We start from the raw sequence: 57,671 nt of genomic DNA on the forward strand, positions 1-57,671 counted from the left end.
CTCGTGTTACACGAGGCGCTACTGCTGTTTATTATCCCCGTTTCACCGTTTCTTCCTCTTTTTAACATCCCGTGGCCGTGACGATTTATCCTTTTTCGCTGCTTAATCACGGTGCTCTGCATCATTTCTGTTTTTTCTCTGTTTTGCGATATCTGATAAAATGCAATCTTGCCTGTTGATAAAACACTCTTTTTGGCGTCAAACTGGTCATGTTGTGTGGGAATTGTGCAAATAAACGTGAGTTGGGAAAAATTGTTTGACTTATAAGTGCGGGAAAGTAATATGTGCGCCACGCAGTGCCGATGAGCTTCTTCAAAAGCAAGTCAGGTACAATTCGAAAGAAGCGTATGGTGAGGTGGCCGAGAGGCTGAAGGCGCTCCCCTGCTAAGGGAGTATACGGTCAAAAGCTGTATCGAGGGTTCGAATCCCTCCCTCACCGCCATTTACTATGCACCCATAGCTCAGCTGGATAGAGTACTCGGCTACGAACCGAGCGGTCGGAAGTTCGAATCTTCCTGGGTGCACCATATTTTGCAGTATGGTGAAATAGTCAAATGAACATCAGGTAGAGTCAAAGAATTAATTGCACCCATAGCTCAGCTGGATAGAGTACTCGGCTACGAACCGAGCGGTCGGAAGTTCGAATCTTCCTGGGTGCACCATCTTCTAGGTCATACATCTTGTTGTTAAGTTTCACTTTATGAAACGCCTCCGTAAAATTAGAAATAAAAATCGCACCCATAGCTCAGCTGGATAGAGTACTCGGCTACGAACCGAGCGGTCGGAAGTTCGAATCTTCCTGGGTGCACCATATTATGAAACCTCGCTACGGCGGGGTTTTCTGCTTTATGGCCTTTGCCTCTTTCTCCCTATCACCCCGCAAAAGCGAAATACCTGAATTCTGTTATCTTGCAATCAATGCTTCAATTCATTGGTTTCTCCTATATCAAATAGCAACTTCATTTAGCCTTCCTTATTCTTTATTCAGTAAATTCAATTGATTATACAATGAGCGACAATTTAGTTAGTTTGCGATAAAGTAGCTTTTCATTTTATTCATGGTCTTGGGGCTACGATGTACGATCGCTATGAGGGCCTGATTTTTGATATGGATGGCACCATTCTGGATACCGAGTCTACCCATCGGCAGGCATGGCGGCAGGTGCTAAAGCCTTACGGTATGCATTTTGATGAACAGGCGATGGTTGCGCTAAATGGTTCACCAACCTGGCAGATTGCGCATGTAATTATTACCAATCATCAATCAGATTTGGATCCACATTTTCTGGCAGCAGAGAAAACCGCATTGGTGAAAACGATGCTGTTGGACAATGTGAAGCCTCTGCCGCTCATAGACGTGGTGAAAGCCTATCATGGGCGTAAACCTATGGCTGTAGGCACCGGAAGCGAGCATGCTATGGCTGAGCTGCTTCTACGCCATCTAGGTCTGCGCAAGTATTTTGATGCTATCGTCGGTGCTGATGATGTTACCCAACATAAGCCCGAACCCGAGACATTTTTACGTTGCGCGGCATTATTGGGCGTAAGACCGGAACAATGTGTGGTCTTTGAAGATGCTGATTTTGGTATCGAGGCCGCGAGGCGAGCAAATATGGCGGCTGTTGATGTGCGTCTGCTGTGAGTAGCACGCTGGCTGTTGCTTCATTATTTGGCAGCAGCTTTCTCAGTGCGACGCTCTTACCGGGAAGTTCTGAAATTCTATTAGTCACCCTATTAACGGCAAGCAGTGCGCCGGCTATGATGCTGGTGTTATCTGCCACTGTCGGAAATACCTTGGGGGGGCTAACAAATATTGTTATAGGCCGTTTATTACCGGAACTAAAGCCACAGCGTGGGATGAGCACAGCACTTGGCTGGCTCCAGCGCTTTGGCCCGGCGGCTCTGTTATTGAGCTGGCTACCGATAGTAGGCGATTTGATGTGTGTGTTGGCAGGCTGGTTGCGAATGCCCTGGGGTCTTGTGGTTTTTTTTCTGTGTCTGGGAAAAGCGTTGCGTTATATCGTGTTAACGGTAATTACGTTACAAGGAATCGCCTGGTGGCAGTAAAGCGTGTGACAAACTTACGTAGTCACATCTATGCAGTTTCAGTATGCTGGCGAGTTATGGTTTTCAAGAGCGGGAGGTCGATTTGATCCCGGATGTATCACACGCGCTGACTTGGCTGGAAGCGCACCCTAAAGCCCTGAAAGGGATCCGCCGCGGTATCGAGCGGGAAACATTGAGAGTGACTGCCGATGGCCAATTAGCCTCGACGGGCCACCCGCACCCGGAGTCGCTGGGTGCTGCCCTGACACATCAATGGATTACCACTGATTTTGCTGAGGCACTGCTGGAATTTATTACTCCGGTAGATGGTGATATTGACCATTTACTGACTTTCTTACGTGATATTCACCGTTACACTGCACGTAAGCTGGGTGATGAACGCATGTGGCCACTGAGTATGCCTTGCTTTATTGGGGCCGAGCAGGATATTGAGCTGGCTAAATATGGCTCTTCTAACATTGGTCGCTTCAAGACACTTTACCGTGAGGGGTTAAAAAACCGTTACGGTGCTTTGATGCAAACTATTTCCGGTGTGCACTATAACTTCTCTTTGCCGCTGGAATTTTGGCAGGCATGGGCCGGTGTTACCGATGAGAAAAGTGGCAAAGAAGAGATATCAGCGGGTTATTTCCGCCTGATCCGCAATTATTATCGCTTTGGCTGGGTTATTCCTTATCTGTTCGGTGCTTCCCCGGCGATTTGCTCATCATTCCTGCAAGGGCGTGAAACCGCATTACCGTTTGAACGTAATGATGAAGGGATGTGTTATTTACCGTATGCGACGTCATTGCGCCTTAGTGATCTCGGTTATACCAATAAATCACAAAGCAATTTGGGTATCACGTTTAATGACCTGCATACCTATGTCGATGGGCTGAAGCGCGCCATTCAAACACCATCAGAAGAATATGCGGCGTTGGGGCTAAAAGACGGTGAGCGCCATCTGCAACTGAATACCAATGTATTGCAGATTGAGAATGAGCTGTACGCCCCTATCCGACCTAAGCGGGTCACCCGTGCTGGCGAATCCCCATCTGATGCTTTGTTGCGTGGCGGTATTGAATATATTGAAGTCCGTTCCTTGGATATCAATCCATTCTCACCGATTGGTGTGGATGCGGTACAAGCGCGCTTCCTCGATCTGTTCTTGATCTGGTGTGTGCTGGCGGATGCGCCTGAGATGAGCAGTGATGAGCTGCTGTGCACCCGTAAGAACTGGAATCGGGTCATCTTGGAAGGACGTAAACCGGGGCAGACTATCGGCCAGGGATGTAACGATACCCGAGAGCCGTTAGAACAGGTCGGAAAAGATCTGTTTGCCGATTTGCGCCGGGTTGCAGAAGTCTTGGATGGCAAAGATAGCACTGAATATCAACAGGTTTGTGATGAGCTTGTGGCATATTTTGATGACCCGAGCCTGACGTTCTCTGCACGAATTCTGCAAACGATGAAAGAAGGCGGTATTGGCGGTGTTGGCCTTGAGTTAGCGGAGCGCTACAGGGAAATGCTGCAAAGTGAACCGTTGGAATTACTAACTGAGGAGCAATTATCCGAAGAGGGGACTGCTTCTTGGCTGCGTCAACGTGAGCTGGAACTTAAAGATAAGCTAAGCTTTGAAGAGTATTTGGTGCTTCACGGCGGTCAGTAAAAAGAAAAGGCCACATTACTGTGGCCAAATTAACATCTCTGATAACAGGGATGATGATAACAAATGCGCGTCTTTCACCTATTAAGACGTTCAGTATTCGAAAAAGTTTCACGGGTTGCGAAAAAAGATCAGATAAAAAAATTATTTTTTATGAGGAGGCGACTAAATGCCATTATTGGATAGCTTTACCGTAGACCATACCATCATGGAGGCGCCGGCTGTACGCGTTGCTAAGACGATGAAAACTCCTCATGGTGACGAGATAACGGTATTTGATTTACGCTTCTGTAAACCGAATATAGACGTGTTGCCAGAGAAAGGAATTCATACGCTGGAACATCTGTTTGCCGGTTTTATGCGTGACCACCTCAATGGTAATGGTGTGGAAATTATTGATATCTCGCCGATGGGATGCCGAACGGGTTTCTACATGAGCTTGATTGGTACGCCAGATGAGCAACGTGTCGCAGATGCCTGGAAAGCGGCAATGGCTGATGTGTTGCAGGTAACCGACCAGCGGAAAATCCCTGAGCTGAATGAGTATCAGTGTGGCACTTATCATATGCATTCGTTGGAAGAAGCGCAGGTGATTGCCAGAAGGATTATTGACCAAGGTGTGGGTATTAACGACAGTAAAAAACTGGCGCTATCGGAAACAAAACTGGCTGAGCTACATATCTAGTTTTGGAAAGAGAAATGCAAAAAAAGACGCTGATAAGGCGTCTTTTTTATTCATCCAGCAAAGTGTGTGGCTGGTAATTATTCAGAATTATTACCGTTAGCCATCGGTTTTACCCGCACCTGCTTAATCATATTGTCTTGAACATCCAGTACATCAATAATGTAACTGCCTATCTGCACCTGAGCGTGTACTTGCGGGATCTCTTCGAGTTCTTCCAGTAACATGCCGTTGATAGTACGGGCATCAATCGGTAGCGACCAATTGAACGCTTTATTCAGTTCCCGCACACTGGCACTCCCATCAATGAGTACCGAACCATCACTCTGTGGATTGACCTCTTCTGCCAGGCTAGGAGACATGGAGGTGGTGAAGTCACCGACGATCTCTTCCAAAATATCCTCAACGGTAACTAACCCTTGAATATCACCATATTCATCGACAATCATGCCAACTTTTTCTTTATTCCGTTGGAATTTAACCAACTGAACATTCAGAGGCGTGCCCTCGGGAATAAAGTAGATTTCATCCGCTGCCCGCAACAGGTTTTCTTTATTGAATTCCTTTTTCTCGGTCATGAGCCGATAAGCTTCTCGTACGCGCAGCATCCCGATGGCATCGTCCAGCGATTGGCGATATAACACGATGCGGCCATGAGGTGAGTGCGTCAGTTGCCGCATAATAGACTTCCAATCATCACTGATATCAATGCCGACAACTTCATTGCGTGGCACCATGATGTCGCTAACCGTCACTTTTTCCAGGTCCAGTACCGATATCAGCATATCCTGATTACGACGGGATATTTGTGAGTGTGATTCATTCACAATACTGCGCAATTCGTCTTTGCTAACCGCATCACTGCTGTGCACATTCCCTCGAATACCACATAGACGCATCAGTATCCGCGTGATGGTATTGAGCAACCACACCAGTGGCATCATGATTTTTTGTAACGGAGCCAGCAAAACGCTGCTGGGGAAGGCGACGCGCTCAGGATAAAGGGCGGCAATTGTTTTTGGCATTACCTCAGCAAAAATGAGCACCACAAAAGTTAATACGCCGGTGGCTATGGCGACCCCGGCATTGCCATATAAGCGGATACCGACAATTGTTGCCAATGCTGAAGCCAGAATATTGACCAGATTATTGCCAATTAATACCAGGCTTATTAGGCGATCGGGGCGGCGTAGCAGCTTTTCAACCCGGCGAGCGGCTCGATTACCTTGTTTTGAGAGATGTCGCAGACGATAACGGTTAAGTGTCATCATGCCGGTTTCGGAAGCGGAAAAATACGCCGAAACCACGACCATAATGACCAGAATGATGATCAGCGTGCTAGTTGATACGTGATCCAACGCAGTGTTCCTTATTACGGTGAGGACCTTGCCAGTTCAACAGGCCATGAGCTAGTGGCTGTGGCCGGGGTAACTAACGATGGCATCTGTTACATGTATCAGCTAACCATGATTTCCTGAACCAGACGGCTACCAAAATAAGCCAGTGTAAGCAGAAATGCGCCAGCAAAACTAAACCAAATAACCCTGCGCCCGCGCCAGCCTTCGTGATAATGGCCCCATAATAAAACAATATAGACAAACCAGGCCATGATCGATAACACCGCTTTATGGACATTTTCTTTACTGAATATATTGTCCATATAAAGTAAACCGGTACATAACGTCAGTGTTAGCAGTACCACCCCAATCTGGGTGATATGAAACATCTTACGCTCAATACTCATTAATGGCGGCATGTCAGCATTAAATGTCAGTTTTTTATTCTTTAACTGATAGTCGAGCCAGGCTAACTGCAACGCGTAGAGAGCGGCGATGATAAGTGTTGCATAGGCAAACAGCGCCAATCCAATGTGAACAAATATCTCGGGGCTGGCTTCCAAATGGGTAATAAACTCACCAGGCAGCAAGCTGGCCAGTGCCAGGTTAATCATGGCAAAACTGTAGACGATCGGCAGCAAGAACCAGCCACGCCCCCGCGAGGCGACAATGGTCATGATAGTGCAGATCATCAGCCCAACGATTGAGCCGATATTCAATAACGTCAGATTTTGTCCGCCGCCGACATCAAAAATCTGATGTTTTAGGGCAATAGCATGGCACACTAGCGCCACGACGGCAGAAACCAGCGCTAATCGCCGGTAAGCACTGTTTTTCTGCACCAGACTTGGGATAATCAACCCCAGACTGAGTGAATAAGCGATCAAAGCCAAAATGGAGAACACAGGCATAGCGGTATATTAAGCATCGGCTAAGTGAATTAGATAGCCAGTATAGCGTTGAGCGCGTTCCTCTCCAACCGTTCTCAGACTTGAGGGCAGAGATCGTTTAAGCTTCGTGTTATAATCCCCCCATTGTGTCGCCAGAGCGGCCTGTTTCCACGTTGAGTATGAGACGATGTTTGAGAACTTAACTGATCGATTATCGCGCACACTGCGCAATATCAGCGGCCGTGGCCGGCTGACAGAAGAAAATATTAAAGAAACGCTGCGTGAAGTGCGCATGGCGTTACTGGAAGCTGACGTGGCTCTGCCGGTGGTTCGTGACTTTATAAACCGGGTAAAAGAGCGTGCTGTCGGGCATGAGGTGAATAAAAGCCTCACGCCAGGGCAAGAATTCGTCAAAATCGTTAAAAATGAACTTATCGCCGCGATGGGCGAGGTCAATAACGAACTGAATCTGGCCACCCAACCGCCAGCCGTGGTGTTAATGGCTGGCCTGCAAGGTGCGGGTAAAACCACCAGTGTGGCCAAGCTGGGTAAGTTCCTTAAAGAAAAACAGAAGAAAAAAGTGCTGGTTGTTTCCGCTGACGTGTATCGCCCTGCGGCGATTAAGCAGTTGGAAACCCTGGCTGAGGGTGTTGGCATTGATTTCTTCCCGTCTGATGCACAGGAAAAACCGATTGATATCGTCAATCGTGCCCTGCAACAGGCAAAACTTAAGTTTTATGATGTTCTGATTGTCGATACCGCCGGTCGTTTGCACGTCGATGAAGCAATGATGGACGAAATCAAACAGGTTCATGCCGCGATTAACCCGGTTGAAACTCTGTTTGTCGTGGATGCCATGACCGGTCAGGATGCGGCTAACACAGCGAAAGCATTTAATGAAGCACTGCCGCTCACCGGCGTGGTGTTGACCAAAGTTGACGGTGATGCCCGTGGTGGTGCTGCGCTGTCGATTCGTCATATTACTGGCAAGCCGATTAAATTCCTCGGTGTCGGTGAAAAGTCAGATGCGCTTGAACCTTTCCACCCCGATCGTGTGGCTTCACGTATTCTGGGGATGGGCGATGTACTCTCCCTGATTGAAGATATCGAAAGCAAAGTTGACCGTGCGCAAGCGGAAAAACTGGCCACCAAACTGAAAAAAGGTGATGGCTTTGATCTCAATGACTTCTTGGATCAACTAAAGCAAATGCGCAATATGGGCGGTATGGCCAGCATGTTAAGTAAAATGCCGGGTGCGGGCCAGTTGCCAGATAACGTGAAATCGCAGATGGATGATAAAGTGACCGTGCGGATGGAGGCCATCATCAACTCGATGACGCTGAAAGAGCGCGCCAAGCCAGAAATCATTAAAGGTTCACGTAAGCGTCGTATCGCCACCGGTTCTGGTGTGCAAGTGCAGGATGTTAACCGCTTGCTCAAGCAGTTCGATGACATGCAGCGCATGATGAAGAAAATGAAAAATGGCGGCCTGGCCAAAATGATGCGTGGCATGAAAGGTATGATGCCACCGGGTTTCCCAGGGCGCTAAACATCATTTTACGCCGTGGTGCTAACCGGCGTATGATGAGCAAAGATTTCCCGCTGAAAATGGCGGTAAACGAAGAAGATTGTACTCATTCCAAAGTGAGCGCATAGGAATCTACGCTTTAGATTGCTTTTTGCGCCAAAATGAGTAAAATTTTCGGGCTTTTTATATTGCAACTGGACCCCGTTCCCCGATGGGGTCCAGTTGTTTTATTAACTAATGAGGATGTTATGGTAACAATTCGTTTGGCTCGTGGCGGCGCTAAAAAGCGTCCGTTCTATCAAGTAGTAGTGACTGACAGCCGTAATGCTCGTGACGGCCGTTTCATCGAACGTGTAGGCTTCTTTAACCCGATCGCATCTGGTCAGGCTGAAGCTCTGCGTTTGGACCTGGATCGTATCAACCATTGGGTTGGCCTGGGTGCAACAGTTTCTGATCGCGTATCTGCGCTGATCAAAGACGCTAAGAAAGCAGCTTAATCTGTCGCGGTGGTGGTTATTTTATGAGCAAGCAACTCAATCCAGTGGTTCCCGAACAGCCGATTGTTCTCGGTAAAATGGGTTCAACTTACGGCATTCGCGGTTGGCTCAGAGTATTTTCATCCACCGAGAACGCCGAAAGCATTTTTGATTACCAGCCGTGGTTTATCCAGCAGGGTGGTAAGTGGCAGCATGTCGAGTTGGAAGACTGGAAGCGCCACAGTCAAGATCTGATCATCAAAGTTAAAGATGTTGACGATCGGGATGCCGCGAATTTACTGACTAATTGCGAGATTATCGTAGATTCCAAGCAACTACCCACACTAGAAGAGGATGATTACTACTGGAAAGACCTTATGGGTTGTCAGGTAGTAACAACCACGGGTTACGAACTGGGCAAAATCATCGATATGATGGAAACCGGTTCTAACGATGTGATGGTAGTGAAGGCAAACCTGAAAGATGCATTCGGTATGAAGGAGCGGTTGGTCCCGTTTCTTCATGGGCAGGTTATCAAGAAAGTCGATCTCACTGCTCAACGTGTTGAAGTAGATTGGGATCCTGGTTTTTGACCTCCGAATTAAACGGCAAAGATGAGTGGAACAAAACAATGTGGATTGGTGTTATTAGCCTGTTTCCCGAGATGTTCCGCGCAATAACCGATTACGGGGTGACTGGCCGGGCAGTAAAGAATGGCCTGCTGAGCGTGCAGTGTTGGAGTCCTCGTGACTTTACCTACGATCGGCATCGTACCGTGGATGACCGCCCATATGGTGGTGGCCCGGGAATGTTGATGATGGTGCAACCGCTAAGGGAAGCGATCCATGCAGCAAAAGCAGCGGCAGGCGAGGGAGCAAAGGTGATTTATCTGTCACCTCAAGGGCGCAAACTGGACCAACAGGGTGTTTGCGAACTGGCTACCAATCAGAAGATGATTCTGGTGTGTGGTCGGTACGAAGGCGTTGATGAGCGCGTAATCAAAACCGAAATTGATGAAGAATGGTCAATTGGTGATTACGTTCTCAGCGGTGGCGAGCTGCCAGCAATGACGCTGATAGATTCAGTCTCCCGGTTTATTCCGGGTGTACTAGGTCATCAGGCTTCGGCGGAGGAAGATTCCTTTGTTGATGGATTGCTGGATTGCCCACATTACACTCGTCCTGAGGTGTTAGCAGGGATGGAGGTTCCGCCAGTTTTACTGTCGGGTAACCATGCCGAGATTCGTCGCTGGCGCTTAAAGCAGTCGCTGGGCCGTACCTGGCTTAGAAGACCTGAACTTCTGGAAAGCCTAGCTCTGACTGACGAGCAAATGGTGTTGCTGGCTGAGTTCCAACGGGAACACAAGCCCTGAAGCAACAGAACTATGAAAGGAATGTTGTGCCGCGTGCCAACTTCCTGATATATCAGTTTACCTAGGGTAAGAGACTTATTATGAGCAATATTATCAAGCAAATCGAACAAGAGCAGATGAAGCAAGACGTGCCTGCATTCCGTCCGGGTGATTCCGTGGAAGTGAAGGTATGGGTTGTTGAAGGTTCTAAAAAGCGTCTGCAGGCATTCGAGGGCGTGGTTATCGCTATTCGTAACCGCGGTCTGCATTCTGCGTTCACCGTTCGTAAAATTTCCAACGGCGAAGGTGTTGAGCGTGTATTCCAAACTCACTCCCCAGTAATCGACAGCATTACTGTGAAACGTCGTGGTGCCGTTCGTCAAGCGAAACTGTACTATCTGCGTGAGCGTACTGGTAAGTCTGCTCGTATCAAAGAGCGTCTTAACCGTATTAACTAAGATACAGCTCAGGCTTCATCCAAAAGTTAATAGTTATAAAGGGGTTAGCCATGTGCTAGCCCCTTTTTTTATTCCTATACTCGTCATACTTCAAGTTGTATATGCGTTAGTTGCCTTCGCTGCGAGCAGCGTTCAAATCTGCTCCCAGCAGATTTGTCACCCCAGTCACTTACTCGTGCAAGCTCCAGGGGATTTACTCAGTTGCTGCCTTTCTGAAACTCGAATTATTTAGGGTATAGAAGATAAATAGAAGGGATATCAGAGGGAATTAGCGTGGCATCACACCACGCTATAGATAATGATTAGAGGCCGTAAACCAGAGTCACTGAGGTTGTAGTATCGGTATTTTTTGGCGCACTGGCAGGTGGCTTAGTGTTGTAAGTGACAACATAAGCCAGGCGTAATGCGAAACTTTTATTGATAGCAACATTCAATGCCGTTTCGGAGTTCAACGTCGTTTCTTCGTTTGCTAATGCAGAAACACCTTCACTGAACACCGTATTATCGGTCAGTTGATAAGTATAGTTTGCACCGCCATAAGCCAATGCTTTCGTCGCACGTCCACCGCCATAAAACTCATCATGGCGAACGCCCGGACCAAATTCCACCCGCAGGTTGTGCAGTGGTGTCGTCATAATCTGACGCCCATAACCCGTGGTTAAAACAGAGCGGGAATCAAAACCGTTATAACGGTCATTCAACCAACTGGCTTGCCCAAATAGATAGTTACGATCAGTCAGATTGTAGCGAGTACGGCCACCTAACTGATAACGTTCGGAAGAGCGCTCATTGTTAGCACTGGTATTACGGGCCGCTCCCCACAAACTATAAGCGGTATTAGGCTGGAACCAGGTTAAGGTTGAGTTAGCGGTCAATGTCGAGTTGGTGGTATTGCCTGACTGTGCGGTATATCCCGCTTCAACGGTTCCATCGAAGCTCTTTTTGGCTGTGGCTGGATCGTCTAAGGCAGTAAAAACAGTCCCATCAGCAAGAACAGAAGTGCTGAAAAGAGATAACGTGAGTGTGCTGAGATAAAACGGCAACGCCCTGGTATGACGCAAAGAGAACATAATAGGCCTATGGTGAAAAAACGATGTTGTGATGCGGCCCGCATTGTATCAGGTGTGATAAAAGTTATTCAGAAGATATTTCCGATTAAATAATTAATTATAACAACTGTCATTTTCCAATGAGTTGATTCTTAAAATGTAATAAAAGGAAAGTGTGTTTTGAAGTGAAAGAACATAAAACATAATAAACTATGGCAACACTCGGTTGATATCATTGTTAATGAGGTGAATATACCATCGAAATATTTCACCTTTTTATGTCAATAATTGACTTTATCGCCAGATAATAGTTGGAAGTAAATGAAAAAGGCCGAAATAAATCGGCCTCTGAGGTTTTATAATCGCTACTACATAAACGTCGTTACTAGCAGGTAACCGGTAATGCAAGAACAGATGACGCCAATAAGACCTGGAATGATAAAACTGTGGTTAATAATGAATTTACCAATTTTAGTCGTTCCAGAACGGTCAAAACCGATACAGGCAAGGTCACTTGGGTAAGTCGGTAAAACAAAGTAACCGTAGGCCGCCGGGAAGAATGCAATCAGCATTTTAGGGTCAACACCTAACTGTAAGCCCATCGGTGCAATGGCTGCGAGTGCCGCAGCTTGGCTGTTTACCAGTTTGGATACCAGGAACAGTACAATGGCATAGGTCCACGGTTGGCTCTTCACCACATCTTCTAATACCAACTTCAATTCACCCATATGGGCCTGGAAGAAGGTATCACTCATCCAGGCAACACCGAATACAGAGAATATGGCGACCATACCTGCTTTGAACACCGCACCATTAGAGATATCGCTGGGTTTAACTTTACAGCCAATAAGAATAACTGCACCGGCAATTAACATCATCATCTGAATAACCAGATTCATCGACAATGACTGCATTTTACCTTTAACTTCAAATGCAGGGCGTAGATCAGCAAAGGCACCAAGCAATACTACGATTGCGATAGCTGCGAAGAATATCCAGGTCGACCAATAAGCTTGTTTTGGGAAAACCTGATTCAATAACGTATCTGTTGAGCCATAGATGAAAGCGCGCTGTTCTGGGTCTTTGATTTTTTCCTGAAAATCAGGATCTTTATCTAAATCTTTGCCGCGGCGAAGGCTCCATAATGCGGCCATCAGTACCCCGACCAAAGAGGCTGGGACTGATACTGCTAAAATTTCCAGAATGCTATATGCATGGCCGATACCATGATTGGCACCAATAATTGATACTAATGACACCACCGCGACCGATACCGGGGATGCGGTAATTGCCATTTGCGAGGCAACTGATGCCACCGCCATTGGGCGTTCCGGGCGAATACCTTTTTTAATGGCAATATCAGAAATAATAGGGAACATGGTATAAACAACATGCCCGGTGCCGCATAAAAAGGTTAATGACCAGGTTGTGAAGGGAGCTAATAGCGTAATGTGCTGAGGATGTTTTCGTAATAATCGTTCAGCAAATTGCATCATGACATTTAAGCCACCGGCAGTTTGTAATACAGCAGCACAACCAATAACGGCTAATATTGTCAGCATGACATCGACTGGCGGTTTACCGGGTTCGAGGCCAAAGATAAAGGTTAGAATAAAGAGGCCAATACCACTTATTAACCCTAGCCCCATACCACCGTAGCGAGTCCCCAGTAATAGACAGAGGATTATAATTATAAATTGCAGTGTTATCATAACGTTCCCTTGCTTCCGACATGAATGAAATTCAGTGTGGTATTTGCTTTTTTTAAGCAATGAGTATGGCTCTTATTCGTCTTTCTCTATCAGAGCATAAATTGCATTGATTAAATTTGGGCTAATATCAAGGGAGTATTGTTGAGTTATGTAATTAATTAAATCTGAGAGCTGCCTCTATTTTTATCGCCATGCTGACTTTTCTAATTAAATAAAGTGGTATGCCGGAAAATTAAGGATATATAAAAGTTAAAATGTAAAAATAATGTATTAATATTGTTTTGTTTTAATGTGTTAATTATCTAACGAAATGTATTTACCGTTACATTGTGGTTTTAAATTATCAATAGTCCGTAACTTATGGGATTGCCAACCCTCAGCTAATTCCCAACTTTTCCTTTAGGGGTTTCAGGTAGCGACGGTTGACAGGAATATGTTTACCAGAACGGGTGATCACTTCTGCGGAGCCATTGTCCATCAACTGAATCTCTCCTAACTGCTCGGTATTGACCATATATTGCCGGTGACAGCGAACAAAAGGGGTTTTTTCTTCCAGAGTTTTGAGTGATAACTGGGTATAGCCAGATTGCACCGTTCCGATGACATGCACCCCACTTAGCTCAGAGCTGAGATATTCCACCTCCTCAATTTTCAGTAAAAAGATACGATTGTGACCAGAGCAAGGAATATAGCGTAGCATCGGTTCCGTGATTTTATGTAAATTATTATTTACACCTAGACCTCTTCTTAGGCGAGCTAGCGTTTTGGCTAACCGTTGCTGGTCGAGCGGTTTTAACAGATAGTCAAAGGCGTGTTCTTCAAAAGCACGAATGGCATATTCGTCGTAAGCTGTGACAAAAACGATATGTGGCATGTTGTCGGGATTCAGCATTGATGCCAGCTCCAGGCCATTTATTCTGGGCATCTGGATGTCGAGAAATATGACATCAGGCTGTAGGCGCTGGATTGCAGGGATGGCTTCCAGTGCGTTGCTACATTCGGCGACGATCTCAATATCCTGTTCTTCACTTAATCTTTCGTGTAAATCTTCACGCGCAGGTTGTTCATCGTCGACGATGATGACTCTTAACATATAGCCTCCACAAATTTCTCGCATTTTATCATGGCCTTCGAGGGAGGTTGATACCATCGGTGTAAACTGAGACTTACCGCAAACGTTAGACTGAAATGTACCTGTAAACTCGGTGGTAATTATTTATTTACACTTATGGATTGAAAACTTTACATGTCATGGTATTGTAAAGCTCTCAAACGATAAATACGCAAAATGACATCCGCTAAACAGAGACAGGTAAAGAATATGATCATGCAAAAAGATGCGCTCAATAATGTCCATATCAGTGCTGAACAAATACTGATAACGCCGGAAGAACTGAAAAACCAGTTTCCATTGAGCGCCAATGATCAGTATGCGATTGCAACCGCACGCAAAACCATTGCTGACATTGTTCAGGGACGCGATCCACGCCTATTGGTGGTGTGCGGCCCATGCTCGATCCACGATGTGGATGCCGCTCTGGATTATGCGCGTCGTTTGCAGACCCTCGCTGCACAATTGAGTGATAGCCTGTATATCGTTATGCGAGTCTATTTTGAAAAACCACGAACCACGGTAGGCTGGAAAGGTCTCATTAATGATCCGGCAATGGACGGTTCATTTGATGTGGAAGCGGGTTTACATATTGCCCGTCGTTTATTGCTGGATTTAGTCGGCATGGGTCTGCCTCTGGCAACTGAAGCGCTGGATCCGAATAGCCCGCAATACTTAGGCGACCTGTTTAGTTGGTCGGCAATCGGTGCGCGCACCACCGAATCCCAGACTCACCGTGAAATGGCTTCAGGTTTATCCATGCCAGTTGGGTTTAAGAATGGTACTGACGGCAGTTTGGGCACTGCTATCAATGCGATGCGCGCCGCCGCTATGCCACACCGCTTCATGGGGATTAACCAGTCGGGCCAAGTTTGCCTACTGCAAACTCAGGGCAACCCAGATGGTCATGTGATTTTGCGCGGTGGTAAAACACCTAATTACAGCGCACAAGATGTCGCTCAGTGTGAAAAACAGATGCAGGATGCGGGACTCGTTCCATCCTTAATGATAGATTGCAGTCATGGTAATTCGAATAAAGACTACCGTCGTCAGGTTGCGGTTGCTGAATCTGTGGTTGAACAGATTCAGGCGGGTAATCGTTCTATCACCGGTGTGATGCTGGAAAGTAACATCCATGAGGGTAATCAGTCATCTGAGCAACCTCGTGCCGATATGCGCTACGGTGTTTCAGTAACCGATGCTTGTATTGACTGGGAAAGCACCGAGACCCTGTTACGCGGTATGCGCCAGGCGTTACGTTCAGCGCTGGCGACACGGACTGTAAAGGAAAAGTAAGTATGGTGGCTGAACTGACCGCCCTGCGCGATCAAATTGATGAAGTCGATAAAGCACTGCTGGATTTGCTGGCAAAACGCCTGCATTTGGTGGCAGAAGTTGGCGAAGTAAAAAGCCGCTATGGTTTGCCTATCTATGTTCCAGACCGTGAGGCTGCAATGCTGGCCTCACGTCGGCAAGAGGCAGAGGCTTTAGGCGTACCCCCTGATTTGATTGAAGATGTATTGCGCCGGGTGATGCGTGAGTCTTATACCAGCGAAAATGATAAAGGTTTTAAAACCCTGTGCCCGCAATTGCGCTCGGTGGTTATCATCGGTGGTGAAGGGCAGATGGGGCGCTTATTTAGCCGAATGCTCACACTGTCCGGTTATCAGATAAAAACGCTGGAACACGACGATTGGCCGCAGGCTGAATCTATTCTGGCAGATGCCGGGATGGTGATTGTCAGCGTACCGATTCATATCACGGAAGAAGTGATTAGCCGGTTACCTAAATTGCCGTCAGATTGTATTTTGCTGGATCTTGCTTCAGTCAAAAATAAGCCGTTGCAAGCGATGCTAGCCGCTCATGATGGCCCTGTTGTCGGCCTACACCCGATGTTTGGGCCAGATGTTGGCAGCCTGGCGAAGCAGGTTGTGGTCTATTGCGATGGGCGTGATCCCGAAGCCTATCAGTGGCTGCTAGAGCAGTTGCAGGTATGGGGCGCGCGATTACATCGTTCCAGCGCGGTCGAACATGACCAGAATATGGCGTTCATTCAGGCATTAAGGCATTTTGCGACTTTTGCCTATGGGCTGCATTTGGCCGAGGAGAATGTGCAACTCGAACAACTGTTAGCGCTTTCCTCGCCAATCTATCGCCTGGAATTGGCAATGGTGGGGCGGCTATTCGCACAAGATCCACAACTGTACGCTGATATTATTATGTCGTCGGAAGATAATCTGGCGCTGATCAAGCGTTATTATAAACGCTTTGGTGAGGCGATCACCTTGCTTGAGCAAAATGACAAACAAGCCTTTGTGCAAAGTTTCCAGAAAGTTGAGCATTGGTTTGGTGATTATGCGGAGCGCTTCCTGATGGAGAGCCGTTCATTATTACGTCAGGCGAACGATAATCGCCAGTAATCATCCCCGTCATCTTTCAAGCCGCAGGTGTGTTGGCTGCACTCGTTTACCCGAATCACTTACTTGAGTAAGCTCATCGGGATTAATGAGCCTCATCCCTGAGGCTCACCCTGCGGGCAGCATAAATGCTGTTCAAATCGGTTCCCGACCGATTTGTCTCTCGCTTGCCGCCTTCCTGCAACTCGAATTATTTAGGGTATAAGGAGGGGAGAAGGGGGTTAGCTCGGATTGACCGGAACCACGTTTTCACTTGGGTAGCAGCCCAATACTTTTAATGACCGGGTTATCGGCGTGAGATCTGCCAGCGCTTTTTGCATGGATTCAGAACGCAAGTTAGCCTGTACATCGATATAAAACATCTCTTCCCACGGATTGCCATTTATTGGCCGAGATTCAAGCTTCGTCATGATGATACCGTGATCTCTTAGCACTAATAGCGCTTCAACCAATGCCCCGGACTGTTGACCCGTTGCCATAATTAAGGTGGTTTTGGCCGGTATTTGCTCGGAAACATCAATAGCTTTACGGGCCAGCACGATGAAGCGTGTGATGTTTTGCTGCTGATTCGCCAGATTATGTTCCAACACCTGCAAATTATAAAGCGCGCCGCCAGCTTCGCTGCCTAATGCTGCGGCTGTCGGCGATTTCATTTGTGCCACTTTCTCCATTGCCGCCGCAGTGCTTTCGCAATACTCGATTTTCCAGTGCGGGAAACGGTTAATGAATTGGCTGCACTGCTGGAAAGGCTGTGGATGACTGTAGACGGTTTTAATTTGGCTCAGATCAGTTTCAGTCGCGACCAGTACACAGTGATCAATCGGATTGGTTATCTCACCGACAATCGACAAGCTGGTGTGTTGCAGTAAGTCATACACATCATTGATAGAACCTGAGCTGGTATTCTCTATGGGTAATACGGCGTAATCGGCTTGCCCGGTTTCTACTTGGGTAAAAATGTCCTGGAATTTCTGACAACCGCATTCAATCAGTTGTTCAAAATGGCGTGCAGCATACTGGCGTGCAGCCAGATGTGAATAGGAACCTTTCGGGCCAAGGAAAGCGATACGGGCAGAGTGCAGCGAGGTTTGATTAAGCTGATGCTGCAATAGGGCTTGCTGGGTTAAAACTGAATCTTCAATAATCAGTTGGAACAAGCGAGTGATATAGAATCCATCGAGATCATAAGGCTTGGCTGCAGTGATGAGCGCATCCAGCAAATCACGTTCGCGCTCTTTATCGCGAATCGGGCGGTGATGAAGTTGTTTGGCTTTAGCCACATCCACCGCCAGTTCACGCCGCTCTGCCAGCAACGCCAGCAGTTTTAAGTCTAATGCGCTGATACGTTCACGTAGCACCAGCAATGGATTCTCGGTCATAGGGATTCGCCTTATTATCATCCTGAATCATATATACATAAAAAAAGCCTCCCGTTTGGGAGGCTTTGTTGTTCGTCTTCGCATTCTTTATCACACGACGAAACGCCTCCCAATCAGGGGAAGGTAAAAAAGAATGCGAAGAAAAACACTTTATTAATCATCGTTACCGGTTACCTGTTGTACTCGTGAGCTACATTCAGTGAGCGGCCACGAGAATAAAATCTAAAGAAAGTCAGTTCTAAAAATAAACTGACTCTAAACTAACCGCCAGCCTGAATTGCTGTCAATAAAAAACGCGCCCAAAGGCGCGTTAGATCCGAAATGAGATGGATTGACCGGCTATTGTTCCTGCTCGGATTCTTCTTCCTCTACATCTACTGACTCCAGATTAGCTTCTTTAACACTGCTTGCTGCACGACGTGCTTCACCTTTGTGCTGAACTTTATTTAATTGACGTTCTAGTTTGGTGATCAGTTCATTAATTGCAGCATACATATCGTCATGTTTGGCACTGGCAACCAAGGGGCCCATTGGTGTACTGATTGTGGCGTCTGCAACGAATCCTTGCGGATCTTTAGACAGTACAATATGTGGGTTTATCAACTGGGCCTGCCATTTATCCAGTTTGGTTAGACGGTCTTCAACGTGCTGGCGAATTGCTGGGGTAATATCCATTTGCTTACTGGTAATGTTGACTGTCATATGACTTACCTCTCTGGTCTACTCCGTCTTGGATAACTTCAGCATACCTCTCTTCACGGTAAAATGTATGATCATGATCACTTTTTTTTGTCACTTTTTGCAAAGGTCATGGGAAGTGTGATTTAACCTCAGGAATAGCTGTTGAGGGCTTGAATCATTGGTTAGAATGCCGCATTATCGATGGGTTATATCGCCTGCATATAGTTAGATATGGCGGCATTTTTGCGTTTCGATAAGATATCAGCGCGATAGCCTTATCAACATCAATCGCCTGGATTTATGCTGATAAGGCAGGATTGAAAACGGCAGCCTAAGCTGCCGTTTGTTATTTTGTCGTTCCAAACAATATCAGGCTGGGTTGGCCGCAATTATTTTGGCAACTTTGTCAGCCTCTGCATTCAGTTGCAACTGCTTATAAGCATTTTCCATCAATGGCAACGCGTCATGGGTTGCCTGAGTATCAGGATAATCTCTCAACATTTGCTCGACACGGTTAACTACCGCGACGTAAGCGCCTCGTTTAGTGTAATATTGCGCCACGGCCAATTCATGCTTGGCCAGACGATTTTTCAGGAACACCAAGCGTTTTTGCGCGTCAGTTGCGTATTGGCTGTTCGGGTAGCTTTGAATCAACTGGTTAAAATCGCGGAATGCGGCTTTAGCATGTTGCGGATCGCGGTCTGAACGATCAATCCCGAAGAAGCCTTGCAATGCGCTGTCATCCAGAGCCATGTCAGTCAAACCACGCATATATAATACGTAATCGATGTTAGGATGTGTGGGATTGAGGCGCATAAAGCGATCGATTGAGGCTTGCGCCAACGGCAGATCAGCAGATTTATAATACGCATAAATCAAATCAAGCTGAACTTGTTGGGAGTAAGGCCCGAAAGGATAGCGGTTATCTAACGCTTCTAGTTGCGTAATGGCTCCCTTAAAGTTACCGTCCTGCAGTTTTTGCTGAGCGGTAGCATAGAGCTCAGAAGGCGGGTTATCGGGAACCACGTCCTTGTTACTGGAGCAACCGGTCAGCACCAGGCTCAACGTGGCGGCAGCCACCAGATATTTCATACGCGTCATGACGTTTTGATTATCCTCGAAGTGTTATTCCGGGAGACTGTCCGTTAAGCTCCCGATAAAGATCTAGATACAATAGCACATTATATTAAACGGCATCGCCGTCAAAACCCAACGTTAACGAACAAGAAGCTGCATATGGCACAACAAGTACAACTCAGCGCAACGGTGGCCGAATCACAACTCGGTCAACGGTTAGATCAGGCTTTGGCCGAATTGTTCCCTGATTATTCAAGATCTCGCATAAAAGAGTGGATCTTGGAAGACAAAGTCACGGTAAACGGCAAAACAATTAACAAGCCTAAAGAAAAAGTGTTGGGTGGTGAGCTCGTCGCAATTGACGCGCAAATTGAGGAAGATGCCCGTTGGGCGCCTCAAGAAATCCCACTGGATATCGTCTATGAAGATAGCGATATTCTGGTTATTAATAAACCCCGCGGTTTAGTTGTTCATCCGGGGGCGGGTAATCCAGATGGCACCGTTCTGAATGCGCTGCTCTATTATTATCCGGAAATCATGGATGTCCCACGCGCGGGTATCGTGCATCGCCTGGATAAAGACACCACAGGCTTGATGGTGGTGGCGAAAACCGTTCCGGCACAGACTCGTTTGGTGGAAGCGCTGCAAGCGCGCGAAATTACCCGTGAATACGAAGCGGTGGCAATCGGCAATATGACCGCCGGTGGCAGAGTTGACGAGCCAATTTCTCGCCACTCTACCAAGCGCACGCATATGGCGGTGCATCCAATGGGCAAACCGGCAACAACCCATTACCGTATTATGGAGCATTTCCGTGCTCACACCCGCCTGCGCCTGCGTCTGGAGACGGGCCGTACGCACCAGATCCGTGTGCATATATCGCATATCAACCATCCGCTGGTAGGGGATCAACTCTACGGTGGTCGCCCGCGCCCGCCAAAAGGGGCTTCTGATTCCTTTATCTCAATTCTGCGCGGTTTTGACCGTCAGGCGCTGCATGCAACTATGTTGCGTTTGTATCACCCAATCAGTGGCATTCAAATGGAATGGCACGCAGCATTACCAGAAGATATGGTTGAGCTGATTAATGCGCTGAAAGCCGATACTGAAGAATTCAAAGATCAGATGGATTGGTAATGAACACGCTGATACTCCCCAACTGGCCAATGCCTGCCACTGTTAAGGCATGTAGTACCACCCGTTATGGGGGGATCAGCGAATTTCCATATGATTCATTAAATCTTGGCACCCATGTCGGGGATATTGCCACCCGTGTGGTTGCAAATCGTCAATCTTTAGTGGAACAAGCGGGATTACCGCAAATGCCTGTTTGGTTAGAGCAGGTACACGGCACTCGTGTCTTGCATCTTAGCGGCCAGACTATTTCTGATGTACAAGCCGATGCGGTCTATAGCCGCGTTGCGGGGCAAGTTTGTGCGGTAATGACCGCAGATTGCTTGCCAGTGCTGTTTTGTTCTCTGGCTGGTGATGAAGTGGCAGCCGCTCATGCTGGCTGGCGTGGTTTATGTGCAGGTGTGCTTGAACAGACGCTGGCGCAGTTCAGCGCACGTCCTTCGTCTATTATTGCCTGGTTGGGGCCAGCTATTGGCCCGCAGCAGTTTGAAGTGGGTGAAGAGGTTAAACAGGCATTTATCCAAATCGACGCACAATCCACGGCTGCGTTCACCCCTTCCGGCTCTAAATATCTCGCCGACATCTATTTATTAGCTCGACTGCGGCTACAGGCTGCGGGGATTCACGCTATATATGGCGGGGATCGCTGTACTGTGAGTGAAAAACAGCAATTCTTCTCTTATCGGCGCGATGGAATGACCGGGCGTATGGCAAGTTTAGTCTGGCTGATATAACCTATTGAATTAGGACGATCCGCTGACGCATAACGTTTTACTTTAAATATAGTGTCGAAATAACCTTGAAAATTTGAGGGATGACCTCATCTAATCTCCAGTAGCAATTTTGACCAATATTGGAGGTGTTATGCGTCTGGATCGTCTTACTAGCAAATTCCAGCTTGCCCTCGCCGATGCCCAATCTTTAGCGCTTGGGCGCGACAACCAATTTATTGAACCGTTACATCTGATGAGCGCACTGCTCAATCAGGATGGGGGGACGGTTCGCCCATTGTTGGCCTCGGCGGGTATTAATGTCGCCAGTTTGCGCAGCGATATTGAGCAAGCATTAGGTCGTCTTCCACAAGTTGAAGGGACTGGCGGTGATGTTCAGCCATCAAATGAGCTAGTCCGTGTATTGAATCTTTGCGACAAATTAGCGCAAAAACGTGCAGATAAATTTATTTCGTCAGAACTGTTTGTTCTGGCCGTACTTGAGGATCGTGGCACCTTAACTGATATGTTAAAGGCCGCAGGTGCAACAACTAACATAATAGATAAGGCCATAGAGAATATGCGTGGTGGTGACAAAGTTGATGACCAAGGTGCTGAAGACCAGCGCCAGGCATTGAAAAAATTCACTATCGACCTGACTGAGCGGGCGGAGCAAGGCAAGCTCGATCCGGTTATTGGCCGTGACGAAGAGATTCGCCGTACTATTCAGGTACTACAGCGCCGGACTAAAAATAACCCGGTGTTAATTGGTGAACCTGGTGTTGGTAAAACAGCCATTGTTGAAGGTCTGGCGCAACGAATCGTGAATGGTGAAGTGCCAGAAGGCCTGAAGCATAAACGTGTGCTGTCATTAGATATGGGCTCACTGATTGCCGGTGCGAAGTATCGCGGTGAGTTCGAGGAGCGCTTGAAAGGCGTGTTGAATGATTTATCAAAACAAGAAGGTAGTGTGATCTTGTTCATTGATGAATTGCATACGATGGTCGGTGCCGGGAAAGGCGACGGGGCGATGGATGCCGGCAACATGCTGAAACCTGCCTTAGCCCGCGGTGAATTGCATTGCGTGGGTGCCACAACCCTTGATGAGTACCGTCAATATATAGAGAAGGATGCGGCGCTAGAGCGGCGTTTCCAGAAAGTGTATGTGGCGGAGCCAACGGTTGAAGACACTATCGCCATTTTGCGTGGGCTGAAAGAGCGCTATGAACTGCATCACCATGTGCAGATAACTGACCCGGCAATTGTGGCTGCGGCAACGCTATCGCACCGTTATATCTCGGATCGTCAGTTACCGGATAAAGCTATCGACCTTATTGACGAGGCCGGTTCTAGTATCCGTATGCAGATGGATTCAAAACCGGAATCATTGGATCGCCTGGAGCGGCGGATTATCCAATTGAAACTGGAACAGCAAGCGTTGAGTAAAGAATCCGATGACGCCAGTAAAAAACGGCTGGAAATGCTCAATACCGAATTAGAGCAGAAAGAGCGTGAGTACTCTGAACTGGAAGAAGAGTGGAAAGCTGAAAAAGCCTCACTGACTGGGACTCAGAATATTAAGACTGAGTTGGAACAGGCCAAAATTACCTTAGAACAGGCTCGACGTGTGGGTGACTTGGCTCGGATGTCAGAACTTCAGTACGGTAAAATCCCTGAGTTGGAAAAACAGCTAGCGGCAGCCAATGCGCTGGAAGGGAAAACCATGAAGTTGCTGCGCAATCGTGTCACTGAGGTTGAGATTGCTGATGTCCTGGCGCGCTGGACGGGTATTCCGGTATCACGCATGCTGGAAAGTGAGCGCGATAAATTGCTGCGCATGGAACAGGATCTACATAAACGCGTGATTGGGCAGGATGAAGCGGTTGAAGCCGTATCCAATGCTATCCGCCGTAGTCGTGCTGGGTTATCAGATCCGAACCGCCCAATTGGTTCCTTCTTATTCTTAGGGCCAACAGGGGTTGGTAAAACTGAATTATGTAAAGCATTGGCCACGTTCTTGTTCGACAGCGACGATGCCATGGTGCGTATTGATATGTCAGAGTTTATGGAGAAACATTCCGTATCTCGGCTGGTTGGTGCACCTCCAGGCTACGTGGGTTATGAAGAAGGCGGTTACCTGACAGAAGCGGTGCGCCGTCGCCCTTATTCTGTCATTTTGCTGGATGAGGTAGAAAAAGCGCATCCGGATGTATTCAACATTCTTTTACAGGTGTTGGATGACGGGCGTTTGACTGACGGGCAGGGTAGAACAGTCGACTTCCGTAATACGGTGGTCATCATGACCTCTAACCTCGGTTCTGATCTGATTCAGGAACGTTTCGGTGAAAGAAGTTATGGCGAAATGAAGGAAATGGTGATGGAAGTTGTCACTCACCACTTCCGCCCTGAATTTATCAACCGTATAGATGAGGTTGTTGTCTTCCATCCACTGGGCCGAGCGCATCTGGCTTCAATTGCCAGTATCCAACTGGAGCGCCTGTACAAACGGCTGGAAGAGCGTGGCTATCAGGTCACTATCACTCAGCCTGCGTTGGAGTTCTTGGGTGAGACTGGTTTCGATCCTGTTTATGGTGCGCGGCCATTGAAACGCGCAATCCAGCAGGAAATCGAGAATCCACTGGCGCAACAGATACTTTCCGGCAAATTAATACCGGGAGTCCCTGTTACGCTTGATGTGGAAAATGGGCATATCATTGCCAAACAGTAATGGTAAATCCTTGAGGGGGCGAGAAATCGTCCCCTTTTTGTTGTCTTTTTCACCGCATTTCGTGTTTTTGCCGCATTAGTGAGCGGTTGAAAAGTTTTTTGAAATTAGGGGTTGCAGGCTGCCAGGAACTCCCTATAATGCGCCTCCACTGACCGGGAACAACGAAACACACTTCGCCGGGTCAGGAAAAGAAATGATTGAGTTTGACTTCGAAAGAAACCAAATAAACTCTTGACTCTTCAGCGGGAAAGCGTATTATCTGCCTCCCGCGTTACCGTAAGATTCGCCGCAAGGCAAACGGGTAACGAACGCTCTTTAACAATTTATCAGACAATCTGTGTGGGCACTCGCAAGACGATATCGACGCCTGTTTCGGCAGGCAGAAGAAATATCAAAGTCTTGAAGAGTGACCAAAGCAGTACACATTTGAACTTCGGTTCGAATGCATATTTGCAGAAAGTAATCTTTGAGCATCGCTATGTTAACTCATAGCAAATCAAACAAATCTTAAATTGAAGAGTTTGATCATGGCTCAGATTGAACGCTGGCGGCAGGCCTAACACATGCAAGTCGAGCGGCAGCGGGAAGTAGTTTACTACTTTGCCGGCGAGCGGCGGACGGGTGAGTAATGTCTGGGAAACTGCCTGATGGAGGGGGATAACTACTGGAAACGGTAGCTAATACCGCATAACCTCGCAAGAGCAAAGTGGGGGACCTTCGGGCCTCACGCCATCGGATGTGCCCAGATGGGATTAGCTAGTAGGTGGGGTAATGGCTCACCTAGGCGACGATCCCTAGCTGGTCTGAGAGGATGACCAGCCACACTGGAACTGAGACACGGTCCAGACTCCTACGGGAGGCAGCAGTGGGGAATATTGCACAATGGGCGCAAGCCTGATGCAGCCATGCCGCGTGTGTGAAGAAGGCCTTCGGGTTGTAAAGCACTTTCAGCGAGGAGGAAGGCAGTCGTGTTAATAGCACGATTGATTGACGTTACTCGCAGAAGAAGCACCGGCTAACTCCGTGCCAGCAGCCGCGGTAATACGGAGGGTGCAAGCGTTAATCGGAATTACTGGGCGTAAAGCGCACGCAGGCGGTTTGTTAAGTCAGATGTGAAATCCCCGCGCTTAACGTGGGAACTGCATTTGAAACTGGCAAGCTAGAGTCTTGTAGAGGGGGGTAGAATTCCAGGTGTAGCGGTGAAATGCGTAGAGATCTGGAGGAATACCGGTGGCGAAGGCGGCCCCCTGGACAAAGACTGACGCTCAGGTGCGAAAGCGTGGGGAGCAAACAGGATTAGATACCCTGGTAGTCCACGCTGTAAACGATGTCGACTTGGAGGTTGTGCCCTTGAGGCGTGGCTTCCGGAGCTAACGCGTTAAGTCGACCGCCTGGGGAGTACGGCCGCAAGGTTAAAACTCAAATGAATTGACGGGGGCCCGCACAAGCGGTGGAGCATGTGGTTTAATTCGATGCAACGCGAAGAACCTTACCTACTCTTGACATCCACGGAATTTAGCAGAGATGCTTTAGTGCCTTCGGGAACCGTGAGACAGGTGCTGCATGGCTGTCGTCAGCTCGTGTTGTGAAATGTTGGGTTAAGTCCCGCAACGAGCGCAACCCTTATCCTTTGTTGCCAGCACGTAATGGTGGGAACTCAAGGGAGACTGCCGGTGACAAACCGGAGGAAGGTGGGGATGACGTCAAGTCATCATGGCCCTTACGAGTAGGGCTACACACGTGCTACAATGGCAGATACAAAGTGAAGCGAACTCGCGAGAGCAAGCGGACCACATAAAGTCTGTCGTAGTCCGGATTGGAGTCTGCAACTCGACTCCATGAAGTCGGAATCGCTAGTAATCGTAGATCAGAATGCTACGGTGAATACGTTCCCGGGCCTTGTACACACCGCCCGTCACACCATGGGAGTGGGTTGCAAAAGAAGTAGGTAGCTTAACCTTCGGGAGGGCGCTTACCACTTTGTGATTCATGACTGGGGTGAAGTCGTAACAAGGTAACCGTAGGGGAACCTGCGGTTGGATCACCTCCTTACCTAACGATACGCATTGCGTAGTGTCCACACAGATTGTCTGATGAATGTAAATGAGCAAGAGCACCTGTTGATGAGGGTGATGATTGTGTAATAAGACCTCGGCATCGAGTTTTTACTGCATCAGTCGTTCGAATGTGTCACCACATTCTCACCTTTACACAAAAATACTGAATCCATGATTCAGTAGCAATTTTTGTGTCCCCATCGTCTAGAGGCCTAGGACACTGCCCTTTCACGGCTGTAACAGGGGTTCGAATCCCCTTGGGGACGCCACTCCGATAATGTGTGAAAGACATTATCAACTGAATATCTTAAAGATGACTTTAACAAGTCGTGTTTAAGATATTGCTCTTTAACAATCTGGAACAAGCTGAAAATTGAAACAATACAGCTGAAACTTATCTCTCCGTAGAGGTACTGAGATAAGGATTACCCTGTATTAGAGTCTCTCAAATAATCGCAATGCCAATGTGTATTCTGATGAAGAGAGTCGCGTGAGCTAAGTGAAGGCAAGGCGTACGGCACAGAGGAAGCGGAGTGAACTGCATGTTCATGAGCATTCCGAGTACCGCACAACGCTGTATTCACGACGCGCAACCGACTTGAACATAAGAAACATTTTTGGGTTGTGAGGTTAAGCGACTAAGCGTACACGGTGGATGCCTAGGCAGTCAGAGGCGATGAAGGGCGTGCTAATCTGCGAAAAGCGTCGGTAAGGTGATATGAACCGTTATAACCGACGATACCCGAATGGGGAAACCCAGTGCAATTCGTTGCACTATTGCATGGTGAATACATAGCCATGCAAGGCGAACCGGGGGAACTGAAACATCTAAGTACCCCGAGGAAAAGAAATCAACCGAGATTCCCCCAGTAGCGGCGAGCGAACGGGGAAGAGCCCAGAGTCTGAATCAGTTTGTGTGTTAGTGGAAGCGTCTGGAAAGTCGCACGGTACAGGGTGATAGTCCCGTACACCAAAACACGCATTCTGTGAACTCGATGAGTAGGGCGGGACACGTGACATCCTGTCTGAATATGGGGGGACCATCCTCCAAGGCTAAATACTCCTGACTGACCGATAGTGAACCAGTACCGTGAGGGAAAGGCGAAAAGAACCCCGGCGAGGGGAGTGAAATAGAACCTGAAACCGTGTACGTACAAGCAGTGGGAGCCTACTAGTTGGGTGACTGCGTACCTTTTGTATAATGGGTCAGCGACTTATATTTTGTAGCAAGGTTAACCGAATAGGGGAGCCGTAGGGAAACCGAGTCTTAACTGGGCGTCTAGTTGCAAGGTATAGACCCGAAACCCGGTGATCTAGCCATGGGCAGGTTGAAGGTTGGGTAACACTAACTGGAGGACCGAACCGACTAATGTTGAAAAATTAGCGGATGACTTGTGGCTGGGGGTGAAAGGCCAATCAAACCGGGAGATAGCTGGTTCTCCCCGAAAGCTATTTAGGTAGCGCCTCGTGAACTCATCTTCGGGGGTAGAGCACTGTTTCGGCTAGGGGGTCATCCCGACTTACCAAACCGATGCAAACTCCGAATACCGAAGAATGTTATCACGGGAGACACACGGCGGGTGCTAACGTCCGTCGTGAAGAGGGAAACAACCCAGACCGCCAGCTAAGGTCCCAAAGTCATGGTTAAGTGGGAAACGATGTGGGAAGGCACAGACAGCCAGGATGTTGGCTTAGAAGCAGCCATCATTTAAAGAAAGCGTAATAGCTCACTGGTCGAGTCGGCCTGCGCGGAAGATGTAACGGGGCTAAACCATGCACCGAAGCTGCGGCAGCGACGCTTAGGCGTTGTTGGGTAGGGGAGCGTTCTGTAAGCCGTTGAAGGTGACCTGTGAGGGTTGCTGGAGGTATCAGAAGTGCGAATGCTGACATAAGTAACGATAATGCGGGTGAAAAACCCGCACGCCGGAAGACCAAGGGTTCCTGTCCAACGTTAATCGGGGCAGGGTGAGTCGACCCCTAAGGCGAGGCCGAAAGGCGTAGTCGATGGGAAACAGGTTAATATTCCTGTACTTGGTGTTACTGCGAAGGGGGACGGAGAAGGCTAGGCTAGCCGGGCGACGGTTGTCCCGGTTTAAGCATGTAGGCGGAGCGACTTGGTAAATCCGGTTGCTTATCAACGCTGAGGTGTGATGACGAGTCACTACGGTGATGAAGTAGTTGATGCCAAGCTTCCAGGAAAAGCCTCTAAGCATCAGGTAACATTAAATCGTACCCCAAACCGACACAGGTGGTCAGGTAGAGAATACTCAGGCGCTTGAGAGAACTCGGGTGAAGGAACTAGGCAAAATGGTGCCGTAACTTCGGGAGAAGGCACGCTGGCGTTAGGTAATGGGACTTGCTCCCGGCGCCGAAGCCAGTCGCAGATACCAGCTGGCTGCAACTGTTTAATAAAAACACAGCACTGTGCAAACACGAAAGTGGACGTATACGGTGTGACGCCTGCCCGGTGCTGGAAGGTTAATTGATGGGGTCAGCCGCAAGGCGAAGCTCTTGATCGAAGCCCCAGTAAACGGCGGCCGTAACTATAACGGTCCTAAGGTAGCGAAATTCCTTGTCGGGTAAGTTCCGACCTGCACGAATGGCGTAATGATGGCCAGGCTGTCTCCACCCGAGACTCAGTGAAATTGAACTCGCTGTGAAGATGCAGTGTACCCGCGGCAAGACGGAAAGACCCCGTGAACCTTTACTATAGCTTGACACTGAACATTGAGCCTTGATGTGTAGGATAGGTGGGAGGCATTGAAGTGTGGACGCCAGTCTGCATGGAGCCAACCTTGAAATACCACCCTTTAATGTTTGATGTTCTAACTCGGCCCCATAATCTGGGGTGAGGACAGTGTCTGGTGGGTAGTTTGACTGGGGCGGTCTCCTCCCAAAGAGTAACGGAGGAGCACGAAGGTTAGCTAATCACGGTCGGACATCGTGAGGTTAGTGCAAAGGCATAAGCTAGCTTGACTGCGAGAGTGACGGCTCGAGCAGGTACGAAAGTAGGTCTTAGTGATCCGGTGGTTCTGAATGGAAGGGCCATCGCTCAACGGATAAAAGGTACTCCGGGGATAACAGGCTGATACCGCCCAAGAGTTCATATCGACGGCGGTGTTTGGCACCTCGATGTCGGCTCATCACATCCTGGGGCTGAAGTAGGTCCCAAGGGTATGGCTGTTCGCCATTTAAAGTGGTACGCGAGCTGGGTTTAGAACGTCGTGAGACAGTTCGGTCCCTATCTGCCGTGGGCGTTGGAAGATTGAGAGGGGCTGCTCCTAGTACGAGAGGACCGGAGTGGACGAATCACTGGTGTTCGGGTTGTCATGCCAATGGCATTGCCCGGTAGCTAAATTCGGAAGAGATAACCGCTGAAAGCATCTAAGCGGGAAACTTGCCTCGAGATGAGTCTTCCCTGGGGCTTTAAGCCCCCTGAAGGAACGTTTAAGACTAAGACGTTGATAGGCTGGGTGTGTAAGTGCAGCGATGCATTGAGCTAACCAGTACTAATGATCCGTGAGGCTTAACCTTACAACACCAAAGGTGTTTTGTGTTTGAGAGAGATTTTCAGCGAAGTTCCGAGATTGGATTGGCTGGCTGTGCAGGGAACTGTGTAGCGGGTTAATTAAAACAGAATTTGCCTGGCGGCCATAGCACGGTGGCACCACCTGAACCCATGCCGAACTCAGAAGTGAAACGCCGTAGCGCCGATGGTAGTGTGGGGTCTCCCCATGCGAGAGTAGGACACTGCCAGGCATCAAACACGCGTTATCAGAGTGACATCTGGTAAACGGACAAAATCGCCATGAGCGGTTTTGCACAGCGAGGAGCGCTGGTCCTGTAAAGGATAAGTATCAGGAAGATACACGTAAAAGAATCGGTGGAGCGGTAGTTCAGTTGGTTAGAATACCTGCCTGTCACGCAGGGGGTCGCGGGTTCGAGCCCCGTCCGTTCCGCCACTTATTGCAAATCCCTGGATCATAGATCCAGGGATTTTTGCATTACATTTTTTAAAAATCTTCGATCTACCAGATGTATTCTCCGATAAAGATCCATTATCACTCTCTTACTACAATATTCATGCCCAAGACTTTTACCCTTAGTATGATTTCATTTCTAATTTTACTGGTGGTTAGTTAGTACAGGTTTAAATAAAGAGAGTGATTTGGTCCTGTCCAAAGTAGCCAAGATACAGGTGGAAATGTGAGGATATGGGCTTATCATCGGGGTATTAGGCCCCCTGGCTGAGGGCTTAATGTTATGCGGGTTCTTTACGGCAAATTAATAATGTATGCCCAATACCAAGACCATCAATATCTTTCTCAACATAGAATCCAGCAGCGGATAAGCATTGGTAAAAAATATCTGAATGATAGAAGCGACTATTCCCGTTAGCCATACATGTAAAATAAAGGGATGAAGCATTTAGACTAAACGCACCTGCTTCGAATTGTTGTCTATCCCAGAAAATCTCCATAATGCATACGTAGCTATCGGGTTTCATCGCGCGGTGAATAAGCTTTAGAATATGTACAATTCTTTCTTCGCTGAAACAGTCTAGAAATTGGCTCATCCACCAAACATCGGCTTCCCTAGGTAATTTATCTGCCAGTAACAGATCTACGGGATACGAACTAATACGATCGCTATAACCTTTGCTTTTGACGTTCTCGTTGGCTAAGACTAACTGTTGTGGCAAATCCAGCAATGTTATTTTCACATCAGGGTCATAGGCCGCACACTGTAAAGCCCACTTACCAGTATTGGCACCAATGTCATATATATGTTTTGGTTCAAGATCAAAAATAGTTTTGAGCGCAAGTTGGAATGCATTATCAGAATAAAAGTGGTCAAAGGCGAACCAACTTTCACGGGCGGCAGTAGGTAGTTCACTCAGGGCAGGATAAATCGTAGGCCATTCACCAAACACGGATAGTCCAGCGGGTTTGCCTGTCGCCAGGGCTTCTTTTAAATTAAATAATCCTTGGTAACAAACGTCCTGTGTGAAGTCCATATTTACGCGGGTCATTTGATCATGCAATAAGTAGTGGCCGACCTTGCCCAAATAAAATCGCTTCTCCTGCTGGTAGAGGATATTGCCACTAAGTCCCATATCAAGCAGAATGCTGATTGCGTATCGACTTAGTGGGCTATTAGCTTCAAGTTCATCCAGCGTAATGCCCTTTTTACCTGATTCATCTAATGCGGCTAGAATGCCTGATTCCCTCAGGTTAAGCGCTGCTTGAAATAGCATAGGGGCAAAAGCTATTTTCTGAGCTTCAGTGATTGCCGCTAAAGCACTCATTTTGTCTTTATCATATCCGTAGCGCAAACTTACGTCCTCGTAATTCAGCTAATAGCTCACCATTCAGTGTTACTTACAGAGAATAGTGAGCATGAATTTCAAACAACTATTTGTTATATAACGTTTTTATGGTGGTTACCGATTCAACTGAATCTGAATGTCTTTATTCAAGTTAGCGATCCAACGATTATATTTTGAATGTATCTTTCCATTTTTGGCATCCATATTAGTACTGCCAATATATTTCATTTGATAATAATTAGCATTATAACTAATTTTAATTTCAACGGTGTGGCCGCGATTTATTAGTTTTCCGTTAATCACACCCTCAGAGGCAGGCATCATTACCCAACCACGATTTATCCCACCCGCTATAATTGCTTTTTGTACTTCTGATGTTGTGTGACTCCCGATTACTGTTTGACTCACGTTTTGGATAGGTGTTGTACTTGAACATCCAGCAATAAATACAAACCCGATTAAAAGTGCTTTGAATAGTTTCATGGTGATCCAGTTAATAGTTTTTATGTTAGTCCACAAGAGGGATGACGAAATTTTATTGTACAGCAAAGATAAAATACTCTGACTTACTCTAATACACAATGTTCATATGTTTACTTATTTTACCTATATTTAGTTTTCTTTAAATAAATGTAAAATCCATACTGTAATTTCTTCCCATTACATGTTCTTAGTTTTAGATAAATTAACTAAGAGTTTTGCTAAAGAATTTTAAAATAATGCCGATATATAAAATATTTTTCTTTTTAATTTTTTAATATTCCACGGGTTAGTGGCAGATATTTCAATAAATACTTAATGAATAAAGTTTTTAAATGCTTTTTGTCTAAAAATAGAATAAATTATCTCGCTTTGCTACTTGGGAAGTTCTGATATTGTGGCTCATTCATTAAATGTATTGAACTGGTGTGCTTTAGCTCCTGGTATGGAATCGCAGGAGCATTGGCATGTCTGGGCGCGTGAGGGTGAACTCCGCACTCGATGGCAGGGGGACTTACCCAAGTCAGCGCATATACCGATGATGTCAGCCAGGAGAATGAGCTCTGGGAGCCGCCTGGCAGTGGATGCAGGGCTTTCGATATTACAGAAGGCAACCGCTGATATGGCGATATTTACCAGTCGTCATGGAGAGTTAGAACGGACGTATAAGATATTGCAGTCTCTCCATTATCAGCAGGATATTTCGCCAACAGATTTTGCTATGTCAGTGCATAATACTGCCTCTGGATGGTTAACGATCACTGCAAACGATACAATGCCGGTGACGTCAGTTGCGGCTGGAATCGACAGCTTTCAGCAAGGTATTGTCGAAGCCATGGGGATGCTCGCTTGCGGTGCTGAACGTGTGTTACTGGTCGATTTTGACGGAGTTATGCCTGATTTCTATCATTCTCAGACTTCTCCAATAGGGTTACCTTATGCCTTGGCATTACTGTTATCTACCGGTGATGATTTACGGTGTGAATGTACTCCTGCGGTGAATGTTAATAATTCTGAATTACCTCAAGGGCTTAATTTCCTACGTCATTGGTTAAGTGAAAAATCTTCTTTCATTATACAAGGCTTACATAATAATTGGTACTGGAGTCAATGATGGACCGTTCCCTTGCAGTACTAACAGTGTCTCAACCTTCTTCTTGGTTAAATCGAGCATGGCGAGTGGTTGCAACCGGTTTTTGCTTTGCGCTTTTTGGTTTAGGAGGGCTGATATTATCTATTTTATGGTTCTCATCTCTTCGTCTAATGGTTCGTTCTGAAGTGGTACGCAACCAGATCACCCAGCAGAGTATTCGTTATAGTTTTCAGCTGTTCCTGCGTATAGCCAGATTTCTCGGTGTTTTTGATTATCAAATAGAAAATAATGAACTGTTGTCTGAAGACTCAGGGTGCCTGATTGTTGCTAACCATCCAAGTTTACTAGATTATGTACTGCTGGCCGCACATATGCCAAAGTGTGATTGTATTGTTAAAGAAGCATTGCTAAATAATATATTTGTTTCTGGCGTCATTAAGGCTGCCGGTTATTTGGTTAATGCTGAGTCAGATAAATTATTAGCGCACTGTAAGGCGCGTTTAGAACGTGGTGGTAGCATTCTTATATTTCCTGAAGGGACCAGAACGACTGCGGGCTGTGGGCTGAGTTTACAGCGAGGCGCTGCAAATATTGCATTACATAGTGGCTGTGATATTCGTGTTGTATATATTGATTGCAATCCACCGATGCTGACGAAAGAACTTAAATGGTATAATATTCCGCCGGTAAAACCTCAGTTTAATATTATTGTTGAAAATAAAATCAATAGTAATGACTTTATTCACGATAGTGACTTGTCGTTAGCGCTTGCTGCAAGACGACTCACTAAGTATTTAACCTGTGCACTGATGCCTGAATCTAAGAGAAAGAGTTAATGGAATTACTGAGTAGTGAGATTAAACAGCTAATTATTGATGCCCTAAATCTGGAAGGAATGTCAGTGGATGATATTGATTCACAGGCAGCATTATTTGGTGATGGTTTAGGTCTGGATTCAATCGATGCGCTAGAACTTGGATTAGCACTAAAAAACCGGTATAGCGTTGTACTTTCTGCGGAGAGTAAAGATATGCGACAGCACTTTTATTCGGTAGAAACGCTTGCGAAATTTATTTCTGAGCAGCGTAACTAACAGGATTTTATAATAATGGAAAAACAAGAAATATATCAGCATGTTACATCTCTTTTGGTTAAGCTTTTTGAAATTAATGAAGCTGATATTAAACCAGAGTCACGGCTCTATGAAGAATTAGAATTGGACAGTATTGATGCAGTCGATCTGGTTGTACATTTGCAGAAAGCAACGGGCAAAAAGATAATGCCGGAAATGTTCAAATCCGTTCGAACTGTCCAAGATATTGTCGATGCTGTCGATAATTTATTAAACACCCAGTCATAAACGGTGAAATCAGGTGACCGCTAATCAAAAAGATTTATTCATTAGTCGCCTGACTGTTTTGCTCAAAATTTCCACGGTTATTGCACTAACGGCCTATCCACTTGCGGTATGGTTTGGTTTGGCGCGCTGGGGAATGCAGGTATTAGCACCAATATTGTTGGTGATGTTCACATTGCGGCTTTTTGTCGTGCGCAGCAAGATTAAACAGCAACTTTGGCTAGGTAAAGCGTTAGCACTCGCTGGTATTACTCTGTCTTTGGCAAGTTGGTTTTTAGGGAAGGCACAGTGGTTGCTATTTTATCCGGTGGTAGTAAACCTCCTTTTACTGACGCTGTTTACTTATTCTTTGTTTTGCCCCCCAGCCATTATTGAAAGATTGGCAAGGCTGACTGAGCCTGAGTTGTCACCTCACGCAGTGGCTTATACCCGAAAAGTGACACAGGTATGGTGTGGTTTTTTTGCAGTAAATGGCACGATTGCGCTGGCGACCTGTTTGTACGGCAATATGCATTTATGGGTTTTATATAACGGCGGCGTGAGCTATTTACTTATTGGTTCTTTGATGGGTCTGGAATGGATAATCAGGAAAAGAGTTCAACCACAATAAATCTGCCCATGGCGAATTGGCTGGATCATTCTCGCGATGATGCTTTAGTTATCGCTATTTGCGGTACCAAGGTTATCACCTTGAATCAATTCAGGTGTGATGTTGCCTGTCTATCTCATAAAATGGCTATTTCACCTAATGAGCGCTGGGCGCTGTGTTTTGAAAACAGTTATTGGTTTACCGTCGCATTGCTGGCTACGCTGTATTGCCAAAGAACACCGGTTATTTTCGGTCATTTGCGTGAAGCGGTGCTCAAAGAGCAACAGCATGAGTTCGATGGAATTCTGACAGACCAATTACTGAATCTTGATTGCCCGAACATCACGCTAGCTGGTCATGTATCTATTGATACAACTTATCCTCCACTGCCTGACTGGTCTTCCAATGGTTCATTGATCCTTTTCACGTCGGGTTCTACTGGCGCGCCCAAGGCCGTCGTCAAATCGGTTGCGAGTCTGGACATTGAAAGCCAATGGCTAGCTGCGCAATGGGAACCGTACTTTGATAGCAATAAGCATCTATTATTCGTTGCCTCTGTTTCTCATCAGCATTTGTATGGGCTGACTTTTCGGATATTTTTGCCTCTTTCGTTGGGTATTCCCTTTCAGGCTGAGTTGGTTAGTTACCATGAGCAACTCCAGTTACTGTCTGAATTTTGCTCACCTATCTTTATTAGCAGCCCTGCATTTTTGAAGCGACTAGACACGAAGTTACGGCCAGTTTTGTGTCAACAGATCTTTTCTGCTGGCGGCCCGCTTAATTTTCACGAGGCCCAATCTACCCTGAATGCTCTAGGCATATTACCAATCGAGATTTATGGTGCGACCGAAACCGGCCTTCTCGCTTATCGCCAGCAGTTACAACCGCAACAAGCGTGGCAATTTTTTGTGGGTGTCACTCTGGATATCAATAGCGACAATACTTTTACCGTTTATTCAGCCCTGATACCTGAGTCAACGGGAGTGCCAATGAGCGATATTATTGAGCTGTCTGATAACGGACAGTATTTTCATTTGATGGGGCGTCAAGATCGCATCGTTAAAATAGAAGAAAAGCGTGTTTCGCTCACGGAAATAGAACAACGACTCATTTCACTGCCTGATATTGCAGATGCAACGGTATTGGTCTTAACCCAAAACGAAAGAGTGAATATCGCCGCAGTTGTGGTGTTAACTGACGCCGGAGAAGCTCATTTTTCTGCGGTACCAATGGGGGTTTTTGCGCATTATTTGCGTAGTGCTTTACGCCATTGGCTTGAGCCGGTCTCGCTTCCTCGCCGTTTACGTGTGATTGATGTTATACCGGTGAACCCGCAGGGAAAGCGTGATTATGCACGGCTACAGGAGTTATTTTTATGATGTTACCCGTTGTCATCAGTCAGCAAGTAACAGGCGATCACACTGCTAATATCGATCTCTTATTACCTGCTGATTTGTTGTGGTTTAGAGGTCATTTCCCTAACTGTCCAATATTACCTGGCGTGGCCCAAATTAATTGGGTTATTCACTTTTCCAATCAGTTATTAGGTCCATTGCCGGTGGTAAAAAGCATTGATGTCGTCAAATTCCAGCGGCCTCTTATGCCGGAAAACAATGTGACATTAGTGCTTAATTGGGAACATATGAATCATAAACTGATATTTAAATACCTTGTCCACGGCGAAATAACGGCCAGTAGTGGAAAGATAACCTTATGTCAGTAACCGCTTTCACGCCGTGCGTGGTTATCCCCTGTTTCAATCATGGTCACACCATGATGCACGTTTTATCTCAGCTCGCAGTGTACCAACTTCCTTGTCTGATAATCGATGATGGTAGTGATATTTATACCGCAAATGAGTTAACGCGCCTGGCGGCGAAATATCCTTGGGTGAGGTTGATAATACACCCCGAAAATCAGGGGAAGGGCCATGCGGTACTGAATGGATTGGCAATAGCGCAAGAGCAGGGTTACAGCCACGGTTTGCAAGTTGATGCAGATGGTCAGCATCAGCTATCGGATATCCCGATCATGCTGGCAGAAGCGGAAAAACATCCCCATTGCCTAATCTCAGGGCGGCCGGTTTATGATAAGTCAGTGCCGAAGGCGAGGCTTTATGGCCGCTATATCACGCATTTTTGGGTATGGATTGAAACCTTATCTTTATCGCTGAAGGACAGCATGTGCGGTTTTCGTGTTTATCCCATTGCGGAAACACTGGCTTTAGCTGCTCATCACCCATTGGGCGTGCGGATGGATTTTGATACTGAAGTGATGGTGAGATTATATTGGCGGGGGACGGAGAGCCGTTTCTTGCCAACACGAGTCACTTATCCTGAAGAAGGTATTTCGCATTTTGATGCATTGTACGACAATTTGCGTATTTCCTGGATGCACACACGCTTGTTTTTTGGCATGTTGCCGCGTATTCCTGCGTTACTGAAACGTAACTTGCAAAAGCCCGAACACCACTGGTCTCAAACGAAAGAACGTCGTGGGGTGTGGGGAATGCGTTTAATGTTACGCAGTTACAAAGTGTTGGGGCGTACTGCTTTTAATCTGATGTTATACCCCGTTATAGGCTATTTTTGGCTCACCGGCCAGCGTCAACGTCAGGCGTCAAACTGCTATTTACAACGGCTGACCACTTTCGCTAAGCAGCGAAATCATCCCTTACCGGCATCTTTAAACAGTTTTCGCCATTTCATGCGATTCGGTGAGTCTATGCTCGATAAATTGGCGAGCTGGCAAGGGGATCTTGTGGTTGGCAAAAATGTGGTTTTGGTCGGTCGTGAACGCTGTGAAGCGCAAATTTCCAGCCGTCAGGGGGCGCTAATTCTGGCATCACATCTAGGGGATATTGAGTCTTGTCGTGCTTTAGCTGAGTTATCTGGCGGTGTGAAAGTGAATGCATTGGTCTTCACCCATCACGCGGCCCGTTTTAATCAGATAATGCAGGAGATTAATCCAAACGCATTGATTAACCTCATTCAGGTGACATCCATTGGGCCGGATACCGCCATTTTATTGCGACAAAAGCTGGATGAAGGTGAATGGGTGGCGATTGTCGGTGACAGGACCTCAGCCAGCCCTTATCAACGAGATAACCAGCCCAGAGTCATCTGGAGTTCATTTTTAGGTCACCCTGCGCCATTCCCTGTCGGGCCTTTTGCCTTGGCTTGTGCATTACGTTGTCCGGTATTTTTGATGTTCGGTTTAAGGCTCTCCGAACAACGGCGGCAGGCTGCGTCCATTGGTCCCTGTGACCAGGTATCTTCTGCCCGATTGCATGTTTATTTCGAGCCTTTCGCCGATCCATTGGTCTTACCGCGAGCAGATCGTCAGTTCGCTCTGCAACAGGCGGTGGATCGTTATGCCGCCCGTCTGGAGTATTACAGTTTATTAGCGCCACTTGACTGGTTTAATTTTTATGATTTTTGGCACTTAAACGATGAAAAGCCAAACCAAGGAAATCCGTGACATGAATTTACCCGATGACCCACGTTTTACTACCCGGATAGTCCACAATATCCCTTTCCATGATATCGACCCGATGGGGGTAGTGTGGCACGGCAATTATTTCCGTTATTTTGAAATTGCGCGTGAAACATTACTAAATCAAATTGGTTATGGTTACCGTGCGATGGAGGCTTCAGGCTACGTGTGGCCAATAGTTGACACCCGAGTGAAATATATTGCTCCGCTTGAATTCGAACAGCGTATTCATATTTGCGCGGCCATCGAAGAATATGAAAATCGCTTACGTATCGGTTACCAGATTTATGATGCAGCCAGCGGCAAACGCATGACGACCGGATACACCATTCAGGTGGCGGTTAAGGCATCAACAAAAGAAATGAGTTTTGTTTCTCCACCGGTGTTGCTGGAAAAGATGGGTATTGCCTTATGAAGTCTATTTTGACGGCGATATTATTCTGCCTGTGTGCCAGTGCTCATGCGGTAACACTCTCATCACTGCAACAACGTTTCAGTGAGCAACCGGTATTGCGTGCCGAATTTGAGCAACAGCGCAGTATTAGCGGTATGGATAAGCCTTTAAAATCAAATGGTAAATTGCTTATTTCTCGCGAGAAAGGGCTGTGGTGGTCACAGCAACAACCTTTTGCTCTGACGCTGTTGTTAGATGATAAACGTATGGTGCAAACCATGACCGGTCAGCCTGCGCAAGTGATTACGGCCGACAGTAATCCGCAAATGTTCCAGTTTAATCACTTATTAACGGCGCTGTTCCATGCCGACACGGCGGTTTTGCAACAAAACTTTAGCTTAACCTTTACTGACAGCGGCCAGGATCGTTGGGTGTTAGTGCTTACGCCGAAAACAACACCATTGGATAAATTGTTTAAAACCATTACGTTGCACGGTCAATACTTTCTGGAAACCATTGATATAGAAGATATGCAGGGAGATGGAACTCACATCCGTTTTTTCAACCAATTAACTGAACCTAAGACTTTGAGCCATGCCGAACAGCAGCTTTTTGCGTACTGATTGCCACCGGAAACTGGCTATCGGCTGGTTATTCATCTGTTTGCTACTACTGGCAACATTACTCTGGCTGATTCCCCGTAGCCAGATTAATAGCAGTGTCCTGGCGTTGTTGCCTAAACAGACATTGACGGGCGTTCCTGCCGAATTGACCGAAGGTTTTAGCCAACGCCTTGATCGTCAGTTAGTCTGGCTGGTTAGCCCTGCCACCGATGAATTGGCTCCGGTGAACTGGTGGTTGCAGCAGTTACAAGCAATGCCAGCACTGCATCAGGTCAGTGGTGAAATGACAGCCAAACGCCTACAAGAGTGGGGTGCTTTTTTCTTTCAGCACCGCAATGTACTGCTTGATGATGCGACTCGTCTGCGATTAAGCCAGGGGGGAGATGCGCAGGCACAGTGGATACTCGGGCAGGCGTACTCGGCGTTTGCTGGGGTGAGTGGTAAAGAATTGCAGTATGACCCCTTGCTGCTGGTGCGTGGTTCACAGTTGGCGCAACAGCAAAACAGTGGAACATTAAGTCTCAATAAAGGATGGCTGGTGGCGAAAGATAGCCACGGGCGGCAATGGTATTTGATCCACGGAGAGTTACGCGCTTCATCTTATGATATGGCCAGCGCGCGTAATACCGTCGCGGCTTTAGCTGAGTTAAAGCAGCAGCTTCAGCAGCGCTGGCCCGGCACTGAAGTGCTGGAGCGTGGTACGATTTTTTACAGCAATTATGCCAGCCAGCAGGCTGAAAGTGATATCTCTACTATTGGTTTGATATCGATCGCCGGTGTTTTCCTGCTGATCTTTTTCATGTTTAAATCACTCTTGCCACTGGTTTTATGCCTGCTGTCGATAACCATCGGGGCATTGGCAGGCGCGGTTGCCACGTTACTGGCTTTTGGCGAAGTTCATGTAATGACACTGGTATTGAGTGCCAGTATTATCGGTATTTCAGCCGATTACACGCTTTATTACCTGACAGACCGCATGGCGCATGGCCGTCAGACAACACCGCTTGAGAGTTTGGTAAAACTCTTCCCTGCGCTGTCGCTGGCGCTGTTGACCACCGTAATCGCTTATTTGATTTTGCTTATCGCGCCGTTCCCCGGATTGCAGCAATTGGCTGTTTTTGCCGCCTCAGGGCTAACCGCCGCCTGTGTCACGGTGATGTGTTGGTACCCGATACTGGCTAAACGATTACCGGTTCGCCCGATACCCCGTCTAAAGCTTATTCATCTGTGGCTAAATCATTGGCAAACCAATCGAGTGCTGCGATTAGGGTTGCCCGCACTAATTATTTTGCTTATTATCAGTGGGTTAGCGGAACTACAGGTTAATGATGACATCAGTGAACTACAGGCGATGCCGCGTGAATTTCAGCAGCAGGAACAGCGTATCGCCGCGCTAACGGGGCAGCACAGTGATCAGAAATGGTTTGTTGTTTATGGTGATAATGCAGAGCAGGCTTTGCAGCGCTTAGAACAGTTCTCGCCACAGTTATCGCAGGCTAAAAAGGCCGGATGGATTGAGCGTTATCGCGTGTTGCCTCTGCCATCATTATTGCGGCAGCAGCAAAATCTAGCGTTACTTGAGCAAACTGCACCGGCCATTATCCAAACGCTGCAACAGGCCGGTGTTAGCGTTTCCTCGCCAGATTTGACGGCAGCGGGTAGTCAGGCGCGGTGGGTGGTTCCGTCACAGTGGCTTGACTCGGTTGTCAGTGAAGGCTGGCGACTATTGTGGCTCTCATTACCCGATGGGCGAACCGCGATGTTAGTGCCTGTAAGTGGCGTCAGTAATCCTACAGCTTTACAACAATTGGCGGCGTCGACAACGGGGGTGACCTGGGTTGACAGAAAAACTGAATTCAATGCGCTATTTTCTCTTTACCGTGCTTACTTATCATGGCTACTGCTGGTTTCAGTATTTGTTATTGCTGTAACTTATTGTTGGCGCTTGGGCCTGCGTCGCGGTGTGTATTGTGTGACTCCCACACTCCTTTCATTAGGCATGGGGCTGGCTGTACTGTCTCTGACCGGGCACTCATTGAACCTCTTCTCGCTACTGGCATTGATATTGGTGCTGGGTATTGGCATCAATTATACCCTGTTCTTCACCAACCCTCGCGGCACTCCCAGTACCTCAATGTTTGCCATTTTTATGGCGGTGTTCACCACTCAACTGACTTTCGGCATGTTGGTCTTCAGCCACACCCAAGCTATTAGTAGCTTTGGTATTGTGCTGAGTAGCGGTGTATTTACGGCCTTCTTATTAGCGCCTCTGGCGCTGCCCAAGCCCAAAGGAGAGCCCGCATGAGCTATAAACGCCGTGGGGTGTTATTTGTTTTAGCCTTATTGATGGTAGGGTGTGCCCATTCGCCAGACCAAACACAGCCTAAAGCCTGGCTTAAACCGGGGGTCAGGGTAGCTTTACCGTCACCGACGATCGCCGAACCAGTCAATCAGCAGCAGCTACTGACAGCAACTGCACAGGGAAAGCAGCAGTCATTATTAGTGCTACTTCATGCGGATGGGCAGCGCTTAACGTTGGTTGGGTTGTCACCGCTGGGCATCCGTTTATTCAAAGTTTCCTATGACCAACAAGGTATTCATCTAGAGCAAACCATGAAAATTGTTGGGTTACCTCCAGCAAACCAGGTACTTGCCGATATTATGTTGAGTTATTGGCCCATCGCCTCATGGCAGCCGCTATTGCCTGCAAATTGGCGGCTGGTGGATGAGGAGGATAAGCGCAGATTGTACGATGATAAGGGCCAAACAGTGACAGAGATTAGCTATCAAATGACAGGTGATATCCGTAAGCCAATAGCCATTGAGCAGTTTGTATTTCACTATCGTATTGCTATCCAAAATGTGGAGGGTTAACAGCGATGGTCTATTTCTCTGCGGTCGGGATGGTCAATGCGTTAGGCAATACACTGTCTGAGGTGAGCGAGAATCTCAGTACCGGGCAGGCTCCGGGAATGGCACCTCAGCAGGGCTGGCTTCTGGGGGATACACCGATTTGGCTCGGTGCAGTTAATGCTAAATTACCGCCAATACCTGAGCACCTTTTACTGCACAATAGTCGTAATAATCGTCTGTTACTGGCGGCGTTATCACAGATTCACTCTGCGGTTTCTGCATGTATCACTCGCTATGGTGCCTCCCGGCTTGCTGTGATTATGGGTACTAGCACCTCAGGTATTTTTGAAGGAGAGCGGGCGGTCAGGGAATATCAGCCTGCTGCGGGTGAGGAGGCGGAGCGCTTTCCGGCTGGATATGCTTATCAACAGCAAGAGTTAGGTGATCCCAGTATCTTCCTCTCCCGTTATTTAGGTCTGACCGGCCCGAGCTATACCGTCTCCACCGCGTGTTCTTCCAGCGTGCGGGCGATTATCAGTGGCAAGCGCCTGATTGATGCAGGCATCGTCGATGCTGCCATCGTCGGTGGTGCAGATAGTTTGTGTCGTATGCCAATCAATGGTTTTCACAGCCTTGAGTCATTGTCAGCGCAGCGTTGCACTCCTTTTGCCGCAGAGCGCAAGGGGATTAACGTGGGTGAGGCGGCGGCGCTCATTCTATTGTCGCGTGAGCCTGCGCCTGTCGCGTTGTTGGGCGTGGGGGAATCCTCCGATGCCTGGCATATGTCCGCTCCTCATCCTGAGGGGCATGGGGCGGAACAGGCGATTCGGATGGCATTAGGCCAGGCAGGAATGCAGCCGGCGGATGTGGGTTACATTAATCTGCATGGCACGGCAACCCGTTTAAATGATCAGATAGAATCACTAGTTGTTAATCGGGTCTTTGGCCATCAGACACCCTGTAGCTCAACGAAACATCTCACCGGCCATACCTTGGGAGCCGCTGGTGCTACTGAAGCGGCATTAAGCTGGCTGATGTTGAGTCATGCTTTGCCTTTGCCGGTTCAGGATTTTTCTCAAGGCGCGTGGGATACGACGTTAGCCAAGATAAATTTGGTCACCGGGCCGGCAAAACTCGGCGCACCGGTCATTTTGTCTAATTCATTCGCTTTTGGCGGTAACAATGCTTGTTTGATCTTAGGAGCTTGCTGATGGCGCATTCCGCTGAATATTACCTGCCACATCAATCACCGATGGTAATGTTGGATCAGGTCTATGCGGTAGGGGAAGAGGGCGCTGAATGCCGCGTTACCCTGAGTGAGGATGGCGTTCTTGCTCCTTTTCTTGATGCCCAAGGCTGCCTTCCCAACTGGTTTGCTATTGAGTTAATGGCGCAGACCATTGGCGTCTGGCGTGGTTGGCATGGCTTGGAGCAAGCAACCCAACCCACGATAGGGATGTTGCTTGGTGGGCGGGCTATCTGCTGTGAATTGGCGGTATTTCCGGCGGGCTGCGAGCTTCAGATCTGCGTTCATTTAATCCTACAAGATGAAAAAATTGGCAGTTTCGAGTGCGATATCAGTATTGCCGGGAAGCCAGTCGCTCGTGGCCGGTTAAATACCTATCAGCCAGATGCTGAAGAAATAAAAAAACTTACATTGGGGAATGGCGCATGAAGCGTTCTGTTTTAGTCACCGGGGCCAGTAAAGGGATAGGGCGTGCCATTGCACTGCGTCTGGCGGCGGATGGTTTTTTAGTGATTGTGCATTATCACCGTGATGCAACCGGTGCTGAGGCGACGCTGGCTCAGTTAACTGGCGCGGGTGGTGAAGGGCGTTTGCTCGGTTTTGATATCAGTGCGAGGCAGCAGTGTAAAGAGGTGCTGGAGCAGGATATTGACACTTATGGCGGCTACTATGGCGTGGTGAACAATGCCGGTATCACCCGCGATGGTGCTTTCCCGGCACTGACGCAAGAGGATTGGGATGGTGTCATTCATACCAATCTGGACAGTTTCTACAATGTTTTGCACCCCTGCGTGATGCCAATGATCGGCTTACGTAAAGGCGGGCGCATTATTGCGCTTTCCTCCGTTTCTGGTGTCGTGGGGAATCGCGGGCAGGTGAATTACAGTGCGGCTAAGGCGGGGGTTATCGGGGCTTGCAAGGCGTTGGCTCTGGAGTTGGCGAAACGCAAGATTACCGTGAATTGCATTGCACCGGGGTTGATTGATACTGGCATGATCAATATGGAACCTCCCGCGCTGGATGAAGCCATGCGCATGATCCCACTCAAACGGATGGGGGAAGCCGAAGAGGTGGCTGGATTAGCCAGCTATCTGATGTCAGATATTGCCGGTTATGTCACTCGACAGGTGATTTCAATCAATGGAGGAATGATATGAGCCGCAGGATGGTTGCCACCAAGAGAGTAGTGATTACTGGAATGAGCGGTGTCACCGCCTTTGGTAATAACTGGGCTGATATTGCAGCACGTATTTATGCTGGCCAAAACGCAGTGCAATATATGCCACAGTGGGAAGAGTATCAGGGGCTGAATACCCATTTAGGCGCGCCGATTAACGATTTTGTCATACCGGCACATTACACCCGTAAGCGTATCCGCTCGATGGGGCGAGTATCATTGTTGGCAACCCGCGCCACTGAGCTGGCTTTGGAGCAGTCAGGGCTGATAGGTGAGGAGGTGCTTACCAACGGTGATACCGGTATTGCCTATGGCTCTTCTACCGGCAGTACCAAGCCGGTGAGTGAATTTGCCACCATGCTGACTGAAAAGCACACCAACAACATTACCGGTACGACCTATGTTCAAATGATGCCGCATACGGCGGCGGTGAACGCCGGATTGTTTTTTGGTTTGCGTGGGCGGGTTATCCCGACGTCAAGTGCATGTACCTCAGGCAGTCAGGCCATCGGTTATGCCTATGAAGCTATCCGTCATGGTTATCAAACCGTGATGGTTGCAGGTGGTGCAGAAGAGTTATGCCCTTCAGAAGCCGCGGTATTTGATACCTTATTTGCGACCAGCCAGCTAAATAATTCACCAAACTTATCACCAAGGCCATTTGATCGTCAGCGTGATGGTTTGGTCATTGGCGAAGGGGCAGGCACGCTAATTCTGGAAGAGTTAGATCATGCCAAAGCCCGTGGAGCCACAATTTATGGCGAAATTATTGGTTTTTACACGAATTGCGACGCCAGCCATATTACTCAGCCGCAAAAAGAGACGATGCAAATCTGTATTGAAAAGGCGTTATTGAGTTCGGGCCTGTCTGCTGCTGACATTGGGTATATCAGTGCGCATGGCACCGCGACTGAACGCGGAGATATTGCAGAAAGTCAGGCTACGGCCGCAGTTTTTGGTAATCGGACGCCCATTTCCTCTCTGAAAAGTTATTTCGGTCATACCTTAGGTGCCTGCGGCGCGCTTGAAGCCTGGATGAGTTTGGAGATGATGCGAGCCGGGCGTTTTGCCCCCACCATTAACCTGACCGATCCAGACCCGGCCTGCGGTGACCTGGATTATCTGATGGGCGAAGGGCGCTATATCGATACTGAATTTTTCCAGACAAATAACTTTGCTTTTGGCGGTATTAATACCTCATTGGTGATCCGTCGCTGGCCGTAACAACTCGATTGTTGATTATTTATCAAGAAATTACGTATAACGCAGTATATTGAGCAATGAAAATCAATGCGATGGCGAGGGGGGCGATTGCTCAAAGCGGTATTAAACGTGATGCGTTATTTATCTTCATTAAGCGTATAGATTGAATCTGTCTTTGAGTATCCCAATATCAGAATAATATCGTGGCTAAAAGAAATTACGGGTGGCAGCAACTGAGCGTATAATCAGAAACGACCGGCTGCCGCTCCTCTTAAGCCGGAGTTATTTCGAATAAGGAATAGGCCATTAAAGTGCCGAAACGAACCTATGCAATGCGGTATGTTGCAGGTCAACCGGTTGAACAGATTTTCCCAGGCTCCGCCAAATTACTGGGGCAGGGGTTACCGCCGGGTGCTCCATTACCTACATCTGAGTTTCTGAGGGTGATGGTATGGAATATCTTTAAGCAGCAGCGGGCGCAATGGCTCTCTGTGCTCAAAGAGTTCGGGCGCGATGCTCAACTGATGTTACTGCAAGAAGCACAAACGACACCTGAGCTGGTGCGGTTTGCTACGTCTCATTACCAGGCCGCCGATCAAGTTCCAGCTTTTGCGCTGCCCCAGCATCCCTCTGGCGTGATGACGCTGGCTGCTGCACATCCAGTTTATTGTTGTCCGTTACGCGAGCGTGAACCGCTGCTGCGTTTATCTAAATCAGCTTTAGTGACGGTTTACCCGATTCATGATGGCCGGCTGTTGATGGTTGTGAACATTCATGCGGTGAATTTTAGCCTGGGTGTCGATGTATACAGTAAGCAGTTAGAGCCGATTGGTGAGCAAATTGCCTTACACCGTGGCCCGGTGATTTTGGCGGGGGATTTCAATGCCTGGAGCCGTCAGCGCGTCAATGCGTTACAGCGCTTCGCTCAAGGTTCTGGTTTGGAAGAAGTGGCGTTTCGTGCAGATAATCGTAGCCGTGCCTTTGGTCGCCCGCTCGATTTTGTCTTTTACCGTGGTCTTTCGGTGGCTGATGCTTCGGTATTAGTGACCCGAGCCTCTGATCACAACCCACTTTTGGTTGAATTTCAGCTTTAAAGTTTTGTGATGGGTGGGTAGTAACATCTTGTTTATCATGTGGTTGATTGCTATCAGTCATCGCCTTCAGCGTGATGTGTTTTATCTTTGGCTTATGGATTGTTTTTTTAACCTCACATTCAATAATCCAAAATCAGAACATATCTTGGTAATGTATTGAGCCAACGGTGATATACCGTTGGCTCAATGTGTTGTATTTACTGGTTAATTATACTCCAATCAGAAGTTATACTTCACTCCGATCATTGCCGCCGTATCGTTATAACCCGCATCACCTACCTGCACTCCCACATTACCCCAGGTATTAAGCTGTTTGTTGATTTGCCCTTCAACGCCGACTTTAATTTCAGCAATATTTTTGGTGCCTTGTTGAGAAACCGTAGCTCCGTCCATATTGGTGGAGAAGTTTTTAGTATTATGAATCCAGTTTGCTTCAATGAATGGTTCAAACTCACGATCTTTACCATCATCTTTACTGTGGTGACCATTCATAAAGGCACGCACACCAAGACGAGTCATTAGATTTCCATTGCCGTCACTGGACACATTGGTACCGTTAGCCTCCTGATGATTATCCGCCTTCACACCCATCCACGTCGCCTGTACTTTAGGTTGAAGGTAATAACGGGTACCCGGTTTTTCCCCTGTTTTGAAGGTATAGCCGGTTTCAAGTGATGCTGTCGTGCCTTTCGATTTATAACTCTCATCAGCCAGTTCCTGGCCTTTTACCGTGTTATCAAACCAGTTGTATTGAACCCAGCTATCTATGTAAATTCCTGTTTTATCACTATCATTAGCATACCAGGTACCATATACCCCAATGCTGTAACCTGAGATATCACCTTCAGATTGATGAGTGCTACGGTTTGATTGAGTATTACTGTGTTGGTTGGCATAACCGGCCATTGACCCCAGGTGCCAGCGATCCAGTCCGTCTAAACTCCACTGCGCTAAGTCACCTCCGATTTGCATAACATAGCGGTTACTTTGGCTATTCAACTGGCCGCTGCCATCTTTCCAGCCGGTGTGACCCCCAACGTTGCGCATCCACATACTGGTGACTTTTTTCTCACCGCTGAGTACATCGATATATTGGGTTTCGCCCAATCGGTCGTGTAGACGGTTAGTAAACAGGGTATTTGCCGCAGCAATGTTACTTACATAGCTCCCAGCCTCCGGGCGAACGGTTGGTGCTGCGTTTGGTGTTACGTCCGGATCAACCGGGATTGGATATGAAATTGGGGTAGAACCTGATCCAAAATTATCCAGATACCAGTTACCACTATTTTCAGCCGTACCTCGGCTCAGAACGTAGTCGTAAGCGCCCGCGACAATGCGACTTTCCTGTATAAAATCGCCATCAGACTGCCCGTTGACATGAATCAGTTCAATCCCGTTAAGCGTTGCCGCACCTGTTCCGCCGACGTTATTCACGCTGACAGTGGTAGTTCCGGCGCTATCACCTTTAATCAAAAGGTGGTCAGTCAGTGAGTCATCCCCTCCCAGCACGGTGTTGAAAGACAGATGTCCATTGTTGCCAGTATAATTGTTATTAACAATCAACTGGTTACCTAAAGTATTGCCTGCCAGTACAATTTTGCCATCGTTGCTGAGGTCACCACCTACGGTAAAGGTTGCCGGAGATGAGGTGGCTCGAAGCACTATATTTGAGTTCGGTTGCGCACCAACGTACAGCGTCCCTTGGTTATTCACGTTACCTGCAACGCCGCCGTTACCTGCCATAAATGCATTTTGTGCGATATTGACTTGCTGGCTGCTGAGTGTCACTGGTTGGATGCCGTCGCCCAACAATAGACCACCGGCTAAGATATCGGTCGCCCCTGTCCAGCGGGCATTGTTATTCACAGTCAGAGTTTCATCGCCCTGCTTGGTGACCGCACCACTCCCTGTCACGTCATTATCAAGCTGCCAATCATTATTCGCAGTGATGGCTAATACTCCGTCATTTTCGATGACAGAAATACCGAGCTGATTAGCGGCATTGGCAGCAAGCTGTGTTCCTTTATCCAGTGAGAAGGTGCCGCTAAAGGTGCTGCTATCGGCACTTAATGCCACCTGGCTTGACTGCGTTAGCGCGACCTTGCCATTGTTGCTAAGCGCATTGAGCAATGTGCCAGTGTTGCCTTGTAATGTTAGTAGGCCAGCATTGTCGATAACACCACGACCCAGCCCTGACACATTGGTCAGTAGAACACTGGCCGCATTCGCAATCGTGGTGGTCACCGCCAGGGTATTGTTGGCATTATTGATGTTTAACGCTCCAGCATTAACATTCAGAGAGCCGCTGCCAGATAAAATACCGTCAGAGTTCCCACCTTGATGCAGTGTGAGCGAACCATCATTAAAGGACAGGTTCCCTCCCAACTCATTTTGCAAAGTATTGATTGTTTGGCTGTGGCCCATCATATCTAAGCCCGCATCGGCGGCCAGCGTTAAGCTATCTGTTTGACCTAACACATTATTATTGTGCATGGCCAGTGTGCCGCTGCTGACCGTGGTATTCCCCAGATAATCGTTGTCCAGATTAGAGAGTGACAGCGTGTTGCCTTTGCCAGTATCAATCAATAAATCACCTGAGCCGGTGACATGAGCACTTAAATCACTGGCAGCCCCTGTTGCGCCCTCGGTCGACAGAGAGAGCGCCTGATTGCCTTTACCCAGCAGTTCAACTTCGGTCAGACCATAGTTGATATACAGACCATCACTTTTATCACCAGCCGTCAGACGATAATCCCAAGTGCCGTTCGCGACGGTACTCCCATCTTGATCAATACCAAGTACTGTTTTATTCGAGATAGCTGTGCCGTGTTGATCTTCCAGCACCAGATTGCCGCCACTTCCTACGACCGTGGTATCGGAGTCAGCCAGTTTTAATATTGTCTGTGCGTCATCTTGTGCCAGTAGGGATAATTTCGTGTCCGGTGTCGGATTATAATTAATCATATTTGATAGGGTAACTTGTACTACCCCATTACCACTCAGATCCATATTCTGACGGGTATGAATATTATTGACCGCCGTTTTATCACCCGGTGATATGTTGCCGAAATCTATGGTGCCGCCATTAAACGCCAGACCACCGATGGTTTGCTTGCCTGTACCAACTTTTGTATAGCTTCCTTGGTTCAGTTGCAGTGTCGCGGTTGTTAGTGCTTGTGTATTCAGCCCAGAAAGGGCGTAGCGTGAGTTTCCGAGCGCTAATGTGCCTGTAAAAGTATTGCTGGCGGCATTGGTGGTAAAATCAAAGGCGTTACCGGTGGTATCGACATCAACCAGCCCGGTGCCCAATAATTTGTTATTAAAACTGACTGCCTGATTATTACGCACATTGAGGCGGCTACCTGACTCAATGTTAAAGCCGGTTGAGGCATTGTCATCGGCAGCATCACCTAAGGCTAGCAAGGTGTTATCCAGCGTGAAAGTGGAGTTGTTGATTAGCTTGATTTTATCTATCTGCTGTAGCGATGTGGCATCACTCAGTGTCCATAGTGAGTTATCCAATATCAAACTATCAGTGCCAGCACCGCCTTGTAATGAGGTAAACAGAGCGCTGTCAGTTGCGGTAATATCTTTCAGAATAAAGGTGTCATCGCCACTACCAGTAATAAAATCAGTGCCTTGACTGCTACTCATTAAGGTGACGGTGTTGTTACCTGACAGTAAATTCACTTTACCGCTGATGACCCCACCGGCATCGTTGGTAAAGGCAACGCCATTGTTCGCGCTGTTTTGTACCGCACTCTGTGAGGTTGTCGCCGCCTGAATTTTGCCTGAGTTAATGAAGGTTGTAACATAGCCACTGCTGATGTCGACGACCGGAGATTGTGTTGATTTAGAAACCAAATTCCCCGATTGCTCCACACTGCTGCTGGTGCCGCCTATTTTCAAGGCAGGGCCACCGTTCAATGCATTGACATTGACACTGGCACCGGTTTTGATATCACCTGTTGAGCGGCTATCGATACCAATCCCATTTTCGCCTGCCACATTGATGATCAACTGCTGTGATTTCGACATATCCAGTATCGAACTGGTCATGCTCAAGTCGGTATTGGCGAACAAAATGCCGGTACCACCTTTACCGTTTACATTGATGGTGCCGCTGTTAGTGGTTGCCATTGATGCACCGGTGCGCACGCCCGCGCCACTGCCAGCATCGAGTGTGGTTGCGTTCAACTGAATGCCAGCAATATTAGCTTTGTTTTCAATGCCATTACCGCTGCCATTAACACTAATGATCGCGTCATTGACCGTCAAACCTACCGCACCGCTATCCAATAATATCCCGTGCGCTGTGCCGCTGGCTGTCGTTGTCCCTTTGCCATCAAGAGCCAGCGATGCATTGGCTCCAACCAGATATGCCGCCGTACCATCGGTTGCTGCCACGGTGCCGGTATTTGTTACTTTAGAGTTTTTCCCCTGAATATTTACTGCCGTACCATTCACGGAGATTCCGCTATTGTTCTCAAGCGTACCGCCTGAGATCAGTACCCCAGTACTGTTCGCCTGATCGAAATTAAGTGTACCGTTATGGATAAGTTTGCCGCCGTTACGCGCAATATAACCCATCGCATCACTGGCGGTATTTCCGCTGGTGAGCGTCGCAAGTGAGGTTAGCGTAGATAAACCTACGACTCCGGCCGTGCCGATGATTGAGGTCGAGTTACCATCAACAATACCGGCAGTGGTCTGTGATCCGTTTAAGATCAGTGTGGTTTCTGCATTTATGGTGCCGTTAGCGCCACCTTCCACTTTTACCCCAGTCGCTCCTGTGCCATTCACATTCAATTTCATTGAGCCAGTGGACAGGGTGCTGGCAATATTCCCCGTGTCACTCTTGCCTGTGACTAACAATGCGGTGCTATTTTTACCATCAGCGTTGATCAATGATTGCGTTGAACCGCCGTTAAAGCTGGCTCCGCCATCAATGCGATACAGTGTTGACCCTTCAGTTGCGACATTCTGGGCACCGGTTGTCTGATTATTAATGGATGAACCTGCGCCATAAACGTAATAACCGGTCTGATTTTTTCCGCTAGTAAAGAGCACTTCACCGGCATTACTCACATTCACTTTGCCTTGATTTCGCACATGTACACCAACACTACTATCGCCGTTCAGGTTAACTTTACCACTGAGGTTAGCGGTTGCTCCTGCGCCTTCAGACCATATCCCGTAGTTGGCTGTGCCATTAATACGGTCACTGGCACCGTTGATGTTAATCACACCGGTTGCAGAGTTGGTCGCCGCGCTACTGGCTAAAACTTTGATTCCCACGCCATTGATACCATTGAGATTAATGGTGCCATTATTGACAATATTTTTAGAACCATTGGCCGAGTTAATGGCAATGTTTTGTAGCGGAGCTGTCGTTGTGCCTTTACCCGCCTGACCATTGACGTTTATCACCCCTAATTGATTGAGTACGGTGTTAGCACCATTGGCATAAACGCCCGTCACCCCTTGAGCTAAGCTACCAATAACCAGTTCGGCTCCATTCTGATTAGTAAACTTACCATTATTAGCCAGCCATACAGCGACGGTGTTCGGGTAGGTGACAGCAATATCTGTAGTGGCATCAGTTGTTGCTCGCTGGGCCATCCGTCCTACATACAATGTCCCTTTGTTATCAAATTGAGCATTAGATTGGACGATAACACCGCGGGTTGCGAACTCGCCATTGACCGCACCAGATTCCGGCAGGGCGGCAACGTTAATCGCCCCATTATTGGTGAGTTTGGCTGTGCCATTAAGATTGACCGCAATTGATTCGGCATTATTTTGCCTTGGGGCTGAGTTGATGACGCCGTTGTTATCCACCACCGAGCTGCCATTAGCCATAATGCCCGTTTGGTTGCCAGTGCTTATATTGTAAGACCCTGCCAACGTATATTTACTGAAAGCAGCCATCTCACTGTCAGTACCCGCATCAATCACGCCATTGTTAATAACAATACTGTCTGTTGTGGCAACAATATAAGCACCACGTAATGTATTATTGAACGTACCTAAGGTGCCATTATTATTTAATACGGCACCATTAATCAGTTTCACCAGGCTGATATCACTATAATATGAATGAATATTGGCGCTGGTGGCAATGTTAACTATTGATTTGTTACCGTCGCCGATAATATAGGCAACCCGATCCCGGTTAACGATACTTTTCATTGCATCATCGTCAGGAATTATCGCAGTCGCAAATACCTGTTTTAAGGTGGTGTCGTACCCTTTTTTAAACTCGGTATTGTACTGAGTTTGGGTGAGTTTGCCTGCCTGTACCGCCGCAATCAGAGCGGTATTATAATTTTTGAAATCATCGAAATTATTTATTGGCTCGGTATAACCTATTTGGCTGTTTTGCACCGTACCCGCATAACCGGCATTAAAAGCGGCGGCATAGCGTGGGGTTAAATTACCAGCGCTATCTGCGTTATAGGCATTATTGTTGACGTTACCTAATTCAACCACGGTCTTGCTGATGTAGTCGAGGGTGGCATTAGCTACGGATGAAGCGTCGGTCGCGACTTTAAATACGGCAGATGTGGCCGTGTTATTCTGCGAGCCTTTCATAATTGCTGTAATCTGATTGGCTTGGTTATTCATCCAATTACTGTCGACACTGCCCACATCCACACTCAGATTTCCCCCCTGCTGTACGGTATACAAAGTTCTATCGACATATTGGCCATCCGGGCCAATTGCGTAGTTATTAGGGAAAGCGAAATCAGCCGCAGAGCTAATGCTCATTGCATTATTATTATAGGTAGCAACTGTTTGCTGGGAGTGAGTAATGGGGTCGGTATAGCTCACGTTCTGCGTTTGTGCGCCAAATTTCAACATATCCTGAGAGATATACTCAGCGCCTGAGGTGATATAGCCATTGGCCAGAGCATAGCTCAGTGTCATCGTCCTATAACCGATATCCCCCTTAATGATATCGGCAAAGCCATTTCCACTTCCTTGTGTGAGCACGTCAACACCGATCACAACTTGAGATTGCCCACCATCTTTCGGTGAGAATTTAGCAACTTCCAGGGCATCTGCGCTGGCGGCACCGGTAAGGCTCAGTGAACCTGAAATAATTAAGGAGTGACAAAATTTTGCCAGTTTACTGGATTTGCTTTTCTTTTTACCACCAGCAAGTTCGGAGGCAACAATCCATTGTTGAGTGTTTGCATTCCATATGATTTGATATGTTTTATTCATATAAAGCCCTGCTTTACCTGGTTAATGAGTATGTCTTGGTGTTTTTTTTGACGAATATGTGGCTACTAAATAAAAGCCATTGCGGGTTTTTATTATTTTTAACTCATAATTATTCCCATTCGCATTGTTGTGTTATTTTAACTAATGGCTGAGTTAGCGTTATTCTATGCAGAGTAAGAAATCTATAAATAAGATGATGTGAACTAAATACAGGAGAATTCTTAGTTAGATTGTATAACCATATGTTTTATATGGACTCAAGAATGTTCTTAAATTATTTTTTATTGAATGTTATTGTTAAATATCAAGTTAAAGGTTTTTTACCTTGTATTTCTGAAGAAGAGAAGAATCAACTTTATTAAGCTGATGGCTATTTACTCATCTTATATGTTCCCGGTAAAGCTCTATAAAATACAATAAAGTGGATTTATACGAAAATATACTCTCAATGTATTATTTTATTGATCTTTTCTACAAATGCTAAATGTCTTTTCAATAAGTAGGTGTCGTGACTTCTCATGCCAACGCTAAGATTATTCCTGTGGTTAAAGAGATAATTAAATAGAGATTGAGTTAAAAGTATTAACACAATAGAGGCTGGATATTGTTAACTTACCTAACGGGTATTTAATGTACTGATAATAGTTGAGTAAGAAGGTTGGATATATTAGAAAAGAAAGCGCAGAGGATATTAGATGCGGATAAATGAGTTCTACTGGATGAAGGATTATTGTAAAAGTAGCCATATTTTTCTTTTGAGCTAAATAATCGCGGTTTTTTACATTGATTGTGGTATCGATTCCGGTAGTGAGGCCAGGGATACTATTTGATTGTAATTTTGAGATAAAACCAAATTGTTACGGTAGTGAAATTACAGGGCGCTTTATGGTTTGCTGCTGAATTTTGGTCATAAAAAAAGCACCCCGAAGGGTGCTTTTAAACAGCGTTAATAGCGATTCTGGCTTTACGTATCCGGGGCTGATTTTCCGTTAACAAACAACGTCAGTTTCAAACCTGGTTGTAAACTATTAGCCTTGCTGACTACCGAATTCCATCGCATCACATCGTTGGTGTTAACACCGTGACGCTTGGCAATACTGGCAAAAGAGTCACCTTTACGAACTTGATAGGTGATGCTGTTGCTGGTGGTTGTATTGCTTGCCAATTGCAGGGTTTGCCCAACTTTCAAGGTGCTCTTGGCACGTAAGTTGTTCCAACTCTGCAAATCGCTGGTCTTGATATTCAACCGCTTGGCAATCGTAGATAAGGTATCGCCGGGGCGAACTTTATACTGCGAACTTGATGCTGATTTTGTGCTGTTCTGTGCCAATTTGGTTGGTTGAACGGCGGCAATATCAGTATCTGCCAATGAATCTTTAAGCTGCTCAGCATGGGCTTTCGGCAACATAATATAACGGGGACCATGTCCAGCAGGTGCCGTTACATTGCGCTTGTACCCAGAATTAAAGGATTTCAACTTTGTTAGTGACATCCCCGCCATCTCAGCCGCCTGAGTTAGCTGTATCTGCTGACCAACATCCACACGGGCTAATGCTCGGTCTTTGTTGGTTTCCGGCAAGTTTATACCGTACTTTTTGCTGTTCTTGATTAACTCACCCAAGGCCAGCATTTTTGGTACATAGATTGACGTTTCACGAGGAAGCGACAATGCCCAAAAATTCGTCGGTTTACCCTTTGCCTTATTTACTTTCACCGCTTGCATGACTCGGCCTTCACCGCTGTTATAAGCCGCAACTGTTAACAACCAGTCACCGTCAAACATTTTGTTCAGGCGTTCCATCATATCAAGCGCTGCTTTGGTAGACGCAACCACATCTCTGCGACCGTCATACCATTGGTTCTGTTTTAAGCCATAATTTCGACCTGTACTTGGCACAATCTGCCATAGCCCTGCGGCGTTGGCGGATGATGTCGCGTGTGGGTCAAAAGCGCTCTCCACTATGGGTAGCAGTACCAGTTCCATCGGCATCTTACGTTGCTTAATCTGCTCGACTATCAGGTACATGTACGGCTCTGCCCGTAATGTTACATCGTGGAGATAGCTCTTATTTTTTAAATATTTTTGCTTCTGTTCACGGATCCGGGAATTTTCCGGAACCTTCATCTTCAGCTCGTCGCTAATGAAGTTCCACAAATCTTGCTGCGCGAGGCTACTATCATTATCCAGCCATCGCGCGTTGCCCACTCGGGCGCTATTTGTGTACTCTCCTGCTTCACTCTCTTGACCTGCCGAAGACAAACTCTGTGCATGCTGTACTGGAGCCTGAACGCCCACCTTGGACGTCTGGCACCCGACAAGCAAGACTGAGGCGAGAAATATCGCTTTAGTCTTCATGTGTGTGTCAAATGTAGTTGCTTAAAAGACGAACAATCATACTTTGCTTCGACAAAAAACACAACTAAAAGCTCAGAATCGGTCTTTCTGGGCGCGTAATTCGGAAAAAACTGAGATAAGTGAGTCCGGTGGCGACATTACGCCTATTTTCCTTTGTAAATCAATGTTGTTACAGCGTAAAAAAACATTAATTTCCCGCTCAATTTGCAACTTTACGGGCAGGCTAGGTTGGTTTTTCGCTCGTAATTGCATGATTTTCTGCTGATATGTTGCAATGTCGTGATCTGCGGGCAGAATAAAACGCGCAAACTTAAGATTGGCGAGAGTATATTCATGCGCGCTGCAAATTAAGGTGTCATCAGGAAGTTGCGCGAGCTGTTGAATAGAGGCATACATTTGCTCTGGCGTGCCTTCAAATAGCCTGCCGCAACCGGCGGAAAAAAGCGTGTCACCACAGAAAAGATAAGGTTTGCTGTAGTATGCAATGTGCCCAAGGGTATGGCCGGGGACTGCAATAATGGTGTGATTTCGACCATTAATTGTCAGGCTATCTCCGCCTTTTACAATTTCTGTTGCACCTTTATCCGCCGTTTCTTGTGGCCCATAGACGGGAATGTTGGGGAAATGGCGACATAAATCGGCCACACCGCCGACATGATCGTT

The 57,671-nt window shown here is 47.2% G+C and carries 44 protein-coding genes, 6 tRNA genes, 3 rRNA genes and 1 other annotated feature (1 of these 54 cut by a window edge); of the genes, 40 read left to right on the forward strand and 13 right to left on the reverse strand.

The window, feature by feature from the left end; genetic code table 11:
- Positions 1–349 precede the first annotated feature (349 nt).
- From AT01_RS16525 to luxS, 8 genes are all read left to right on the forward strand, one after another.
- Positions 350–442, forward strand: a tRNA-Ser gene (locus AT01_RS16525).
- Between the two features lie 8 nt (positions 443–450).
- Positions 451–527: transfer RNA gene (locus AT01_RS16530), tRNA-Arg, on the forward strand.
- Positions 528–585: 58 nt separating this feature from the next.
- A tRNA-Arg gene (locus AT01_RS16535) sits at positions 586–662 on the forward strand.
- 72 nt (positions 663–734) lie between these two features.
- Positions 735–811 (forward strand) — tRNA-Arg (locus AT01_RS16540).
- A 264-nt stretch (positions 812–1,075) separates the two neighbouring features.
- A complete protein-coding gene (gene yqaB, locus AT01_RS16545) occupies positions 1,076–1,642 on the forward strand; it encodes a fructose-1-phosphate/6-phosphogluconate phosphatase (protein ID WP_042547922.1) in 567 nt (188 codons plus the stop codon).
- Positions 1,639–2,067 carry a YqaA family protein gene (locus tag AT01_RS16550; protein ID WP_042547923.1) on the forward strand — a complete coding sequence of 143 codons (429 nt, stop codon included), beginning with the start codon at positions 1,639–1,641 and terminating at the stop codon, positions 2,065–2,067. The genes yqaB and AT01_RS16550 overlap by 4 nt, the downstream gene beginning before the upstream one ends.
- Positions 2,068–2,110: 43 nt before the next feature.
- Positions 2,111–3,715, forward strand: a complete 1,605-nt coding sequence (gene gshA, locus AT01_RS16555; protein WP_200889092.1) for a glutamate--cysteine ligase — start codon at positions 2,111–2,113, stop codon at positions 3,713–3,715.
- 166 nt (positions 3,716–3,881) lie between these two features.
- Positions 3,882–4,397 carry an S-ribosylhomocysteine lyase gene (gene luxS, locus AT01_RS16560; RefSeq protein ID WP_042547924.1) on the forward strand — a complete coding sequence of 172 codons (516 nt, stop codon included), beginning with the start codon at positions 3,882–3,884 and terminating at the stop codon, positions 4,395–4,397.
- 77 nt (positions 4,398–4,474) lie between these two features.
- Here the strand turns inward: luxS and AT01_RS16565 are convergent, their stop codons facing one another.
- Positions 4,475–5,752, reverse strand: coding sequence for an HlyC/CorC family transporter (locus tag AT01_RS16565; RefSeq protein ID WP_144404954.1), 1,278 nt, complete (start codon positions 5,750–5,752; stop codon positions 4,475–4,477).
- A gap of 98 nt (positions 5,753–5,850) precedes the next feature.
- Positions 5,851–6,642 (reverse strand): cytochrome C assembly family protein, encoded by a 792-nt coding sequence (locus tag AT01_RS16570; RefSeq protein ID WP_004701274.1) that lies wholly within the window; start codon positions 6,640–6,642, stop codon positions 5,851–5,853.
- Between the two features lie 166 nt (positions 6,643–6,808).
- Between AT01_RS16570 and ffh the strand changes: the two genes are divergently transcribed.
- From ffh to rplS, 5 genes are all read left to right on the forward strand, one after another.
- Positions 6,809–8,170 (forward strand): signal recognition particle protein, encoded by a 1,362-nt coding sequence (gene ffh, locus AT01_RS16575; protein ID WP_042547925.1) that lies wholly within the window; start codon positions 6,809–6,811, stop codon positions 8,168–8,170.
- Positions 8,171–8,397: 227 nt separating this feature from the next.
- Complete coding sequence (gene rpsP, locus AT01_RS16580; RefSeq protein WP_042548681.1) at positions 8,398–8,646, forward strand: 30S ribosomal protein S16; 249 nt, start codon at positions 8,398–8,400, stop codon at positions 8,644–8,646.
- 23 nt (positions 8,647–8,669) lie between these two features.
- Complete coding sequence (rimM, locus tag AT01_RS16585) at positions 8,670–9,218, forward strand: ribosome maturation factor RimM (protein ID WP_004701280.1); 549 nt, start codon at positions 8,670–8,672, stop codon at positions 9,216–9,218.
- A gap of 38 nt (positions 9,219–9,256) precedes the next feature.
- Positions 9,257–9,997 (forward strand): tRNA (guanosine(37)-N1)-methyltransferase TrmD, encoded by a 741-nt coding sequence (gene trmD / locus AT01_RS16590; RefSeq protein WP_004701281.1) that lies wholly within the window; start codon positions 9,257–9,259, stop codon positions 9,995–9,997.
- A gap of 80 nt (positions 9,998–10,077) precedes the next feature.
- Positions 10,078–10,434 carry a 50S ribosomal protein L19 gene (rplS, locus tag AT01_RS16595; protein ID WP_042547926.1) on the forward strand — a complete coding sequence of 119 codons (357 nt, stop codon included), beginning with the start codon at positions 10,078–10,080 and terminating at the stop codon, positions 10,432–10,434.
- 302 nt (positions 10,435–10,736) lie between these two features.
- On the opposite strand, the gene AT01_RS16600 is transcribed toward rplS, so the two are convergent.
- The 3 genes from AT01_RS16600 to btsR form a co-directional block, all read right to left on the reverse strand.
- Entirely contained in the window at positions 10,737–11,504 is a 768-nt protein-coding gene (locus AT01_RS16600; protein ID WP_042547927.1) for a DUF481 domain-containing protein, read from the reverse strand.
- Between the two features lie 347 nt (positions 11,505–11,851).
- The gene (locus AT01_RS16605; RefSeq protein WP_004701287.1) at positions 11,852–13,195 is read right to left on the reverse strand and encodes an anaerobic C4-dicarboxylate transporter; all 1,344 of its coding nucleotides are present in this window, start codon (positions 13,193–13,195) and stop codon (positions 11,852–11,854) included.
- A gap of 376 nt (positions 13,196–13,571) precedes the next feature.
- Positions 13,572–14,288, reverse strand: a complete 717-nt coding sequence (gene btsR / locus AT01_RS16610) for a two-component system response regulator BtsR (protein ID WP_042547928.1) — start codon at positions 14,286–14,288, stop codon at positions 13,572–13,574.
- A gap of 234 nt (positions 14,289–14,522) precedes the next feature.
- Here btsR and AT01_RS16615 point away from each other — a divergent pair, with 234 nt between their 5' ends.
- Positions 14,523–15,602 (forward strand): 3-deoxy-7-phosphoheptulonate synthase, encoded by a 1,080-nt coding sequence (locus AT01_RS16615; protein ID WP_042548682.1) that lies wholly within the window; start codon positions 14,523–14,525, stop codon positions 15,600–15,602.
- Positions 15,603–15,604: 2 nt separating this feature from the next.
- The gene (tyrA, locus tag AT01_RS16620; RefSeq protein WP_042547929.1) at positions 15,605–16,726 is read left to right on the forward strand and encodes a bifunctional chorismate mutase/prephenate dehydrogenase; all 1,122 of its coding nucleotides are present in this window, start codon (positions 15,605–15,607) and stop codon (positions 16,724–16,726) included.
- 218 nt (positions 16,727–16,944) lie between these two features.
- Here the strand turns inward: tyrA and pheA are convergent, their stop codons facing one another.
- The 3 genes from pheA to bamD all read right to left on the reverse strand — a co-directional run bounded on the left by pheA (position 16,945) and on the right by bamD (position 19,884).
- On the reverse strand, positions 16,945–18,102 hold the full coding sequence (pheA, locus tag AT01_RS16625; RefSeq protein WP_042547930.1) for a bifunctional chorismate mutase/prephenate dehydratase: 1,158 nt from the start codon (positions 18,100–18,102) through the stop codon (positions 16,945–16,947).
- Between the two features lie 37 nt (positions 18,103–18,139).
- Positions 18,140–18,264: a sequence feature (Phe leader region), on the reverse strand.
- A gap of 177 nt (positions 18,265–18,441) precedes the next feature.
- Positions 18,442–18,804 carry a ribosome-associated translation inhibitor RaiA gene (raiA, locus tag AT01_RS16630; RefSeq protein ID WP_004705522.1) on the reverse strand — a complete coding sequence of 121 codons (363 nt, stop codon included), beginning with the start codon at positions 18,802–18,804 and terminating at the stop codon, positions 18,442–18,444.
- Positions 18,805–19,152: 348 nt separating this feature from the next.
- Positions 19,153–19,884, reverse strand: coding sequence for an outer membrane protein assembly factor BamD (gene bamD, locus AT01_RS16635; protein ID WP_042547931.1), 732 nt, complete (start codon positions 19,882–19,884; stop codon positions 19,153–19,155).
- 135 nt (positions 19,885–20,019) lie between these two features.
- Here bamD and rluD point away from each other — a divergent pair, with 135 nt between their 5' ends.
- The 8 genes from rluD to AT01_RS16675 all read left to right on the forward strand — a co-directional run bounded on the left by rluD (position 20,020) and on the right by AT01_RS16675 (position 30,451).
- The gene (rluD, locus tag AT01_RS16640; RefSeq protein WP_042547932.1) at positions 20,020–20,997 is read left to right on the forward strand and encodes a 23S rRNA pseudouridine(1911/1915/1917) synthase RluD; all 978 of its coding nucleotides are present in this window, start codon (positions 20,020–20,022) and stop codon (positions 20,995–20,997) included.
- Positions 20,997–21,728 (forward strand): purine nucleoside phosphorylase YfiH, encoded by a 732-nt coding sequence (gene yfiH / locus AT01_RS16645; protein WP_042547933.1) that lies wholly within the window; start codon positions 20,997–20,999, stop codon positions 21,726–21,728. The genes rluD and yfiH overlap by 1 nt, the downstream gene beginning before the upstream one ends.
- Before the next feature lie 130 nt (positions 21,729–21,858).
- On the forward strand, positions 21,859–24,432 hold the full coding sequence (gene clpB, locus AT01_RS16650; protein ID WP_042547934.1) for an ATP-dependent chaperone ClpB: 2,574 nt from the start codon (positions 21,859–21,861) through the stop codon (positions 24,430–24,432).
- Positions 24,433–24,941: 509 nt separating this feature from the next.
- Positions 24,942–26,484: ribosomal RNA gene (locus tag AT01_RS16655) — 16S ribosomal RNA — on the forward strand.
- Between the two features lie 198 nt (positions 26,485–26,682).
- Positions 26,683–26,758, forward strand: a tRNA-Glu gene (locus AT01_RS16660).
- Between the two features lie 359 nt (positions 26,759–27,117).
- Positions 27,118–30,023, forward strand: a 23S ribosomal RNA gene (locus AT01_RS16665).
- A 109-nt stretch (positions 30,024–30,132) separates the two neighbouring features.
- A 5S ribosomal RNA gene (gene rrf / locus AT01_RS16670) occupies positions 30,133–30,248 on the forward strand.
- Together the 16S, 23S and 5S rRNA genes with 2 tRNA genes alongside form the textbook arrangement of a ribosomal RNA operon.
- A 126-nt stretch (positions 30,249–30,374) precedes the next feature.
- A tRNA-Asp gene (locus AT01_RS16675) sits at positions 30,375–30,451 on the forward strand.
- A 299-nt stretch (positions 30,452–30,750) separates the two neighbouring features.
- On the opposite strand, the gene AT01_RS16680 is transcribed toward AT01_RS16675, so the two are convergent.
- Positions 30,751–31,824, reverse strand: a complete 1,074-nt coding sequence (locus tag AT01_RS16680; protein ID WP_042547935.1) for a methyltransferase — start codon at positions 31,822–31,824, stop codon at positions 30,751–30,753.
- A 108-nt stretch (positions 31,825–31,932) separates the two neighbouring features.
- Positions 31,933–32,301, reverse strand: coding sequence for a hypothetical protein (locus AT01_RS16685; RefSeq protein ID WP_042547936.1), 369 nt, complete (start codon positions 32,299–32,301; stop codon positions 31,933–31,935).
- A gap of 394 nt (positions 32,302–32,695) precedes the next feature.
- Between AT01_RS16685 and AT01_RS16690 the strand changes: the two genes are divergently transcribed.
- The 17 genes from AT01_RS16690 (at position 32,696) to AT01_RS16770 (ending at position 47,422) form a co-directional block, all read left to right on the forward strand.
- Positions 32,696–33,412 (forward strand): beta-ketoacyl synthase chain length factor, encoded by a 717-nt coding sequence (locus AT01_RS16690; protein ID WP_082039636.1) that lies wholly within the window; start codon positions 32,696–32,698, stop codon positions 33,410–33,412.
- Positions 33,412–34,227, forward strand: a complete 816-nt coding sequence (locus tag AT01_RS16695; protein WP_042547938.1) for a lysophospholipid acyltransferase family protein — start codon at positions 33,412–33,414, stop codon at positions 34,225–34,227. Before AT01_RS16690 ends, AT01_RS16695 begins: the two co-directional genes overlap by 1 nt.
- Positions 34,227–34,484 (forward strand): phosphopantetheine-binding protein, encoded by a 258-nt coding sequence (locus AT01_RS16700; protein ID WP_042547939.1) that lies wholly within the window; start codon positions 34,227–34,229, stop codon positions 34,482–34,484. The genes AT01_RS16695 and AT01_RS16700 overlap by 1 nt, the downstream gene beginning before the upstream one ends.
- A 15-nt stretch (positions 34,485–34,499) precedes the next feature.
- A complete protein-coding gene (locus AT01_RS16705) occupies positions 34,500–34,751 on the forward strand; it encodes an acyl carrier protein (protein ID WP_042547940.1) in 252 nt (83 codons plus the stop codon).
- 13 nt (positions 34,752–34,764) lie between these two features.
- Positions 34,765–35,358: a COG4648 family protein gene (locus AT01_RS16710; RefSeq protein WP_042547941.1), complete on the forward strand. Its 594-nt coding sequence runs from the start codon at positions 34,765–34,767 to the stop codon at positions 35,356–35,358.
- Entirely contained in the window at positions 35,325–36,716 is a 1,392-nt protein-coding gene (locus AT01_RS16715) for an AMP-binding protein (protein WP_042547942.1), read from the forward strand. Before AT01_RS16710 ends, AT01_RS16715 begins: the two co-directional genes overlap by 34 nt.
- Positions 36,713–37,060, forward strand: coding sequence for an ApeI family dehydratase (locus AT01_RS16720; RefSeq protein ID WP_042547943.1), 348 nt, complete (start codon positions 36,713–36,715; stop codon positions 37,058–37,060). The genes AT01_RS16715 and AT01_RS16720 overlap by 4 nt, the downstream gene beginning before the upstream one ends.
- The gene (locus AT01_RS16725; protein WP_042547944.1) at positions 37,051–38,817 is read left to right on the forward strand and encodes a glycosyltransferase family 2 protein; all 1,767 of its coding nucleotides are present in this window, start codon (positions 37,051–37,053) and stop codon (positions 38,815–38,817) included. Before AT01_RS16720 ends, AT01_RS16725 begins: the two co-directional genes overlap by 10 nt.
- Before the next feature lies 1 nt (position 38,818).
- Positions 38,819–39,247: an acyl-CoA thioesterase gene (locus tag AT01_RS16730; protein ID WP_042547945.1), complete on the forward strand. Its 429-nt coding sequence runs from the start codon at positions 38,819–38,821 to the stop codon at positions 39,245–39,247.
- On the forward strand, positions 39,244–39,849 hold the full coding sequence (locus AT01_RS16735) for a LolA family protein (protein ID WP_042547946.1): 606 nt from the start codon (positions 39,244–39,246) through the stop codon (positions 39,847–39,849). Before AT01_RS16730 ends, AT01_RS16735 begins: the two co-directional genes overlap by 4 nt.
- Positions 39,821–42,154: an MMPL family transporter gene (locus AT01_RS16740; RefSeq protein ID WP_042547947.1), complete on the forward strand. Its 2,334-nt coding sequence runs from the start codon at positions 39,821–39,823 to the stop codon at positions 42,152–42,154. The genes AT01_RS16735 and AT01_RS16740 overlap by 29 nt, the downstream gene beginning before the upstream one ends.
- The gene (locus AT01_RS16745) at positions 42,151–42,723 is read left to right on the forward strand and encodes a DUF3261 domain-containing protein (RefSeq protein ID WP_042547948.1); all 573 of its coding nucleotides are present in this window, start codon (positions 42,151–42,153) and stop codon (positions 42,721–42,723) included. Before AT01_RS16740 ends, AT01_RS16745 begins: the two co-directional genes overlap by 4 nt.
- Before the next feature lie 5 nt (positions 42,724–42,728).
- The gene (locus AT01_RS16750; protein WP_042547949.1) at positions 42,729–43,913 is read left to right on the forward strand and encodes a beta-ketoacyl-[acyl-carrier-protein] synthase family protein; all 1,185 of its coding nucleotides are present in this window, start codon (positions 42,729–42,731) and stop codon (positions 43,911–43,913) included.
- A complete protein-coding gene (locus tag AT01_RS16755) occupies positions 43,913–44,377 on the forward strand; it encodes an ApeP family dehydratase (RefSeq protein WP_042547950.1) in 465 nt (154 codons plus the stop codon). Before AT01_RS16750 ends, AT01_RS16755 begins: the two co-directional genes overlap by 1 nt.
- Positions 44,374–45,105 (forward strand): 3-ketoacyl-ACP reductase FabG2, encoded by a 732-nt coding sequence (locus tag AT01_RS16760; RefSeq protein ID WP_042547951.1) that lies wholly within the window; start codon positions 44,374–44,376, stop codon positions 45,103–45,105. Before AT01_RS16755 ends, AT01_RS16760 begins: the two co-directional genes overlap by 4 nt.
- An 8-nt stretch (positions 45,106–45,113) precedes the next feature.
- Positions 45,114–46,349, forward strand: a complete 1,236-nt coding sequence (locus AT01_RS16765; RefSeq protein WP_200889104.1) for a beta-ketoacyl-ACP synthase — start codon at positions 45,114–45,116, stop codon at positions 46,347–46,349.
- A 311-nt stretch (positions 46,350–46,660) separates the two neighbouring features.
- Entirely contained in the window at positions 46,661–47,422 is a 762-nt protein-coding gene (locus tag AT01_RS16770) for an endonuclease/exonuclease/phosphatase family protein (RefSeq protein ID WP_004703137.1), read from the forward strand.
- A 219-nt stretch (positions 47,423–47,641) separates the two neighbouring features.
- Here the strand turns inward: AT01_RS16770 and AT01_RS16775 are convergent, their stop codons facing one another.
- From AT01_RS16775 to gloB, 3 genes are all read right to left on the reverse strand, one after another.
- Complete coding sequence (locus AT01_RS16775; RefSeq protein WP_042547953.1) at positions 47,642–54,652, reverse strand: autotransporter outer membrane beta-barrel domain-containing protein; 7,011 nt, start codon at positions 54,650–54,652, stop codon at positions 47,642–47,644.
- 964 nt (positions 54,653–55,616) lie between these two features.
- Positions 55,617–57,008 carry a murein transglycosylase D gene (gene mltD / locus AT01_RS16780; RefSeq protein ID WP_071841542.1) on the reverse strand — a complete coding sequence of 464 codons (1,392 nt, stop codon included), beginning with the start codon at positions 57,006–57,008 and terminating at the stop codon, positions 55,617–55,619.
- A gap of 72 nt (positions 57,009–57,080) precedes the next feature.
- On the reverse strand, positions 57,081–57,671 hold the 3' portion of the coding sequence (gene gloB / locus AT01_RS16785) for a hydroxyacylglutathione hydrolase (protein WP_042547955.1). 165 nt of this gene lie beyond the right edge of the window; the window shows 591 of its 756 coding nt (coding positions 166–756); the start codon falls outside the window, past its right edge — the gene reads right to left on this strand; its stop codon occupies positions 57,081–57,083.

The sequence above is a fragment of the Yersinia aldovae 670-83 genome (assembly GCF_000834395.1).
GTDB classification, from domain to species: Bacteria; Pseudomonadota; Gammaproteobacteria; order Enterobacterales; family Enterobacteriaceae; genus Yersinia; species Yersinia aldovae.

Excerpts from the sequence above, each read along its gene's own strand:
- AT01_RS16600 (WP_042547927.1), bottom strand. The coding sequence starts at position 11,504 with ATGTTCTCTTTGCGTCATACCAGGGCGTTGCCGTTTTATCTCAGCACA.
- rpsP (WP_042548681.1), top strand. The coding sequence starts at position 8,398 with ATGGTAACAATTCGTTTGGCTCGTGGCGGCGCTAAAAAGCGTCCGTTC.
- rimM (WP_004701280.1), top strand. The coding sequence starts at position 8,670 with ATGAGCAAGCAACTCAATCCAGTGGTTCCCGAACAGCCGATTGTTCTC.
- mltD (WP_071841542.1), bottom strand. The coding sequence starts at position 57,008 with ATGAAGACTAAAGCGATATTTCTCGCCTCAGTCTTGCTTGTCGGGTGC.
- rluD (WP_042547932.1), top strand. The coding sequence starts at position 20,020 with ATGGCACAACAAGTACAACTCAGCGCAACGGTGGCCGAATCACAACTC.
- AT01_RS16700 (WP_042547939.1), top strand. The coding sequence starts at position 34,227 with ATGGAATTACTGAGTAGTGAGATTAAACAGCTAATTATTGATGCCCTA.
- luxS (WP_042547924.1), top strand. The coding sequence starts at position 3,882 with ATGCCATTATTGGATAGCTTTACCGTAGACCATACCATCATGGAGGCG.
- AT01_RS16760 (WP_042547951.1), top strand. The coding sequence starts at position 44,374 with ATGAAGCGTTCTGTTTTAGTCACCGGGGCCAGTAAAGGGATAGGGCGT.
- bamD (WP_042547931.1), bottom strand. The coding sequence starts at position 19,884 with ATGACGCGTATGAAATATCTGGTGGCTGCCGCCACGTTGAGCCTGGTG.
- AT01_RS16755 (WP_042547950.1), top strand. The coding sequence starts at position 43,913 with ATGGCGCATTCCGCTGAATATTACCTGCCACATCAATCACCGATGGTA.
- yfiH (WP_042547933.1), top strand. The coding sequence starts at position 20,997 with ATGAACACGCTGATACTCCCCAACTGGCCAATGCCTGCCACTGTTAAG.
- AT01_RS16735 (WP_042547946.1), top strand. The coding sequence starts at position 39,244 with ATGAAGTCTATTTTGACGGCGATATTATTCTGCCTGTGTGCCAGTGCT.
- AT01_RS16685 (WP_042547936.1), bottom strand. The coding sequence starts at position 32,301 with ATGAAACTATTCAAAGCACTTTTAATCGGGTTTGTATTTATTGCTGGA.
- AT01_RS16730 (WP_042547945.1), top strand. The coding sequence starts at position 38,819 with ATGAATTTACCCGATGACCCACGTTTTACTACCCGGATAGTCCACAAT.
- AT01_RS16775 (WP_042547953.1), bottom strand. The coding sequence starts at position 54,652 with ATGAATAAAACATATCAAATCATATGGAATGCAAACACTCAACAATGG.
- ffh (WP_042547925.1), top strand. The coding sequence starts at position 6,809 with ATGTTTGAGAACTTAACTGATCGATTATCGCGCACACTGCGCAATATC.
- AT01_RS16615 (WP_042548682.1), top strand. The coding sequence starts at position 14,523 with ATGCAAAAAGATGCGCTCAATAATGTCCATATCAGTGCTGAACAAATA.
- raiA (WP_004705522.1), bottom strand. The coding sequence starts at position 18,804 with ATGACAGTCAACATTACCAGTAAGCAAATGGATATTACCCCAGCAATT.
- AT01_RS16605 (WP_004701287.1), bottom strand. The coding sequence starts at position 13,195 with ATGATAACACTGCAATTTATAATTATAATCCTCTGTCTATTACTGGGG.
- AT01_RS16695 (WP_042547938.1), top strand. The coding sequence starts at position 33,412 with ATGGACCGTTCCCTTGCAGTACTAACAGTGTCTCAACCTTCTTCTTGG.
- AT01_RS16705 (WP_042547940.1), top strand. The coding sequence starts at position 34,500 with ATGGAAAAACAAGAAATATATCAGCATGTTACATCTCTTTTGGTTAAG.
- pheA (WP_042547930.1), bottom strand. The coding sequence starts at position 18,102 with ATGACCGAGAATCCATTGCTGGTGCTACGTGAACGTATCAGCGCATTA.
- trmD (WP_004701281.1), top strand. The coding sequence starts at position 9,257 with ATGTGGATTGGTGTTATTAGCCTGTTTCCCGAGATGTTCCGCGCAATA.
- AT01_RS16770 (WP_004703137.1), top strand. The coding sequence starts at position 46,661 with ATGCGGTATGTTGCAGGTCAACCGGTTGAACAGATTTTCCCAGGCTCC.
- rplS (WP_042547926.1), top strand. The coding sequence starts at position 10,078 with ATGAGCAATATTATCAAGCAAATCGAACAAGAGCAGATGAAGCAAGAC.
- gshA (WP_200889092.1), top strand. The coding sequence starts at position 2,111 with ATGCTGGCGAGTTATGGTTTTCAAGAGCGGGAGGTCGATTTGATCCCG.
- tyrA (WP_042547929.1), top strand. The coding sequence starts at position 15,605 with ATGGTGGCTGAACTGACCGCCCTGCGCGATCAAATTGATGAAGTCGAT.
- AT01_RS16750 (WP_042547949.1), top strand. The coding sequence starts at position 42,729 with ATGGTCTATTTCTCTGCGGTCGGGATGGTCAATGCGTTAGGCAATACA.
- AT01_RS16570 (WP_004701274.1), bottom strand. The coding sequence starts at position 6,642 with ATGCCTGTGTTCTCCATTTTGGCTTTGATCGCTTATTCACTCAGTCTG.
- AT01_RS16725 (WP_042547944.1), top strand. The coding sequence starts at position 37,051 with ATGTCAGTAACCGCTTTCACGCCGTGCGTGGTTATCCCCTGTTTCAAT.
- clpB (WP_042547934.1), top strand. The coding sequence starts at position 21,859 with ATGCGTCTGGATCGTCTTACTAGCAAATTCCAGCTTGCCCTCGCCGAT.
- AT01_RS16765 (WP_200889104.1), top strand. The coding sequence starts at position 45,114 with ATGGTTGCCACCAAGAGAGTAGTGATTACTGGAATGAGCGGTGTCACC.
- AT01_RS16740 (WP_042547947.1), top strand. The coding sequence starts at position 39,821 with ATGCCGAACAGCAGCTTTTTGCGTACTGATTGCCACCGGAAACTGGCT.
- btsR (WP_042547928.1), bottom strand. The coding sequence starts at position 14,288 with ATGTTAAGAGTCATCATCGTCGACGATGAACAACCTGCGCGTGAAGAT.
- AT01_RS16715 (WP_042547942.1), top strand. The coding sequence starts at position 35,325 with ATGGATAATCAGGAAAAGAGTTCAACCACAATAAATCTGCCCATGGCG.
- yqaB (WP_042547922.1), top strand. The coding sequence starts at position 1,076 with ATGTACGATCGCTATGAGGGCCTGATTTTTGATATGGATGGCACCATT.
- AT01_RS16720 (WP_042547943.1), top strand. The coding sequence starts at position 36,713 with ATGATGTTACCCGTTGTCATCAGTCAGCAAGTAACAGGCGATCACACT.
- AT01_RS16745 (WP_042547948.1), top strand. The coding sequence starts at position 42,151 with ATGAGCTATAAACGCCGTGGGGTGTTATTTGTTTTAGCCTTATTGATG.